This window comes from Streptococcus downei MFe28, assembly GCF_900459175.1.
GTDB lineage: Bacteria > Bacillota > Bacilli > Lactobacillales > Streptococcaceae > Streptococcus > Streptococcus downei.
The window spans coordinates 57,672-115,342 of record NZ_UHFA01000002.1 but is presented as its reverse complement, the minus strand read 5'-3'; the positions used below and the strand labels follow the sequence as shown (position 1 = coordinate 115,342).

The following is a 57,671-nucleotide window of genomic DNA, read 5'->3' as shown; positions in this document are numbered from 1 at the left end:
AAAGTCGGATGCTAAACTGAAAATCCTCTCCTTGGTGGTTTTTGATTTTACCTCGGCCCTAGTCGATGAACTGCTCTACCATAACCATTCTGACCGAGAATTTACGCAAGTAAAAAAGACCGGTGTGGACAGTCTTTATCGTATAATTGCATCTTATCTCGATGATTAAATGAAAGGGAGTGAGACAGTCTTGCTACGGCAAAGCCGCCAATTTCGTAGTCTCACCCCCACACAGTTGACTTGGTTTTCTCCAACAGTCTCCCAGACTGTTTGACCTATCCTGAAAGGGGATAAGTACTTTACCGCCGTTTCACTGGCATGTCTTGGACACGATGCAGAGACAAGACTATTGACCTTATAGTTTTGCCGTAGCTAGTGGGGTGGCTAAGCAAGCACGATGGTGCTTGCTGTTAGGAAGTAGGACAGAAGGGCTTTGACGGTTGTCAAAACCTTCGTAGTCTCTACCCCAGCAAGGGTGACTAGCTGTCTGCTGTACCATCTCAGGAGCAAAGACAGCAGTCACCTACTGCGTCATCAGCTGCTTTGAGTAGCTAGATGACTTTGCCACATCATGCCGCCGCTTCGCTGGTATGTGGTGGGCTAAATGCTAAAGCATCAAGCCCATCATCGCAAATCAACCACTGCGTCAAAGTGTTAATATTGGAAAAGTCACCAAGCTAGGACTTCTGTCCCAGCCGGCTTATTTGGCTATTCAAAAAGGCAAACCAAATTCTCTCCAGTTTGCCTTAAGTTGAATCAAAGACAAGCCAGAGAAATAATCGGATATGTCTTTTCGTTTTTTCATTGAGTAAAAAATAAATATAGAGCCTAAAATAAGCCCTGACTATGATGTCGGAGCTTGTTTTTATTGAATAATCAACATACCTTCCTTGATTTCGAAGGGGTTGTCTTCGTTGATATGATCGTAGAACATGATGCCGTTGGTGTGGTCGATTTCGTGTTGGACCACCATAGAGTTATAACCCCGAAGTTTGATTTTTTGCTTGTCGCCATTTTTATCAACATATTCGACGGTCACTCGGGAGTGACGAACCACATAGCCGGGAACTTCACGGTCAACGGACAGACAGCCTTCACCGTCAGCTAGAGCAGCATCCTGAACAGAGTGAGAAACAATCCGAGGATTATACATGACTTCCTGCATACTGTAAGGTTGAGCAGGCGGATTGCCTTCTTTGTCTTCTGGATTGGGTACTAGCACAGCGATAATTCGCTTAGAAATGTCCAATTGGGGGGCGGCCAAACCGACCCCACCACGCAGGCCCATTTTTTCAGCCATGACAGGGTCTTGGGAATTCTTGAGAAACTGCATCATTTTTTCGCCTAGGATAATATCTTCATCGGAAAGTGGCAGTTCCACATCTTTGGCAACTTCCCGCAGGGTTGGGTTGCCTTCGCGGATAATATCGGACATATCAATCAGATGGCTGGCTTTAATAATTTTTTCTTGTGGTGACATGGTGAAACCTCTTTAATTGTAGAAATTATGCTTGAATTCAGTATAGCATGAAAGCAAGGAGAATGAAAGGCCGGCCCCCTAGTCTTCAATCTTAGTTTTTTCCAGTTGGGCTCGGTTGACGATTTTGTAAGTCTTAAAAGCTATTTTTTCAATAATATTCTGATCCTGTAACTGCTTGGCCACTCGACTCAGGTGGCGGTAAGAAGTCCCGAAAATATCAGCTAGGACACTGGGTTGGAGCTGGAAGACACCTTGGGTCTCCTGAGCTAGAATGTAGGTGGCCAAGCGCTCCTTGACCGAATAGGAAATATTGGTGGAAGAGATAATATTTTGTTGCTCCAATTTTTGGGCCAATTGGCGGCCAATCTGGTAGAGAAAGAGCGGATCTTGGTAAAGTTCTTCCCGATTGGTCAGAGGCAGTTGAATAATCAGGCTGGGTTCAAGAGCAATGACAGATGACACGCTAGTCTGGTCATTCATAAGCTCAATATCCCCAATTAGGGTCGGCTGATTCTGGGTTTCTAGGATATGCTCCTTACCATTAAAAAGCCGGCGGACAATCTTAATATGGCCCTCAATAAAATAAAAGAGATGCTCTAGAACTTGTCCTTGTTGACAGATGGCCTGCCCCTTATCATAGGTCATGAGCTGGAGTTGTTTGATATAGGGTTGAGGGAAAATCGTGTCCAGTCGATACTTGTTTAAATAATACTCTAGGGCCTTTTTCGTCATCGCCACCTCATTTTAGGACCAATGTCCTATTTTTCTCGTTTGCTTTTCATTATACTGGTATCATTACTGTTTTTCAAGAAGGAAGAATTATGAAAATTTTGATGGAAAAAATCAGTCTCTTGGCCTTGTCCCTGATGCTGGTTTCAACCTATGCCATTTCACCGGCTTTGCCAGAGATGATTATTTACTATGGTCGGCAGGGCATCAGTTCTGATTGGGTGGAACTTTTGGTTTCCCTGCCCTCCTTTGCTATTATTGGGGTTCTCTTGCTGACCCCTTGGCTCAGTCGTGTCTTTTCAGAACGCCTGATTATTGTCAGTGGCCTTTGTCTGCTTTCCTTTGGTGGTTTCTTTCCCTTGGTCAATCAGACCTATAGCTTGGTCTTTGTCTCTCGTCTGATTCTAGGCCTAGGAATTGGTCTGATTAATGCCAGAGCTATTAGCATTATTAGTCAATTTTTTACAGGTCGTGAACGTATTAAAATGCTAGGCCTGCGGGGGTCAGCAGAGGTTCTAGGTTCGGCCTTTCTGACTTTTATCGCTGGTCAATTGTTGACAATTTCTTGGTCGGCGACCTTTCTTATTTATGGCCTGGGCTTGGCTATTCTGGCTCTCTATTTGCTCTTTGTTCCCCAAGTTCCTAAGAAAGTTCAGGTTCAGGAGCAACCCCTGAAAAAACAAGCTAAGCCAGAGCCTCTGACTAGCCGTCGCCTACTCTATATTCTCTCCTTAGCTCTCTATGCCGGTTTTGTCATCCTCATAAATTCTGCCAACACCTTGCGAATACCAGTGGTTGTAACCCAATTTGGTCTAGGAACGGCTCAACAGGCCAGTTTCATCCTCAGCCTGATGATGCTGATGGGAATTCTATCTGGCACCTTCTTTAGCAGTCTGGTCGAGATTTTTGGTCGTTCGCTCATGAGTCTAGTGGTCCTGGTTCTAGGTGCTGGACTCTTAGTCATGTGGCTGGCTCATAGCCTGCTAGTTTTAGGGATTGGTGCCCTCTTAACTGGTTTTGTCTATAGTCTGGGGGTCACCTATGTCTTCAATCTCATTTCTGAAACCATTCACAAACGCCAGCTACACACAGCCACTACCCTAGTTCTTCTGGGCTGTAATCTCGGTGGCGCCTGCGCTCCTTTAGTCCTGCGCTTCTTTGGCTTCTTTGCTAGTGAACCTGCCTCAGCCTTTGCCATTCTTGGTGGCCTCAGTATCGGCTTGGGGCTGATTCTTAGCTTGAAGAAATATTTTACCTAAAGAGGAGTGAGGTGCTCCTTTTTTGCAAGATTTAGTTACAAGATAATTATTTTGATAGGATGATGAAAAGGACTAGAGTAGGGGAATAAAAAATGTGGCCTAAAGATTCTAAAAAGACTAATAAGAGGGGACCAAAAGGTTTGGTTTCTCCAGATAGGGAACAATCTACCATTACAACTAAGGACAAGCAGAACCAAGAAAGCTTCAATCAAAATCGAAAGCCAAGCAACTTTGCTTGGTCACTTTTTCAGGGGTGTCTGCTTTCCCTAATTTTTATAGGGATAATCCTTTATATTTTCTTCAATCTTTTTGGGCCAATCTATAAACTGGGCTCCCCCCTGAGGTCTACAAAGAGCTCCTCTTTCTGGACGGATCTTGAATCTCATGATATTCAGAAGTATATGGACGAAAATTATCAGTTTGACTGGACCATAAAGCAGGTAAAGCATCTGAAAATCCAGAAAACCACTCTCAAGGATGTGCTAAAAGAGCATGGCAAGGCTACTGAAGCTAGTAGTTATGATGAGGATAATAGCACAATTTATCTGGATTACGAAACCAACAACAATGATTGGCAGGAAAATGTCTACCTGACCTTTAAGAAAAATGGATTTGGTAGCTATCGTTTGACAGCCATCGATGGAGGTTTGCGAGCTGACGACATAGCAGTTGTTGAAGAAGAAAATCCCAATATCGGTTGGTCGAATGACCAATTTAATCAACTTCATGAAGGGGACTATGACCATCAGGGAAAGGGGGGAACGAGCTGGAAGACTGTCCAGAAAGACCATCCTCATCCTTATTCCGCCCACTATCTATTTGAATATGATGATACCTATGAAGATACCAGAAAGGATTATTTCTATTATTCACTAGAAGTAAGGTATGGTGGGGATATTGACCCTAATAGTATTGTCTTGAAATTTTTGTCGCCAGATGGCAGAAAGAATTATTACCTGAGCGAGAAAACTGGGCCCACATCCTTTACCGATAAGTAGAACAAGCAGTAAAATTTATCCTAACCTAGCGAAAATCCTTTGACAGAGCTTAGGGCATCTGCTAGAATATAAGAGTCGCTAAGACATACTAACTTCTTCTTGGTTGTAGGATTTGCCAAACCCTACCACTCGGATGAAGCAATAAAAGGAGAAAAACTATGGCAATCTCAAAAGAGAAAAAAAATGAAATTATCGCTCAATACGCTCGCCACGAAGGTGACACAGGTTCAGTTGAAGTTCAAGTTGCAGTCTTGACTTGGGAAATCAACCACCTCAATGAGCACATCCAACAGCACAAAAAAGACCACGCTACTTACCGTGGTTTGATGAAAAAAATCGGTCACCGTCGTAACCTCTTGGCTTACCTCCGTCGTACCGATGTTAACCGCTACCGCGATTTGATCCAATCTCTTGGACTCCGTCGCTAATCGGTTGGCAGTAATGTAAAGAAAAAGGCATCCAAAATCCTAATTTTTGATGCCTTATCTTTTTAGCTCAAAAGCAAAATAGTAGATCTAGCCACAGGCTGGATCTATTTTTTTACGGCTCATTGAGGTTGAAAAATAGTCCAGTTATCTAGTTTTTGCGGTTTTTTATGGACTTTCTTAAAAGGAGAAGTCAGGTTATCAATAAAATCGTGAAGAAAATCACAATAAATACTTGACATTATTTTGAAAAGGGTTACAATATAAACGTGAAGAAAATCACAAACTGAAAATTCCACAGAATTTTAGCTGTGATGGCCTTCTTAAATCAGAAAATTTTTAAAGACCCTATTGGAGGATAATTTAATGGCAAAAGAAGCAAAAGTAGTAGAGCCTAATGTTGAAGAAGAAGCTCGGAAATATACTGCTCAACTTGTAGACAAGGCTGTCGAAGCAGAAAAAATCTTTGCGACCTACACGCAAGAGCAAGTGGATAAAATCGTTGCAGCCATGGCCTTGGCTGGTTCTGAAAATTCCTTGCAATTAGCTAAGGAAGCCCATGAAGAAACTGGACGTGGTGTGGTAGAAGATAAGGATACCAAGAATCACTTCGCAACCGAAAATGTTTTTGAATCTATCAAGAACGAAAAAACTGTTGGTGTTATCGGTGAAGATAAGATTTCTGGTGGTATTCAAATTGCTGCTCCACTCGGTGTCTTGGCAGGGATTGTGCCAACTACCAACCCAACATCAACAACCATGTTCAAGATTTTGGTAGCCCTTAAAACTCGTAATACCATCGTCTTTGCCTTCCACCCGGCAGCTCAAAAATGTTCAGCCCATGCGGCACAAATTCTCTATGATGCAGCCCTAGCTGCTGGAGCTCCTGAAAACTGTATCCAATGGATTGAAAAGCCATCCATTCCTAATACCAATGCCTTGATTTCTAACAAGAAGATTGCTTCTATCTTGGCAACTGGTGGACCTGGTATGGTTAATGCAGCCCTCAAATCTGGTAACCCATCAATGGGGGTTGGCGCTGGTAATGGTGCGGTTTATGTTGATGCGACGGCCCACCTCAACCGTGCGGTTGAAGACCTGCTTCTTTCTAAACGTTTCGATAATGGTATGATTTGTGCGACTGAAAACTCAGCAGTTGTTGAAGCACCAATCTACAAGGAATGGTTGGCTAAGATGCAAGAAAAAGGTGCCTACCTCGTTCCTAAGAAAGATTATAAGAAATTTGAAGACTTCGTCTTTAATGACAATCACGGCGTTAATGGTCCCGTAGCTGGTATGTCAGCTCAGTGGATTTGCCAACATGCTGGTGTTGATTTGCCAGAAGGAAAAGATGTCCTCCTGTTCGAATTGGACAAGAAGAAAATCGGCGAAAAATTGTCTTCTGAAAAATTGTCTCCACTGCTTTCTGTCTATAAGGCTAAGGACCGTGAAGATGGTATTCAAATCGTTGAAGCCCTGCTCGATTATCAAGGGGCTGGCCACAACTGTGCCATCCAAATTGGTTCCCAAGCTGATCCCTTCCTCAAAGAATATGGTGACCGCCTCAAATCTTCTCGGATTTTGGTTAACCAACCTGACTCAGTCGGTGGTATCGGTGACATCTATACCGATGCTCTGAAAGCTAGCTTGACACTCGGAACAGGATCATGGGGGAAAAATTCATTGTCACACAATCTATCAACTGGCGATCTCTTGAACATTAAGACCGTGGCTAAACGTCGTAACCGTCCTCAATGGATTCGCCTTCCAGAAAAAACTTACTACGAAAAGAATGCTATTTCTTACCTGCAAGATGAGACCGAAGAAATGACTCGAGCTCTCATCGTTGCCGACCCAGGTATGGTGCAATTCGGCTTTGTTGATACCGTTCTTGGCCAATTGGCCCTGCGGGATCAAAAGGTTGAAACTTCAATCTACGGTACCATCAAACCCGACCCAACTCTAGGTCAAACCATCGAAATCGCTCGACAAATGCGGGACTTCAAACCTGATACGGTTATCGCCGTTGGTGGTGGTTCTGCTCTGGATGCGGCCAAGATTGCCCGCTACATCTACGAATACTCATTGGATCAAGAAGCTGACTTCCTTGATAGCTATGAAAAAGTGAGCGAACTCTTCTTGCGTCTGCAACAAAAATTCATTGATATTCGTAAGCGGATTGTTAAGTTCAAACACCAAGATGCTACTCGTCTCTTCTGTATCCCAACGACCTCTGGTACTGGTTCAGAAGTTACCCCTTATGCGGTTATCACTGATGATAATACCCATGTCAAATACCCATTGACCGACTATGAATTGACCCCTCAAGTGGCAATTGTTGACCCAGAATTTGTTATGACCGTGCCAAAACGCACTGTCGCTCTCTCTGGTCTGGACACCCTGTCTCATGCTCTTGAATCTTACGTTTCTGTCATGGCATCTGACCTGACTCGCCCATGGTCCCTGCAAGCAATTAAGTTGGTTATGGAAAACTTGGAAGAATCTTACAAGTTTGATCCAAAACATCCAACCCTCCAAGGGGAACAAGCTCGAGAAAATATGCACTATGCCGCAACCCTTGCTGGTATGGCCTTCTCAAATTCCTTCCTAGGTATCAACCACTCTCTGGCCCACAAGACCGGTGGTGAATTTGGTCTGCCACATGGACTTGCCATCTCAATCGCAATGCAACACGTTATCCGCTATAATGGTGTAACTGGTAATGTTAAACGCTCTGTTTACCCACGTTACGAAGAATATCGTGCTCAACGCGACTACGCTGACATTGCCCGTGCCCTTGGCCTCAAAGGTAAGACCGATAAAGAATTGGTCGAAGCCCTCTGCCAAAAGATTGACAAACTCATGCATGCTGTTGATGTTGAACCTAAGTTGTCTGCAAACGGTGTTACCAAGAAGGCCTTTGAAGCAGCAGTCGACCGCTTGGCAAGCCTGGCCTACGATGACCAATGTACCCCAGCCAACCCACGTCAACCATACATCGAAGATATGAAACAACTCTTGATTGACCAATTCTAAGGTGATCTCAAGAAGCAGAAAATAAAAAGGAACTCAGAATTTTCTTGAGTTCCTTTTTTGCGTCCCTGAGGCGGCTTTGGCAACCAAAATTATTGCCTGGGCTATCGCTCTTCTTTACTTTTATCTAGTTCAAAATCTAGCCAGAACAAGGGGACTGTCTTCTTACTTTTCGCCCCTGTGGAGGAAGTGTCAGGTATTGAGTAGCTATCTGAGCTATCATTTTTCTATCTTATAGATTGAGCTCGTTTAATCTGAATGACTTTTGCCTCTACCTTGGCACTTTCTGACCTAAGGATGCGTGTGCTATAATAGGGACATGTTAGTTCAGCTTCTCTTTATTTTTATCCTGTTCATGCCGGCTCTGGGTCTTATCTTTATCGGCCTAGCCCTGGCGCCCAGCCACCGAAAATTGCTCTGGCTTAGCTGGCTCGGTGCTCTCGTTTTTGGTCTCTCTTTTTATTGCCTCCATCTAAAAATTGAGTTCCTTTTTTACAGTTTCTTTGTTTTAGGCCCTCTGATATTTGGACTTGGTCTCCCCCTAGATTTATCCAGAGCCAAGCGCACCCAAGCAGGCCTGTCTGGTCTGGGCATCTTAATTATCTTTGGCCTAACCTTGCTAGCTTTAGCAAGGATGTTGAATCGAGTTTAAGTTCCGAAAGGTTTTCAGAGCTTTTTTGTTATCTTTTTTACCTCAGTCCATTTTTGAGTGAGTTGGGGACTTTTTCTCCTTTGACCTAACTAAAACCACTTTCGAATGATAGAGAATGATGAGAAGCGTTCTCTCCCCCTTATCATTAGTGCTCTTTTATGGTAGAATATAAACGATACCATGACTTTGTACAAAATTAAGTCAAGAGGTTCTAGAGGGCTTGAAGTAGGCGATTTTCTGGCCCGCTCTTTCTTTATTTAATTTTGTAAAAAACGGGTATCAATTATAGAAAAAAGAGTTAAGGATTGGTGGGTGTTTGGCCTTGAAATCAGAAGAAGGCACCTGCAGGTCTGAGACGATGAGGTAGATACATGGCAAAACAAACCTTTCAGATGACCTTTGCTGGTAAGCCCCTAGTGGTTGAAATTGGTCAGGTTGCCAAGCAGGCAAATGGTGCAGCGGTCGTGCATTATGGGGATTCAACGGTCCTCTGTGCAGCCACCATGTCCAAGAAGATGGCAAGAACTGACTTCTTTCCCCTGCAGGTCAATTACGAGGAAAAAATGTATGCAGCAGGTAAATTCCCAGGTGGCTTTATGAAGCGTGAAGGTCGTCCTTCAGCCGATGCTACCTTGACGGCCCGTCTCATTGACCGCCCTATTCGCCCGCTCTTTGCTCAAGGTTTTCGCAATGAGGTTCAGGTCATCAATACGGTTCTCTCCTACGATCCAGACGCCTCGGCTCCCATGGCTGCCATGTTTGCAAGCTCGCTAGCCCTCTGCATTTCCGACATTCCTTTTGAGGGTCCCATTGCTGGGGTCCAGGTTGCCTATCTAGATGGTGAATTTATCATCAATCCGACAGCCCAGCAAAAGGAAGCTTCCAACTTGGACTTGACAGTTGCTGGCACCAAGGATGCCATCAATATGGTTGAATCTGGTGCGCAGGAATTGTCCGAAGATATCATGCTAGAGGCCCTGCTCAAGGGTCACCAAGCCATTCAAGAATTGATTGCCTTCCAAGAAGAAATCGTTGCCACTCTCGGTAAAGAAAAGGCAGAGGTTGAGTTCCTGCAAGTGGATTCCCAACTTCGAGATGAGATTGTGGCTACCTACACTAGTGACCTGCAAAAGGCTGTTCAGGTTCAAGAAAAATTGGCTCGGGAAGAGGCAACCCAGGCGGTCAAGGATCAGGTTTTGGCCAGCTATGAGGAGCGTTACGCTGATGATGAAGAGCTCGAACGCATTCTGCGAGATGTTTCCGAAAGCTTGGAAGAAATGGAGCATGCCGAAGTTCGTCGCCTCATTACCGAGGACAAGATTCGCCCAGATGGTCGCCAGGTCGATGAGATTCGTCCCTTGGAGGCTGAGGTGGATTTCCTTCCTCAAGTGCACGGTTCAGGTCTCTTTACCCGTGGCCAGACCCAGGCTCTGTCTGTCTTGACTCTGGCTCCTATGAGTGAAAGTAAGATTGTCGATGGTCTGGATCCAGAGTATCGCAAACGCTTTATGCACCACTATAATTTTCCCCAGTATTCTGTTGGAGAAACAGGTCGTTACGGTGCTCCTGGCCGTCGGGAAATTGGCCACGGTGCCTTGGGCGAGCGGGCTCTAGCCCAGGTCCTGCCTAGTTTTGAGGACTTTCCTTATGCTATTCGTCTGGTGGCAGAGGTGCTAGAATCCAATGGTTCGTCTTCGCAAGCCTCCATCTGTGCTGGGACCCTAGCCCTGATGGCTGGGGGGGTACCCATCAAGGCACCAGTAGCCGGCATTGCCATGGGTCTGATTTCCGATGGTAGCAACTATACCATCCTGACCGATATTCAAGGCCTGGAGGATCACTTCGGTGATATGGACTTCAAAGTGGCTGGTACCCGTCAAGGGATTACTGCCCTGCAGATGGATATTAAAATTTCAGGGATTACCCCAGAGATTCTCAAAGAGGCCCTGGCTCAGGCTAAAAAGGCTCGCTATGAAATTCTTGACCTGATTGAGCAGACCATCCCTGCTCCTCGGCCTGAATTGGCCCCAACTGCGCCTAAGATTGATACCATCAAGATTGCTCTTGACAAAATCAAGGTGGTTATCGGTAAGGGTGGCGAAACCATTGATAAAATTATCGAAGAGACGGGCGTCAAAATTGATATTGACGAAGAAGGTAATGTACAAATTTACTCGCCTGACCAAGATGCTATCGACCGAGCCAAGGAAATTATTGCCAATCTGGTGCGTGAAGCCAAGATCGGTGAGGTTTACCCAGAGGCAGAGGTTGTTCGTATCGAAAGCTTTGGCGCCTTTGTCAATCTCTTTGACAAGACCGATGCCCTGGTGCACATTTCAGAATTAGCCTGGGAGCGGACCAATCGGGTAGAAGATGTGGTCAAGCTTGGTGATAAAGTCGCTGTCAAGGTTCTTAAGATTGACGACAAGGGTCGGGTCAATGCCTCGATCAAGGCTCTTCTCGCAAAGCCTGAAGGCTATAAAGAGCAGGAGCAGTCTCACCATTCTCATAAGGGATCGCACAAGCCTGGTAGCCATTCTAAATCCGATAAACATCATACTTCGCACAAGCAGTTTCAACCCAAGAGCCAGCAAGATCACCAAGGTCAGCATAGGTCTGATGGCCACCACAGTCAGCAAGACAAACATGAGCCAGACAAAGACCCTGGCCACCAAGAGTATTCTAAGCATCAGGGCCATTTTGACGGGCAAGAGCACTCAATCCACAAGACTGGTTCTGAACAAAGAAAAGGCCATAAACAGTCTGCTCCTTCTGATCGTGCGAATGAGTCCCAAGAGCTTGCTAGCCCGGTTGAAGAAGAGGTAAAAGAGGAAACTCAACATGAATAAATTTAACTCAGAACTTGACTTTGCTTTACGCAACTTTATTGCCAATCCGGAGAATTTTTTGGATGGTTTGACCTTGGTCAATAGCCTTCATTCCATTCCCGTCATTGCTGCAGCTCAGCCCTATGCCATTGCCATGCAGGGGCAAAAGGTCATTCCTGTCTTTACCAATAAGACAGACCTAGATAATTTCAAGAAGGAGCACCCAAGCGCTAAAGGTCAGGACTGGGTAGAGCGTTCCAGTATTAATGTTTTAGAGGAAGCTGTAACCCACCGCCTGCACGGCTTGGTTTTCAACATCAAAAAGAATGGCGACTTTGCCAATTCAACCATTTTTAAGAGTAGTGAACTAGTCCAACTCATCAATACCTACACCACACTTTTGAACGATGTCCTAGGTGAGGAAAATCAAGAGCGTCAGCCTATGCAGCGCCAATACTTTGTTCCTGTTATCATCTTGACTAGCGAGGATGGCAGCTATCAAAGAAGTTATCCAGCTTTAGCTATTGAAAATGAAACTTATATCCCAGCTTTCTCCAGCATCCCCAGTTTTGCCAAATGGTATAATGATGGTGATTTGGGCTATCCTTTCCGAGTGGCTAAAGGCTTAGTTATGACTTGGACTATGAATCAAATTGCCCACCCGGCTCAAGGAGAATCGGGTGTCGGGGCTACCAAGGGCGTGGTTATTGATCCCCTCAATGAAAATCAGACCCTAGTTGACTGGGCTAGCATTGAAGAATAAGAGAGGTGCCTATGGGTTGGTGGAAAGAATCAATAGATATTGTCAAACAACAGGATCCAGCGGCCCGGACTTCCCTTGAAGTGCTCTTAACCTATCCTGGCATCAAGGCCCTAGCGGCCCACCGGATTTCCCACTTCCTCTGGCGCCACCATCTGCGGCTCCTAGCTCGGATGCATAGCCAGTTCTGGCGCTTTTGGACCAATATTGAAATCCATCCCGGAGCTCAGATTGCCGGCGGGGTCTTCATCGATCATGGGGCGGGGCTGGTTATCGGGGAAACGGCCATCGTAGAAAAAGGCGCCATGCTTTATCATGGTGTCACTCTTGGGGGGACCGGTAAGGATGTCGGCAAACGCCATCCGACCATTCGTCGGGGAGCCCTAATTTCAGCTCACTCCCAATTGATTGGTCCCATTGAGGTTGGTGCCAATGCCAAGGTGGGGGCCGGGGCTGTTGTCCTCTCAGATGTCCCAGCAGATGTCACCGTCGTTGGGGTACCTGCCAAGGTTGTACGGGTTCATGGTCAAAAGGATGAGCAAGCCATCAAGACCCTCCAGGAAGCCCGCGAGGCCAGTTATCATTCCTCCCACCTTTAATACTCAATAAAAATCAATCTAGCCAAGGCAACGAACTGCAGACAGTACTTGGGTACGGCAAAGTGAGTTAACGATGGATAGTTTTGACTTTTTGAAGAGTATAAGTGAGAAAAAGAGCCAGCTAGATAATGGCGAGCACGTTTTAGTCATGAGGTGAAAGTAGGGAAAGGGGCGAGAATGAATTTTTTAAAGAGAAATTGGTTAAATTTATTGGTCATTGTCCTGTCCTTCCTCAATGTCGGTCAGCAATGGCTCTATGGCAAGCATAGCTATGCCTATATCTGGTTGGCTATCGGTATCTTCTGGGTTATCCTAACCTTTATTATCAAGGACGATGGACCAAGGAAATAGAAGGCTCAAATTAAGGGGAAGTCACGAAAAGCATGATAATCAGCTCCCTGACTTTGGGGATAAGGAATAAGAGGTCTTCTTAGACCTTTTTAGTATTTAAAAAGGAAAAAGTTTATGATTAAAATCTACGATACCATGACCAGAAGCCTGCGTGACTTTGTCCCCCTGCATGAGGGGCAGGTCAATATGTACGTCTGCGGGCCAACGGTTTACAACTACATCCATATCGGTAATGCTAGATCCAGCGTGGCCTTTGATACCATCCGTCGCTATTTTGAATATGCCGGCTATCAGGTCAACTACATTTCCAACTTCACCGATGTCGATGACAAGATTATCAAGGCAGCCAAGGAAGCCGACATGTCCCCCAAGGACCTGGCGGCCAAGTTTATCGCTGCCTTTATGGAAGATACAAAGGCCCTGGGCATCAAACCAGCCACCCAAAACCCTCGGGTTATGGACTTCATGGACCAAATCATTGATTTCGTCCAGGTCCTCATGGACAAGGGCTTTGCCTATGAGGCAGGCGGAGATGTTTATTTCCGGGTGCAAAAGTCGCATAACTATGCGGCCCTGGCCAATAAAACCCTAGCAGATTTAGAGGTTGGCGCCAGCGGCCGGACCGATAGTGAAACTGAGCTCAAGGAGGATCCCTTAGATTTCGCCCTCTGGAAATCAGCCAAGCTAGGTGAAATTTCTTGGGACAGCCCTTGGGGAGCTGGCCGTCCAGGCTGGCATATTGAGTGCTCGGTCATGTCAACCACCATTTTGGGAGATACCATTGATATTCACGGTGGCGGAGCCGATTTGGAATTTCCCCACCACACCAATGAAATCGCCCAGTCGGAGGCCAAGACAGGCCAGACCTTTGCCAACTACTGGATGCACAATGGCTTTGTCAATGTGGACAATGAAAAAATGTCCAAGTCCCTGGGCAACTTTGTGACCGTTCATGACCTGCTCAAGACCGTTGATGGACAGGTGCTACGTTTCTTCCTAGCCACCCAGCACTACCGCAAGCCTATTAACTTCACTGACAAGGCTATCCACGATGCCAAGGCTAATCTCAAATATCTCAAGAACACCTACACCCTGCCCCTAGATGAGCAGTCCGACCAAGCTGACTTGGATAAGTTTCTGGCGGATTTCAAGACAGCCATGGATGATGATTTCAATGCTGCCAATGGGATTACGGTTATCTTTGATTTGGCCAAATGGATTAATTCTGGTCATTACAACCAGGCCATCAAGGACGCCTTTGCCAAGATGCTAGAAGTCTTTGGGATTGTTTTCCAAGAAGAAAGCTTAGATAGCGAGATTGAAGCCTTGATTAAGAAGCGTCAGGCTGCTAGAGCTGCCAAGGATTTTGCCACAGCCGATAAGATTCGTGACGACCTAGCGGCCCAAGGCATTAAACTCTTGGATACCAAGGACGGAGTGAGGTGGACCCGTGACTAAAGTTGATGTCAACCTGATTAACGGTATTGCTCTGGCCTTTGAAGGGGATGCCGTCTATTCCCTCTATATCCGCCGGTACCTGATTTTTCAGGGCCAAACCAAGCCCAACCAGCTCCACCGCCTAGCTACTCGCTATGTGTCGGCCAAGGCCCAGGCCATGCTGATTGAGGCCATGCTTGACGGTCAGCTTCTGACACAAGAAGAAGATGCCATCTACAAACGGGGTCGCAATGCCCACAGCCATACCAAGGCCAAAAATACCGACATCCTCACCTACAAGAAGTCGACTGGCTTTGAGGCGGTACTAGGCTATCTCCACATGACCCAGCAAATTGACCGTCTGGAAGAATTAATCAACTGGTGTATCACCTATGTTGAAAACCGTAAATGAAAAAGGTTTGGCAGTCGCCAGATCTTTTGATATCAGCAAAAACCGTGATTTTCGTTGACTATAAAGCACACAAAAAGGAGGCCGGACCTCCTTTTTTTCTTTCCTAAAGTTTCTCATTGACATAGCGGACGAAGTGGTTCCACCAGACCTTGAGGAAGAAGCTCTTCTTGACGGGCTTCTGGGCGACTAGGGTCACCTTTGGTGGTCCATCCAGATAACCACTACCAATCAGGTCTGGGTCATCATAGGTCAGACTGCCGACTTGGCTTCCCTTTTTGACAGCAGCTGTGACCTCCTTGGTGCTGACCTTGCCACTAGGTTTGTGGTCGGAACCAATCTTGGTAACCACTTGGAAGTCCTCCTTGGCAACGGCAGGAACAGTTTTCGATTTTCCATCAATAACACTAGCCTTGCTGGATTTGTAGCTCTCGCCCTTAACCACCAAATTGGTCAACTGGAAGTTGTAGGTGACATAATTGAGAATCTTATTGGTAGCCTCGAAACGAGCGTATTGGTTGTTGTCAGCATTATCGGCGTGCATGACAACGGAAATCACTCGCATGCCATTTTCCGTTGAGGTTGCAACGAAGGATTGACCGGCCAATTCGGTTGTCCCAGTCTTGAGACCGTCAACCCCCTCGCGGGCATAGGGCATACCATCTAGCATCATATTGAAGGTGGCCATGTCTGTATTCCCGAATTTTTCACTAGTCTTCTTGGTAATATCCAGGACATCAGGGTAGTCGCTAATCAAATGACGGGCAATAATGGCCATGTCTTTAGCGCTCATCAGGTTCTCATCGTCGGACTTGGAACCAGGGTAAATATGGTCTCCCAAGTAACTATTGTTGAGGCCTGAGGCATTCACTAGCTTGGCATCCTTGATGCCCCACTGTTTGAGCTGGGCCTGCATCATATCTACAAAGGTTGCCTCATCCCCCCCTAATTTTTCCGCCAAGGCAATGGCAGCACTATTGGCACTAGCAATCAAGGCGGCATTGACCAATTCCTTTACCGTATATTCCCGAGCATCCATAGGGACGTTGCTGGCCTCGGAATTGGTCGTCAAATCGTAGGCATAATCAGAGATTTTCACCTTGCTATTCCAAGAGAGCTTGCCCTCATCAATGGCCTTGTAGACCATGTAGACGGTCAAAATCTTCGTCATAGAAGCAACCCCGTCAGGTGTGCTTGCATCCTTTTCGTAGAGAATCTTACCGGTAGTTGCCTCGACAGCAATAGCATGCTTGGCTGGGGCATCAAAATCATCGGCCTTGGCTAGACTTGCAGTAAAGAGCAAAGAAAACGCCATTAAAAGGCTGATAAAGAATTTCTTCATAGCTTGTCCTTTATTAAGAGTAATCCTAGTTTCTAGAAAATCAATTGACCATCTTTCTTCTGATAACAATCCCCTTAATTATAGCATAAAAGTCTTGGAAACAAGATAACAATCTGATTAAGGTTGAAACTGTCTGGCATAAGACTCATCAAGATAGATAGAACCGACCTTTTACTGGCCTCGTCCTCTGTAAGCGAACCGAGCAGAACCAAGTCAGCGACTACAAAGCTAAAGAAAAGGCCCTCCAACTGGGGGCCTGGTCAAATCATTAATTCTTATCTTGACTTTCTTGGTCGAAGAAGGCCTTGTAAATGGCCCTAATAGCAGTCTTTTCATGTTTGCTTTGGATAACCAGCATGACAGAGACCTCACTGGAACCTTGGGAAATCATCTCAATGTTGATGCCCTTGTCGGACATGGCTTTGGTAGCCCTTGACATGACTCCGACCTGGTTTTTCATATTTTCGCCGACAATCATGATGATGGATAGATTTCTTTCGAATTCGACCTCATCCACTCCCAGATTTTGGGTCAGGTGGGCTTGAATTTCCCGCTCCTTGATAGGGGTTAATTCCCTTTCTCTTAGGATAATAGACATATCGTCAATTCCAGTAGGAATGTGCTCCCAGCGGATGTTGAGGTCCTCTAGGACTTGCAGGACCTTGCGACCAAAACCAACCTCTCGGTTCATCAGGTATTTGGAAATATTGATACTGACGAAATTGTCATCGCCAGAAATCCCAACAACAGGGAGCTCTTGCTTGCTGTGCTCCAGAACAATCCGAGTACCAGGGTGGTTAGGATTGTTGGTGTTTTTAATCACCAGGGGAATTCGTCCGCGATAGGCAGGAATCAGGGCTTCATCATGGAGAACGGAGAAGCCTGCATAAGCCAATTCCCGCATTTCCCGATAGGTCAATTTCTTGATTGAATGAGGCTTGTGGACAACGCCAGGGTGGGCGGCAAAGATACCGTCAACATCCGTAAAGTTTTCGTAGAGGTCAGCCTTGACCCCAGCAGCGACAATAGATCCAGAAATGTCTGAACCACCACGAGAGAAGGTACAGATTTGCTTGTCAACCGTTACACCGAAGAAACCGGGGATAACCAGAACCTCATCACTGTCTCTTAGTTCTTCCAACTTGTCGTAACTGCCTGGCAGAATTTGGGCATTACCCGGCTCACTAGAGACGATAATCCCAGCCTTCCCTGGATGAAGGTAGCGGGCAGGTAGGCCGTTTTTGCGGAAATAGGCGGCTACTAACTTGGCATTGTTGTCCTCTCCAGCAGCCAAAAAGGTATCGTAGAGGAAATCATTGCCCTCAATAGGGAGGGTAGCCAGATCGGTAATAGCAGCAGAAATCTTATCCAGGATAGTGTGGGAGAGGCCCAATTCATCAATGATGACCTTGTATCGATTGATAATCCATTCCTGATGGCCTGATACGTCATCTTCGTTAGTGTAAGAACGGTAGTATTTAATCAGGGCATCGGTGACCTTGGTGTCCTCGGGATTGCGTTTTCCTGGTGCAGAAACCACCACGAAGCGCCGACTAGGGTCCGATTTGACAATATCCAAAACCTTTTGCAACTGTTGGGCAGAAGCCAGCGAGCTCCCACCAAATTTAACCACTTTCATATGACATCCATCCATCTTTCATTTTCAGATTGCCTAAAATTATAGCAAAATTCAGACAACTTTTCAAACTCTGTTCCTAAACCTGCAAGCATAAAAAGGTTTTGGACAAAGCCCAGACTAGTACTCAACAAATATCAGATTAGCTTACTTGGCTCGTTAATAATACTCAATGAAAATCGAAATTAGCCGAGGCAACGAACTGAAGACAGTACTGGGGTACGGCAAGGTGAGTTAACGACGGAAAATTTTGATTTTCGAAGAGTATAAGGTTAGTAACCAGCCCAATTCGCCCCTAGCTCACAGGATTAGACTTTGTTCAGAAGAGCTCTTTATGGTAGAATAAAGCTGAGGTTTTTCATGAAGCAAGCAGTTATTTTTGATATGGATGGTGTCCTCTTTGACACCGAGGAATTTTATTACAGCCGTCGCAAGACTTTCTTGGCTGGCCGGGGCATTTCCATTGACCATCTCCCACCGAGTTTTTTTATCGGAGGCAATATGAAGCAGGTCTGGCAAAAGATTCTGGGTTCCGATTATGACAAGTGGGATGTCGCCCAACTCCAGGCTGATTATATCGCCTACAAACTGGCTAACCCCCTGCCCTATCAGGAGGTTATCTTTGGTGATGTCTGCCCAACCCTTGATAGGCTCAGTCAGGAGGGTTTCAAAATTGGTTTAGCTTCAAGCTCGACCAAGGCTGATATTCTTAAGGCTTTGTCCGACACAGACCTAACCCACTATTTTGATGTTATCCTCTCTGGTCAAGAATTTCCAGAGAGCAAGCCCGACCCAGCCATCTATAATAAGGCGGCAGAGCTCTTAGGCTTTGCCAAGGAAGAACTTCTGGTCATTGAAGACAGTGAGAAGGGAATCGCAGCGGCAGTCGCTGCTGGTATTGAGGTCTGGGCTATAAAGGATGAGCGCTATGGCCTTAACCAAACCGCTGCAGACCGTCTGATTGCCAGCCTTAGTCAGGGTCTGGACATTTTGTTTGAAAACTAGGAGGGGCTCAGCCCTTTTCTTTTTGGAGAATTTTCTAAAGTCTTAATCTTTAAAGCTTCTCTGAGGGTAGATTTAGTAGTAGGCAACCATCTAGGGTGAGATTCATTAGCCTGCTTACAGTAATTTCTTGTCAAACGCTCATTTTCAGCTATAATAAATTGGAATAGGACAAAATCTTGATAGTTGTTTGACGACTAAAATAATTGGAGGTATCTTATGAATTTCTCAACCATTCTTTATAGTGTCGAAGATGGTGTCGCAACTCTAACCCTTAACCGTCCTGAGGTTTCGAATGGTTTTAATATCCCCATTTGTGAAGAAATTATCGAGGCCATTAGCCAGGCCGAAAAAGATGAGAGTGTGCGTATTCTCCTCATCAATGCTAATGGTAAGGTCTTCTCTGTTGGAGGGGATTTGGACCAAATGCAAAAGGCTGTCGATGCTGATGATGTCCAATCCCTAGTGAGAATTGCTGAATTGGTCAATACCATTTCCTTTATGATTAAGCGCCTGCCCAAGCCTGTTATCATGAGTGTTGATGGTCCGGTGGCAGGAGCAGCCTTCAATATGGTTTTGGCGGCAGATTTCACTATCGCTTCTGAAAAAGCAAAATTTATCCAGGCCTTTGTCGGGGTTGGCTTGGCACCAGACGCAGGTGGACTCTTCCTCTTGACACGTTCAATCGGTATCAACCGGGCTACCCAAATCACCATGACTGGAGAAGCCGTTAATGCGGAAAAAGCCTTGGAATGGGGCTTTGTCTACCGCTTGGCAGACTCAGAAAAATTAGAGCGTGATACCGATCGCCTCATCAAACGCCTCAAACGAAGCTCCCCTAATTCCTTTAAGGCTATCAAGGAAATGGTCTGGAAGAGTGATTTTGCTGGCTGGGAAGAGTATGCCGATTTGGAATTAGCCCTGCAAAAATCTCTAGCCTTTACCGAAGACTTCAAGGAAGGGGTCAATGCCTTCAGCGCCAAACGCCGACCAAAATTCATAGGGAAATAAAAAAGTCCAGTGGACTTTTTTATCCCGCGACACGAAGATAAAGCAGTTGATAATACTGCTTTATCTGAGTTAGTCAGGGAGATAGGCAAGACATTCTGGTGATTGTCTTTTATCTACCTCAACCTAGAAGTTAAAAAAGCAAGTTGGTTTAGCAATCAGGATTTAAAAACAGGCCCCACCTCCTTGCCATGCTGGCTATTCTAAAAGGCAGTTTCTTTACTGCCTTTTAGAATGGCCCAGAAAATAGAGAAGAAGCTGGTAGGAGGCTAGTTTGACAAGCTTCTGGCTAGCTTGTTCAGTCCTTGATTATTGGGTGGATGATTAAGTGATTTTTTCATTTTTCTTGCAAAGATATTTCAGTTTTGATATACTTTGACCATCAAATTGTTTGAGAATCGAGGTATAAAGTGGATTACAAACTAGTTAATGAATACCTAACTAAAGTCTTCAACAATGTCTTAGTGATTGAAGAAATGAGTTTGAAAAATAGTCGCTTTAATGATGTGTCCATGAAGGAAATGCATACCGTTGATATTATCGGTCATATTCCTGATGCGACACCGAGCGACATTGCAAGAGAGTTGATGGTCACCCTTGGGACCGTCACGACCAGTTTAAATAAATTAGAAAAAAAGGGTTATGTTGAGCGCCATCGCTCAAAAATTGACCGTCGGGTGGTCCATCTGAGTTTGACTAAGAAGGGACGCCTTATTTATCGTTTACATAACCGTTTCCATAAAAATATGGTGACGAGAATCACAGAAGGAATGGATGAGATGGAGGTTAAGACCCTAGAAACTGGATTGCACAAGCTCTATCAATTCCTTGAGGAGTTAAAATAATGGCTTTTGCAAAAATTAGTCAAACAGCCTACTATGTTCCCGAGCAAATCGTCACCAATGATGATTTGTCCAAGATTATGGATACCAGTGACGAATGGATTTCCAGTCGGACTGGGATTAAGGAAAGACACATCAGTCGCGACCAAGATACTAGTGATTTGGCCACTCGAGTTGCTCAACAACTGTTAGAAAAATCTGCTAGCCAGCCTGAAGACCTAGACTTCATTATTGTTGCCACTATCTCACCCGATTCTATGATGCCTTCAACGGCGGCCCGTGTTCAGGCTAATATTGGAGCCAGCAAGGCCTTCACCTACGACTTGACAGCAGCTTGTTCAGGCTTTATTTTTGCCCTGGCTACAGCCGAAAAGTTCATCAAATCGGGTCTTTACCAGAAAGGTCTGGTTATCGGGGCGGAAGTTCTATCCAAGACCATTGACTGGACTGACCGCAGGACGGCTGTCCTCTTTGGTGATGGGGCTGGTGGCGTCCTCTTAGAGGCCGCACAAGAGGAGCACTTCTTGGCAGAGTCGCTTCATAGTGATGGTAGTCGGGGGCAGAGCCTGACCTCTAGTCAATGTGGCCTTGCCTCACCTTACTCAGATAAGACTGAGAATCATCCCTTCCTAGCCATGGATGGTCGGGCCATCTTTGATTTTGCGATTAGGGACGTCTCCAAAAGCATCAAGACCTTGATGGAGGAAGGCCAGTTTAGTGAGCAGGACTTGGATTATGTCTTGCTTCATCAGGCCAATATCCGGATTCTGGATAAGATGGCCAAGAAGATTGGCATTGATCGCGATAAATTCCTGGCCAATATGATGCACTATGGTAATACCAGTGCGGCCAGCGTGCCTATTTTACTAGCAGAGTCGGTAGAAAATGGTATAATTAAATTTGACGGTTCTCAGACCTTACTCCTATCAGGATTTGGTGGGGGATTGACATGGGGCAGTCTAATTGTTAAAATCTAGATAGATAACTGTGGCAAACAGTATTTATAATAATTTATTTTTTATCTTAAAGGAGAATTTAAAAATGGCAGTATTTGATAAAGTACAAGAAATCATCGTTGAAGAACTTGGTAAAGAACCAGAAGAAGTTCAATTGACCACAACCTTTGACGAACTTGATGCTGACTCACTTGATGTCTTCCAAGTTATTTCGGAAATCGAAGATGCATTTGACATCCAAATCGAAACTGAAGATGGTTTGAATACTGTTGGTGACTTGGTTACCTACGTTGAAGAAAAAACTAAATAAGCTTGTTTAAGGGACTGGGAGCTTTTCCCAGCCTTTGAATTTTCTGGATTTAGTCACGAAGGTGTAGCCTTGGATCGTCTTAATTCTTTTATGGATAATACGTTAGGCTGCAAGGTGGACGGGGCAACTCATCCGCCTTCTTCTTTAGACCGATACTTTGACTCTCAAACTTTGAGGCTCAAAGTTGTTGGGTTGTTATAACATATAAGAAGGTAAGTAATTACATGAAAACTCGGATTACAGAATTATTGAACATTAAATACCCTATTTTCCAAGGGGGTATGGCATGGGTTGCAGACGGCGATTTGGCTGGTGCAGTTTCAAATGCTGGAGGCCTTGGAATCATTGGTGGTGGTAACGCCCCTAAAGAAGTTGTCAAAGCTAATATTGACAAGGTGAAATCTATAACTGACAAGCCTTTCGGTGTCAACATCATGCTTTTGTCTCCTTTTGCTGATGATATTGTTGACTTGGTTATCGAAGAAGGTGTCAAAGTTGTCACAACTGGTGCAGGAAACCCAGGTAAATATATGGAACGTCTGCATGAGGCTGGTATCACCGTTATTCCCGTTGTTCCAAGTGTAGCCTTGGCTAAGCGGATGGAAAAGCTTGGTGCCGATGCGGTCATCGCTGAAGGTATGGAAGCTGGTGGCCACATCGGTAAATTGACCACCATGACCTTGGTTCGCCAAGTGGTTGATGCCATTGATATTCCAGTCGTTGGTGCTGGTGGTGTGGCTGATGGTAATGGTGCTGCAGCTGTCTTTATGCTGGGTGCTGAGGCTATCCAAGTTGGGACTCGCTTTGTTGTCGCTAAGGAGTCTAATGCTCACCAAAATTTCAAGGACAAATTGCTTAAGGCTAAGGATATTGACACGGTCGTATCTGCTAATGTCGTTGGTCACCCTGTTCGTGCCATCAAGAATAAATTGTCTTCTGCCTATGCCCAAGCTGAGAAGGATTACTTGACTGGCAAGCTGAAAAAAGAAGAAATTGAAGAGCTAGGTGCTGGTGCCCTCCGCAACGCTGTTGTTGACGGTGATGTTCAAAACGGTTCAGTAATGGCTGGTCAAATCGCAGGTCTGGTCCGTAAGGAAGAAACCTGTCAAGAAATCTTGGAAGACCTTTACTATGGAGCTGCCAAGGTTATCAAGGACCAAGCTGCACGCTGGGCAGACGTTTCAGAAGACTAAAACAAGCAAAGACCTCAGATTCTAACCGCCAGGTCAAGAATCTCTCGCCCTAACTTGGAGGAAATCGCGTGACAAAGACAGCCTTTTTATTTGCTGGTCAAGGTGCTCAGAAGCTTGGTATGGCTAGAGACCTCTATGATAACTACCCTGTGGTCAAGGAAACCTTTGATAAGGCCAGTCAAATTCTTGGTTATGACCTGAGAGAGCTCATCGACCATGATGAGGAAAAGCTCAATCAAACTCGCTATACACAACCGGCTATCCTGACAACCTCAGTTGCTATCTACCGTCTCTTAAAAGAAAAGGGCCTTGAGCCTGATGCTGTGGCTGGACTTTCTCTGGGAGAATATTCTGCTTTAGTAGCAGCAGGTGCCCTCTCTTTTGAGGATGCTGTTGCCCTAGTGGCCAAGCGTGGTCAATTCATGGAAACAGCTGCCCCTGCTGGAACAGGAAAAATGGTTGCAGTCATGAATACGCCTGTAGATGTTATTGAGGAAGCCTGCCAAAAGGCTCAAGATAAGGGCTATGTTGGTCCAGCTAACTACAATACACCAGCTCAAATCGTTATTGGTGGCCATGTAGCAGCAGTTGATGCCGCCCTTGAAAACCTCAAGGAAGCTGGTGCAAAACGTTTGATTCCCCTCAAGGTTTCAGGCCCTTTCCACACGGCCCTCTTGGAGCCTGCTAGTCGTCAATTGGCTGAGGAATTGGCCAAGGTTTCATTCTCAGACTTCAAGATTCCTTTGGTTGGAAATACCGAAGCCAAGGTTATGAAAGAGGCAGATATCAAGTCTCTCTTGGCGCGGCAGGTTATGGAGCCGATACGTTTTTATGAATCCATGGCAACCATGAAAGACCTAGGGGTGACCTCTTACATTGAGATTGGTCCAGGTAAAGTCCTGTCAGGCTTTATGAAGAAGATTGATAAGACGGCAGAACTAGCTCATGTTGAAGATTTAGCGAGTCTCCAAGCTCTGCTAGAAAAATAGGAGATTGATATGGAATTAAGCAAGAAAAATGTCTTTATTACTGGTTCTACCCGAGGGATTGGTCTAGCTGTTGCCCACCAGTTTGCTAGCCAAGGTGCTAATATCGTCCTCAACGGTCGCTCCGCAATTTCTGATGAACTCCTAGCCCAATTTTCTGACTATGATGTTAAGGTTGTAGCTATTTCTGGAGATGTCTCTGACTCTGCAGATACCAAGCGGATGATTGCTGAAGCTACTGAGGCTCTGGGGTCAGTTGATGTCCTCATTAACAATGCTGGCATCACTAACGACAAGCTCATGCTCAAGATGACACAAGAGGATTTTGAGAAGGTGCTCAAGATTAATTTGACGGGGGCCTTCAATATGACTCAAGCTGTGCTCAAGGCTATGAGCAAGGCTCGCCAGGGGGCTATCATCAATATGTCATCGGTTGTTGGTCTCATGGGGAATGTTGGTCAGGCCAACTATGCCGCTTCAAAGGCTGGCTTGCTGGGCTTGACCAAGTCTGTTGCCCGAGAAGTTGCTGGACGTAATGTTCGAGTGAATGCCATTGCCCCAGGCTTTATCGCATCAGATATGACGGATGCCATCCCTGAAAAGGCCAAACAAGCCATGATTGCCCAGGTGCCTATGAAGAGAATTGGTCAAGCTGAGGAAGTTGCCCAGGTTGCCATCTTCCTTGCTAGTCAGGAATACCTTACCGGTCAAGTCCTCGCCATTGATGGCGGCATGACCATGCAAGGTTAAAAAACGCTGAGATAAAAAATAAAGCAAAAAGATAGAGGAAAAATTATGACTTTTAATCGTGTTGTTGTTACAGGATATGGTGTTACTTCACCAATTGGAAATACACCAGAAGAATTCTGGAATAGCCTAGAAAAGGGTAAGATTGGCATTAAACCCATTACAAAGTTTGATGCTTCCGAAATCCCGGTGCACAATGCTGGTGAAATCCAAGATTTTCCCTTTGACAAGTACTTTGTTAAAAAAGATAAGAACCGGATGGATAACTATTCCCTCTTTGCCATGTATGCGGCCCTAGATGCCCTTGAAAATGCAGACTTGGACATGGAAAAGGTGGATCGTGATCGTACTGGAGTTATCGTATCGTCTGGTATTGGTGGTCTGCAAGAATTGCAGGACCAAATTATCCGCATGCACGAACGTGGTATGAAACGGATTCAACCCATGTTCATTCCTAAGGCCCTTTCTAATATGGCGGCAGGTAATATTGCCCTCAAGATTGGTGCCCAAGGGGTATGTAAGTCTATTACAACAGCCTGTGCATCAGCTAATGACGCTATCGGTGAAGCCTTCCGAGAAATCAAATACGGCCTCCACGATGTTGTCCTGGCAGGTGGTGCTGAAGCTTCCATTACTAAGATTGGTATTGGTGGTTTCAATGCCTTGACTGCCCTCTCAACAACTGAAGATCCTGCGCGCTCAGCTATTCCATTTGACAAGGATCGCAATGGTTTCGTCATGGGTGAAGGTGCTGGTGTCTTGGTTGTCGAAAGTTTAGAACACGCCCAAGCACGTGGGGCTAATATCTTGGCTGAAATCGTCGGTTACGGTAGCAACTGTGATGCCTACCACATGACAACACCAACTCCTGATGGTTCAGGGGCTGCTAAGGCTATGAAGTTGGCCTTGAAGGAAGCAGAGATTGAGCCCAACCAAGTTGGTTATGTCAACGCCCATGGTACTTCAACCCAAGCCAATGAAAAGGGTGAAAGTAAAGCCATCGTTTCTGTTCTTGGTAAGGAAGTTCCTGTTTCATCTACGAAATCCTTTACCGGTCACTTGCTGGGTGCTGCTGGTGCTGTGGAAGCTATCGCTACTATTGAAGCTATCCGCCACAGCTTCTTGCCAATGACAGCAGGAACCAAGGAATTGTCCGAAGACATCGAATGTGATGTTATCGTGGGGCAAGGTCGTCAAGCTGATGTAGATTATGCCCTATCCAATACCTTTGGATTTGGTGGACACAATGCCGTTCTTGCCTTCAAACGTTGGGAGGCTTAGTCCATGAATATTTCAGAAATCAAAGACTTAATGACCCAATTCGACAGCTCCAGCCTGCGCGAATTTGCCTACAATAATCAGGGAGAAAGCCTGGTTTTGAGTAAAAATGATGCTCAACTGGCTAATCCAGCGGTGCCTTCTGCCCCAGCGCCTCAGGCCCAAGTGGCAAGTGCTCCAGCAGCTCCAGTAGCTCCAGCAAATGCGGAGCCAGCTGCACAGGAAAGTCCTGCCCTTCAAGCGGCCGAAGGCCAAGTGGTCGAAAGTCCCTTAGTTGGGGTTGCCTACCTAGCCCCAGCACCTGATAAACCAGCCTTCGTTTCCGTTGGTGATAGTGTCAAGAAGGGGCAAACCCTCTTGATTATTGAAGCCATGAAGGTTATGAATGAAGTCCCAGCCCCTAAGGCTGGTGTTGTGACTGAGATTCTGGTTGATAATGAAGAAGTGGTTGAATTTGGAAAGGGTCTGGTGCGCATCAAATGATTGATATTAATAAAATCAAGGAAGCCCTGCCTCACCGCTACCCTATGCTCTTGGTTGATCGAGTGTTAGAGGTATCTGAGGATGAGATTGTGGCCATTAAAAATGTCACCATCAACGAACCCTTCTTCCAAGGACATTTTCCTGAATATCCTGTCATGCCAGGTGTGCTAATTATGGAAGCCTTGGCTCAAACAGCCGGTGTCCTAGAGCTCTCCAAAGAAGGCAACCAAGGGAAATTGGTCTTCTATGCTGGCATGGATAAGGTCAAATTTAAAAAACAAGTGGTGCCTGGAGACCAATTGGTCATGACAGCTAAGTTTATTAAACGTCGTGGTTCGATTGCAGTTGTCGAAGCCAAGGCGGAAGTCGATGGCAAGTTGGCAGCGAGTGGAACCCTGACCTTTGCTGTTGGCAACTAATCGAAAAATCAGAAGCTGGCTGGCTCAAGCCAATCTGTCAGCTTCCCAGAATAAGACTCAAGGGTTAGAAAGCTGAGTTCCAAGTGGACTGAACCCCTCTAACCCAAAGGGAGCTGGCTGGATAAGGATTTCTCAAAGAGGAAGTCCTAGCCAGCTTGTTCCCTTTTACATTTAATACTCTCCGAAAATCAGAACTATCACACGGATAAAGTCACTCTATAGTTTTTCATTAGGGTGACTACGAAAACTATGATTATCGTTTTCTATATCCCTGACTAATTTCATAAAAACTGTAATATTGACAGTTTTTACTCCACGTCGCATCGTTAACTCACTTTGCCGTACTTACTGAGGAAAGTGAAGCTTTCTGTATCTCCAGCCTCAAAAGATCTACCTGACCTTTTGAGCTACCTACAGTTCGTGCGACGCGGAGCAAAGTCGGTCGATTTCATCAACTTTGTGAGGTTAGTAAGGGAGCTAGGCAGTCGCTAGGGAGATTGCCGTTGGACATCAGTCACTTTAGTGACTTGATGTCATTGCTCCTTGCCTTGGCTAATTCTGATTTTCATTGAGTATAAAAGAGTTTTAAATGACTGAAAGGCAGAATATGTTTAAGAAAATTTTGATTGCCAATCGTGGTGAAATCGCAGTGCGTATCATTCGAGCGGCTCGTGAATTGGGTGTCGAAACGGTTGCCATCTACTCAGAAGCGGACAAGGAATCCCTCCATGTCCTTCTGGCTGATGAGGCTATCTGTGTCGGTCCTGCTCGTTCGAGCGATTCCTACCTCAATATGAATGCGGTTTTATCTGCAGCCATTGTTACAGGGGCAGAAGCGATTCACCCTGGCTTTGGTTTCCTGAGTGAAAACTCTAAGTTTGCCACCATGTGTGAAGAGATGAAGATTAAATTCATCGGCCCTTCTGGTGCTATCATGGACAAGATGGGTGATAAGATCAATGCTCGCTCGGAAATGATAAAAGCCCAAGTGCCTGTTATCCCAGGTTCTGATGGGGAAGTCATGACAGCTGAGGATGCCCTCAAGGTTGCCGATGAGATTGGTTACCCTGTCATGCTCAAGGCTTCCGCTGGTGGTGGCGGTAAAGGGATTCGTAAGGTTGAAAAAGCTGAGGACTTAGTCCCTGCCTTTGAATCTGCCTCCCAAGAAGCTCTAGCTGCCTTTGGTAATGGGGCTATGTATATCGAAAAGGTTATCTATCCAGCCCGCCATATTGAGGTACAGATTCTTGGGGATAGCCATGGTAATGTCATCCACCTGGGCGAGCGTGATTGTTCCCTGCAGCGCAATAACCAAAAGGTTCTAGAAGAAAGTCCTTCCATTGCAATTGGAGCCAGCCTGCGAAGCAAGATGGGTGATGCAGCTGTTCGGGCTGCCAAGGCCGTAGGCTATGAAAATGCTGGTACTATTGAGTTTCTCCTAGATGAGACATCTGGTAATTTCTATTTCATGGAAATGAATACCAGGATTCAGGTAGAGCATCCTGTTACCGAATTTGTTACCAATGTTGATTTGGTCAAGGAACAAATCAAGGTGGCCAATGGCCAAGAGCTGTCTTACAGTCAGGATGATATTCAAATCACGGGCCATGCTATTGAATGTCGGATTAATGCTGAAAATCCCAAATTCAACTTTGCTCCAAGTCCTGGTAAGATTACAGACCTCTACCTGCCAGCTGGTGGCGTTGGTTTACGGGTGGATTCGGCTGTCTATCATGGCTACACCATTCCGCCCTACTATGACAGTATGATTGCCAAAATCATCGTCCACGGGGAAAATCGTTTTGATGCCCTGATGAAGATGCAACGGGCTCTTTATGAATTGGAAATTGATGGGGTTCTGACCAATGCTGATTTCCAATTGGATTTGATTTCTGATCAAAATGTTATTGCTGGGGATTATGATACCTCATTCTTGATGGAGAAATTTTTGCCAGCCTATAATCAAGAAGATTAGGAGATATTATGGCTCTATTTAAAAGAAAAGATAAGTATATCCGTATCAATCCCAATCGATCCTTAAGGACACCTGAGCAGGCTAAACCAGAGGTTCCAGACGAGCTTTTTGCCAAATGTCCTGGCTGTAAGCATGTCATCTACCAGAAGGACCTGGGGGCTGAAAAGATGTGCCCAGCCTGTGGTTATAACTTTCGCATCTCAGCTCCAGAGCGTCTCGCTTTGACCGTTGACCAGGATAGCTTTAAGGAAATGTTCACGGGGATTGACAGTAAGGACCCCCTTAACTTCCCAGGCTACAAGGATAAGTTAGCAGCTGCCAAGGAAAAAACTGGCCTTGATGAAGCTGTTATGACTGGGACGGCCAAGATCCAAGGTCAAGACCTGGCCCTAGCTATCATGGATTCTAACTTCATCATGGCTTCCATGGGGACGGTTGTTGGGGAAAAAATTACCCGTCTCTTTGAATATGCGACCGAACACAAGTTGCCAGTCGTAATCTTCACCGCTTCTGGCGGTGCCCGGATGCAAGAGGGTATCATGAGTCTCATGCAGATGGCTAAAATTTCTGCAGCAGTCAAACGCCATTCCAATGCTAGTCTCTTTTACCTAACGGTTCTGACGGACCCAACAACTGGTGGGGTTACAGCCTCCTTTGCTATGGAAGGGGACATCATTATTGCTGAGCCTCAGACTCTAGTAGGCTTTGCTGGTCGTCGTGTTATTGAAACGACGGTGCGTCAGACCCTGCCAGATGACTTCCAAAAATCAGAATTCCTCTTAGAACACGGCTTTATTGATGCCATTGTCAAGCGGACACAGATGAAGGAGACCATTGCGAAATTATTAGCCTTTCATGGAGGTGCCAAATGAGTGATGTCGCCCGTATTTTAAAAGAAGCCCGTGACCAAGGGCGAATGACCAGCCTTGACTATGCCAAGGAAGTCTTCGATGATTTCTTTGAACTGCATGGTGATCGCCATTTTGCAGATGACGGAGCTGTTATTGGTGGCCTGGCAACCCTGAATGGCCGGCCAATTACTGTGGTCGGTATCCAAAAGGGCAAAAACCTTCAGGATAACCTTAACCGCAATTTTGGTCAGCCCAACCCAGACGGTTACCGCAAGGCCCTGCGACTGATGAAGCAGGCTGAGAAATTTGGCCGTCCTGTTGTGACCTTCATCAATACAGCCGGTGCCTATCCAGGTATTGGTGCCGAAGAGCGGGGCCAAGGGGAGGCTATTGCCAAGAACCTGATGGAAATGAGTGACCTCAAGGTCCCCATCATCGCCATTATTATTGGTGAAGGGGGGTCTGGTGGAGCCCTGGCCCTAGCTGTTGCTGACAAGGTGTGGATGCTAGAGCACACCATCTATGCCATCCTCAGTCCAGAAGGCTTTGCTTCCATTCTCTGGAAGGATGGCTCTAGAGCTACCGAGGCCGCTGAACTGATGAAGTTGACCGCTGGTGAGCTCTACAAGATGGACGTTATTGATAAGGTCGTTCCAGAGCATGGCTACTTTAGTAGTGAAATTGTTGAGAACATCAAGACCAGTCTAATTGAAGACTTGGACCGCTTGAGCGCCCTACCGCTTGACCAACTTCTAGAAGACCGCTATCAACGCTTTAGAAAATACTAATATTCATTCAACATCAAAAGTTTCAATTTTGATACTTTCTTAAAAAGTGCGGACGCAAGCAATCTCCATTCGGAGTTTCATTGCTAATTTTCGAGCCTAGGTCTCGAAAATTCCGTTCTTAGCAACAATATGGTCGTTGCTAAGAATTCCACTTTGGCGAAAGTATCATTTTAACTAACTGTTATCAGCTAAAACTCTAGATTTTTTAGCTAGCTATGTCTATTCTGGTAACAACAATAACAAGTTTTGATATTTTTTGAGTATAAGAAAAGATTTGAGGGCAAAATAGAAGTACCTCAAGCTTCGAAATAGCAAAAAAGCACTTGAATTTGGTCAAGTGCTTTTATAGGCTTTGTAGCTGCAATAACTGGCGATTTTTACTTGCAATTCTAGCAAACTATGCTACAATAGCAATAGAAAAAGGGTCTTGCTTCCAACAAGACCCAATGTAAAGCCGTTAAACGGTGGCTACGTATTTATGTTATTAAAGAATAACCGTCAACGTTCCAAAGTTGAGACGGTTATTTTTTTGTCCATTTTAACAATTCGAGAACAATTCTCATGAGATTGATGATAAAATTACCAGCAACGAAAATGAGAGTTAGTGCCTCAAATGTTGACAAAATCAGTTACTCCTTTCTAAATAGGATTTTTCTGCCTCACTCATGGGCACCACCTCCTACTGTAGAAATTTGTAACCACCGTCTTCACTTCTTTACAGACCTATTATAGCATAAAAGTTAGTATAATTACTAATGGATTTAGATATTTGATTTTGGTCAAGTGCTTATTTCATCCACAGGTGTTATAATGAAACCATGTTAGAAGCAATCAATGATTATTTGGCCTATCAAGGTCGCAAGTATATCAAACCTGAAAAAGCTGGAAAGCAGGCTTCCCAAATGCAGGCCTTGCGGTCCCTAGCTCAGCTGGCTCGCAAGGAATTTTCTGAGCTTAGTCGAGAGCTCGCTGGGCAAGTGGCTCCTTTTGAGCCCGAGCGTGTCAGCCAATGGATGAATCAGGCACAGGTCTGTCGGCCCCATTTTTGGTGCTATTATCGCCTACCCTCCGATGGTCTAGAAGATGTTGCCCTGGCTATTCGCCTCTATGGGCAAAAGGATGATTTTGGCATTTCAGTCGAGGTCAGTTTCATTGAGCGTAAGAAATCAGCCCAAACCCTGACCAAGCAGGCCAAGGTCCTGGGCCTACCTCTGACAGAAGGCATGTACTACTTTGTCCAAAAAGACGGCCAGAGTCATCGGGTTGAAGGAAGTGAGGTCAATCGTCAGGACTTGAAAGAAGCCCTGGCTCAAGGTCAGGTTCGCAAGGTCTTGATTAAGACCGATATCCCAGTTGAGCCATCGACCTCCAAGTCAGCCCTAGTTACCCAATTAGTCCAGGCCTTCGATCGCCTTCTGCCCTATTATCAAATTACTAAATCTTAACCAGAATCAAGCTACCTATTGGCACAGGGGCAGTGAGTCCCAAAAATCAGAAAAGGCTAAAGTTGCTAGTTATCCAAAAAAATCCAAGCAGTTACCTTGCTTGGATTTCTTGCTTATCTTGCTAGCTGTGTAACCTGTTCCGTGGTTCCTGAATTTTACAGAGGAAGTGAGACGGTTGTTCTGTGGAGCCTGTTCTTAGTCCCTGCCTTTTTATTAGCTGGGGCTATCGCTCTTTTCTACCTTTATTTTTGGAGGTCCTTAATCAGCCTTAATGACTTCAACCCCACCCATATAAGGACGAAGGACTTCTGGAATGGTCACCGAACCATCTTCATTTTGGTAGTTTTCTAGGATAGCAGCAACCGTCCGGCCAACGGCTAAACCAGAACCATTGAGGGTATGGAGGAGTTTAACCTTGCCGTCAGCCTCGTCACGGTAGCGAATTTGTGCTCGACGGGCTTGGAAATCTTCACAGTTAGAGCAAGAAGAAATTTCCCGATAGGTATTTTGGGCAGGAATCCATACTTCCACATCGTAGGTCTTGGCAGCTGAGAAGCCCATATCTCCTGTACAAAGGGTAATCACCCGGTAGGGCAGATTCAACTTTTGCAGAATGTTTTCAGCATTAGCGGTCATCTTTTCCAATTCTTCATAGGAAGTTTCTGGCTTGGCAAACTTGACCATTTCAACCTTGTGGAATTGGTGGAGGCGAATGAGACCACGAGTATCGCGACCAGCAGAGCCAGCCTCAGAGCGGAAGGATGGGCTCATAGCGGTAAAGTAGACCGGCATCTCCTTGCCATCAAGAATTTCCCCTCGATAGTAGTTGGTCAGAGGCACTTCAGCCGTTGGAATGAGAACATAGTCCGAATCAGCTAATTCAAAGGTATCTTCCTTGAATTTTGGATATTGACCCGTACCGAACATGGAATCGTGATTGACCATGTAAGGAGGGATAACTTCGGTATAGCCTTCCTTAGCGTGCTCATCCAACATGAAGTTATAGATGGCCCTCTCCAAGCGAGCGCCCAGTCCCTTGTAGAAAAGAAAGCGAGAGCCAGTAACCTTGGCACCACGCTCCCAATCCAGGATGTCTAGGTCTTCGCCTAAATCCCAGTGGGCCTTAGCCTCAAAATCAAAGTCACGAGGGGTTCCCCAGCGGCGTACTTCAACATTTTCATCTTCGTCAGCACCGACAGGCACATCAGCGTGTGGCATGTTTGGCAGGGTAACCACGATGTCGTTGAGCTTTTGGTCAACCTCAGCCAACTGGCTATCTAGAGACTTGATTTCCGCAGAAACCTTTTGCATTTGGGCAATTTGGTCGGAAGCATCTTCTTTGTTTCGCTTGGCTTGGGCAATAGCAGTAGAAGCGACATTGCGGTGAGCCTTGAGTTCTTCGGATTTAACTAGGAGGTCACGACGTTTAACATCCAGTTCTTTGAGCTGATCCAGGGTTTCAGCCTTGACACCACGGTTGGCTAAGTTTTTAGCGACTTCGTCAAAATTTTGACGGATACGTTTTAAATCTAACATAGATCCTTCTTTCTAAAAATAAAACACAGCTAAGTTTTCGTTGGAGTGCCTGGGGCACGGTTCCATCCAACTTCACTTGCTGTGCACTTGATTGCTATGTAATTGAGTGATAAACGGTAGAATTTCAGTCAGCCTCTTTATCTGCTCGCAGCACCCGCAGACTTTCTGGAAAAGGCGAGCCCACCTACTTATCCGTTGTCACCATTATATAAGAAAAGCCTCTAATTGTAAAGACTGGCTGTCGGTTGACCTAGCCTGAAACGGGGTGTTGGCTAATCTGTCTCTAACCGAGCCTTGTCTTCTGCTCGTCTGATTTTCAGCCTATTCTGATAGCTTGGCTCCCTCATAAGAAAAGCTTCTGATAAGCCAGAAGGCGAGTCAACGAAGACCAGAAATCTGGCGAGACATCCTGCCTAATTTTTTTATCTTGCTGAGTTTCTCAGATTTAACCCTTCTTTTTAAAGAGGCCTGTGATACTCCTCCAAACCTTCTGCCAGAGAGTGGGGAGACGAACGATTTTATCATTGCCAACCTTTTCGCGAGCAGCTTTGAGAATCTTACCCGAGTCCTTGGAGGCAAAGAGAAATTTTCCTTGCTTGGTAAAGACCTGGAAATGCCGGCTAACCTTACGTCCTGAGACATTAGCTCCGATTTTTTCCACAGAAGTCCAAGGGATTTGGATATTGTCTTCAGGGTTGTTGTCATTGTAAAATTCCAGGGCCTTGTCGCCCAGCATGTACTTGCCGACCTTATTGCCCATGCCCATATAAAAGACACCAGTTGTTGCTAAATCTACCGTGCGATTAAGTGATTGTGCCATAGTTCCTACCTTATGTATTTTTATCTATTATATCATACTCATCTTTTATTTAAAAAGTTAAATGAATATCTACTAAAAAATAATTAAAATAACAGAATATTTATTAAAAGATTTCAGCGATGCTAAAAAATAATGAAATAACCACAAAGTTATGCCATAAGTTATTCTTAATGTTATACTAACGAATATAATCATAAAGGAGGAAACATTATGAAATGTCAAGCATTTGAAAATTTTAAAGCTACAAGTTTAAATAAGTTGTCGCAAACCGTTGGCGGACAAAGTGAAGTGGATGTTCTAGTTGATCGGATGCGAAATGGTAAGGCTAGTCCAGGTGAAGTTGCTATGTATACTTGGAACAATGTTATTGAACCTGGATGGGTAAATTCTTTAATGAGCTGGGGTACAGGAGGTTATAATAGCTATGTAGGTTATAACCCTAAGGGTAACCAAGGTTTTAGTAATTATCCATATGATGTTTCTACAGGTTCAGATAGTAGCAGCGGTTCAGGTAATTCGACAAGTGGCTATGTTAATTATAACCAGAGTTTCAATTCTGGATGGTAAAGGTAATTAAGCAGATTTTATCATGATGATGAGACCATTTTTATAGAATGATTAGCACTTGATAGTTTTACCCGTGCAAGTGGTTAAGGTCGAATGAGACAATTTTTCAGGGTGATGTCGGGTATATACCTAAGAATAGTGGTATATGGAAAGTACTGTAATTTATACCTGTGGAACTGTTCAAAGTTCATGTAAGAAAATTCTGAGGAGTATTGTTAGCAAATTTTCTGCTACAGGTAATATCTCTGGCAACTTAGGTTTAAGAATTGTGAATATGATATAACAGGAATTTCATTAGGTGGTTCGTTTTTATGCTCAATTAATCTTTTAAGCAAATCCATAGCTAGTCATGAGGCAATGATGGTGAACTAACAATACATCAATTCTAATATAAGCACTAGCCTGACTACACAGATGTCAGGCTTTTTGTGAATGGTTTGTTAAGGAAATTTCTAAAAACTCTTTTTTAAATTATAAGCTTGTTTTAACAACGATTACAGGTATTAAACAGAAGAAACTTTTGAGTTTTCTAGGTGCCTTTGAGTAAAAGGAATGATATATGAACACATTTTCTTACCTTCTTTTGACTGTAGTTTTAGTATTAGTAGCCAATTTATTCTTAGAATTTATAAAATACTTTTTAAAAACAACTTCAGCAATGAATAGGGAAAATTCTAAGAAATTTTCAAATTTTTTGTGGAGTCGAACTAGACGTTTTAAATTTGTTCCACAAGTCGATGATAGAGATTGTGGTCCAGCAGCTCTAGCCTCTATTGCCAAGCATTATGGTTCAGATTATTCTTTAGTTCATTTGCGTGAACTTACAAAGACAGAGCGACAAGGAACTACAGCATTAGGAATTATTGAAGCAGCTAAGAGCATTGGATTTGAAACGCATTCTCTAGATGCGGATATGTCCTTATTTAGTTACGATGATCTTATCTATCCTTTCATTGTTCATGTTGTTAAAAATGGTCGTCTGCAACATTACTATGTTATTTATGCTAATGAAGGAGACCACTTAATCATTGGTGATCCTGATCCCAATGTGCAGGTTACTCGTATAACCAAAGAAAAATTTAAGTCCGAATGGACAGGTGTAGCAATTTTTTTCTCTCCAAATGATGATTATCAAGTCCAAAAAGATAAGAAAAGAGGATTGATAAGTTTTATACCTTCTTTTTTAAAACAAAAGGGGCTCTTGTCCTATATTATAATGGCGAGCCTGATAGTTACCCTAATTGATATTGTCGGAGCCTTCTTCCTGCAAGTGATACTGGATGAATATATTCCTAGTCAACAAATTTCGACTTTAAGCCTCGTTACTTTAGGTTTGATAATTACTTATGTTGTCCAACAACTAATAGTTTTTGCTAAAGAATATCTATTAATAATATTAGGTCAAAGACTGACAATAGATATCATACTTTCTTATCTAAAGCACATTTTTCTTCTGCCGATGTCTTTCTTTTCAACTAGGAGGACTGGGGAAATTACATCCCGTTTCACAGATGCCAATCAAATTATTGATGCTATGGCATCGACAATTTTTTCAATTTTTTTAGATTTTACGATGATTATTATAGTTGGGGGAGCACTTCTGATTCAAAATGCTATCTTATTTTATCTTGCTCTCATTTCTATTCCCATCTATATTACGATTATTTTCGCATTTATGAAAATGTTTGGTTACTTAAATTATGCAGTGATGGAAAGCAGTGCAATGATGTCCTCGTCTATCATAGAAGATATTGATGGAATAGAAACGATCAAATCCTTGACTAGTGAACAGGTTAGTTATCAAAGAATTGACAAAGAATTTGTTGATTTTTTAGAGAAATCCTTTAGATTACGTAAATATGGAGCTATTCAAAACTCAATTAAAACAGCTGCAAAGCTAATTTTGAATGTAGTTATTCTTTGGTATGGAGCACGCTTGGTCATGACTGGAAAAATTTCAGCGGGACAAATGATTACATTTAATGTGCTTTTAGGATATTTTTCAAACCCAATTGAAAATATTATTAATTTACAGATTAAGTTCCAATCAGCCCGCATAGCTAATACCCGTCTCAATGAGGTTTATCTGGTAGAGTCCGAGTTTGAAAATGATGGCGAGCTCTCTGAAGACAGCTTCTTAGATGGAGATATTTCCTTTGAAAAGCTGTCCTACAAGTATGGCTATGGCCGTGACACCCTGTCCGATATCAACTTGACCATTGCGAAGGGGTCTAAAGTCAGCCTAGTGGGACCATCCGGTTCTGGTAAGACAACCCTAGCAAAGATGATGGTCAACTTCTATGAGCCGAATCGCGGGATCGCTCGGATCAACGGTTACGACCTCAAGGTTATTGACAAAACCGCCCTGCGGCAGCACATCAGCTACCTCCCCCAACAGGCCTACGTGTTCAGTGGGAGCATCATGGACAACCTGACCTTAGGAGCCAAGGAAGGCACGACTCAGGAAGACATTATTCGCGCCTGTGAACTCGCTGAGATCCGCTCAGATATTGAGCAGATGCCTCTGGGGTATCAGACCGAACTGTCTGATGGCGCCGGTGTCTCGGGCGGTCAGAAGCAGCGGATTGCTTTAGCCCGTGCCCTTTTGACCCAAGCGCCGGTCTTGATTTTGGATGAGGCGACCAGCAGTCTAGATGTCCTGACGGAAAAGAAGATTGTGGACAACCTCATGGCCATGACCGATAAGACAATTATCTTTGTGGCTCACCGCTTGAGTATTGCGCAGCGGACAGAGCGCATTATTGTTATGGACCAAGGAAAGATTGTAGAGACCGGCAGCCATAAGGAACTGTTGGCGAATAAAGGCTTCTACTACACACTGTTTAACTAAGCCTAATAGAGCGATAGGTGAGTTGCGTGAAAGATAATGAAAAAAGCTCAAAGAATTAATACTCAATGAGAATCAAAATTAGCATTTTCGTAGGATCCCGTCTGGATGATTGGATTGAGCGCTATCAAGGATCGGCCTCCTCAATTATCCACTGTGACAGATGCAGGAAGTGTTAAAAACAGAAAAGGTCAGGGTGCTTTCGCCTGACATCAATTAAGAAAGAAAAGTAAATTTTGAAATTAATTTAGTATAAAAAGAGAAAAAAGTAAAAGCTAAGAGGAAAAGATAAAAAGAATTAACGGAACAAAGGAATGACCTCTTAACTTTCACTATCAAAGGAAAGTTTAGTAATATGCCTCATCGGCCCTCTCAATCAAGAAATGAATTCTTAGATGATAGACTGAGTTAAGCTTTTCTATAATACTATTTAAAAATCAAAATCAGAAAGTTATCCAATCTCTCCGAACGATGCTTTTCAGAGTGAAACGGTCTAATCCCTGAATTACTTCTTGCAGTTGGTCAATCACTGCCTCTAATGTTTTAAACGCACGATTCTTAAAGCCACGCTTTCTTATCTCAGCCCAAACTTGTTCAATCGGATTCATTTCAGGGGTATAGGGCGGTATAAAGGCAAAACCAATATTATTAGGAACTTCTAAAGTTTTAGACTTATGCCAAATGGCATTGTCCATGACTAAAAGAATGTACCCATCTGGGTGAGCACAACTCAGCTGTTTTAGAAATTCATTCATCCATTCAGTATTACAGCCACCTGCAATAATAAAGAAAGACTCACCAGTATGAGCATCAACCGCTCCATAACAATAACGGTACTCTCGGATATAGTGGCTAGCAACGTGAGGCCGATAACCTTTAGGGGCCCAACATGCCCCTAGTTTACTGATACGGCCAAATCCCGCCTCATCTTGATACATCAGACGGACTTTTCGATACCGACGACTGTGTTTAAAGCGCTTTCTAGTCTTCCTGAATAGAGATTTTATTTTTAGACGCTTCAATAGTTTGGGCGTCTGCCTTCTTAGGATGTTCGGGACGAGGAGTTGCTTTACGCCAGCCATGCCTCTTTAATAAGGCATAGAAGTCTTCACGCGTTGTTGGGTGGCCAACTTCAGCTTGGTAGGCCTCAAACAGTTTTTGAACCGTTACATGTTCGCCTTGAACAGCACTGTCGAGGTGTTTTTTGAGGAAAGCTTCTTCCTCCTCAATCGTCATGTAAGAGCGTCTGCGACCGCCTCTATTTCAGTAATTAGGGCTGATAAGCCTTCTTTCTCATACATTTTGACAAGGCGCCAAACAGTATCGTGAGGTAAATCAAGAAGCTCTTTGATTTCTTTGTAAGTCTTCTTTTGAGCACGAAAATAGACGGCTTGGATACGGCGATGGAAACGTGATAGAAAGCTATCTTTTTGAGCTTGTTTGAGTTCGGATAACATTTTTTGGGTAAATTTCATAACTACTATTATAATTCAGTTTTTATTTCTTGTTAAGTATAAGATGGTAAATATAATGACGCATTAAAATGAAGAATACTATAAAAAGGTCACTTAATGTTAAAAATGAAAGTGGCCTTTTATATATGACAAAATCATCTGTTTTGAAATATTAAAACCCCAAAATGGTGGATCTTGGCTGAATCCATTATTTGGGGAAGTTTATCTTGTTAATTAAAGGATTTAGAACAATTGGTAAACTTACATCAATCCGATAACATGAGCAACGATACCTACGACGAACAGTCCGAGAATCATTACAATTGGTGAAACTTTCTTCTTGAGTAACCACATACAAAGAAGCGTGAGTAGAAGGGCCATCAAACCTGGAAGTAATTTATCCAATTGGTCCTGTAAAGTTTCTACCTTAACATTAGTAAGACTCAAATTATCTTTGACACCTTGAAGAATCTTTTGGAGTTGGCCACTATGAATAACTTCGCTGTTTTTAGGAAATTCTATATAAGTAGCGCCATTGTCATTTGTTAATTTAGTAGCTGGAAGTTTTAGTGCAAAGTTAATTGTTACCCAGCGCTGAACAAGTGCACCGATGACAAACATCCCTAGGATAGAAGCACCTTTGGTGATATTTTTAAGGATACCACCTGAAAGATCCTTGGTAATTTCTGTACCTGCTTTATAGCCAAATTCTTGAGTGTACCAAAGGAAAGCCATACGGATGATATTCCAAGCAAGGAAGAAAATAATTGGTCCTAGAATATTTCCTGAAATAGCAAGAGAAGCACCAAGTGCTCCAAGTGTTGGGCGAAGAACGAACCAGAAAACTGGGTCACCAATACCAGCCAAGGGGCCCATCATACCAATCTTAATCCCTTGAATAGTAGCATCATCTACTTCTGTACCATTTGATTTTTCTTCTTCAAGGGCAAGCGTTACTCCTAAAATAGGAGCAGCAATATAGGGGTGAGTATTAAAAAACTCCAAGTGACGCTCAAGTGCAGCGGCGCGGTCTTCTTTCGTTTTATAAAGTTTTTTGATTGATGGAATCAAGGCATATGCCCAACCTAGGTTCTGCATCCGCTCATAGTTCCAAGACCCTTGCAAGAAGGTTGAACGCCACCAAACTTTACGGCGATCAGATTTTGATAATTGAATTCTTTCTGACATTATAATGCTCCCTTCTAGTAATCTTCTAGGATATCGCCGATTGGATCATCTGACCCAGTATTAGCGTCTCCACCATTGCTACTGCCAGCTTGATTAGTAATGGCAATATAAATCATAGCAAGCGCTACACCAACCATGCCTAGTCCAAAAAGAGTAATTTGTGTGTCAGGAATGGCAGCAAGAACAAAACCGATAATAAAGAATGGCCAAACTTCTCTCGTTGCCATCATATTAAGAATCATTGCATAACCGACAGCAACAACCATACCACCTCCGATAGTCATACCATCAGATAGCCAACTAGGAATAGCTTCCAGTATTGATTTAACATGATCAGCAGGAAGTGCAAGCAATAAAGCAACAGGAAGAACGATACGAAGACCTTGAAGAAGAAGAGCAAAATAATGTGAACGCTCAACTGCCCTGATGTTACCACTCTTTGCAGCCGCATCAGCCCCATGGACAATACCGATTGAAACTGCACGTACTACCATTGTTAATGCAAGACCGGCAATAGCAAGTGGTACCGCAACACCATAGGCAATGGTGATTCCTTTTTGTGAGAAATCTCCACCTTTAATCATAACTACTGCAGCGGCAGTTGAAGCAAGGGCAACATCTGGTGCAACTGCCGCACCAATATTTGCCCAACCAAGAGCAAGAAATTGTAAAGTTCCACCAAGCATGATACCTGCAGCAGGTTGACCAGCAGCTAAACCAATTAAGGTACAGGCTACTAGTGGTTGGTGGAATTGAAATTGATCCAAGATACCATCAAGACCCGCAAGGAATGAGATGAGGAGGATCAAAATAATAGAAATAACTGACATTATTCTAGTTCCTTTCACTATTTATATTGAACTTACTGAACATTTGCCTTTTTAATTAAGTCAAAAAGATCTTTTGGAGTGTCTCCAGATACTTTACGAACATCGAATTTTATACCAAGATCACGCAACGTTTCGAAGGTTGCTACGTCATTCTTATCCATTGACAAAACGTTATTAACCATCGTTTTGCCCGTTGAGTGAGCCATGGAACCGATATTAAGTTCCTTGATTGGGACTCCTCCTTCAATTGCACGAAGAGCATCTTGAGGTGTTTCAAACAAAATAAGCGCATGCGTATCCCCGAAGCGAGGGTCCTTAGCCGCTTCAATCAATTTCTTGATTGGAATAACATTCGCTCTAATTCCGTTAGGGGCAGCCTGCTTAATTAATTCCTTACGCATTTCATCTTTTGAAACGGCATCAGAAGCAACAATAATTCGGTTAGCCTTAGAAGCTGGTGTCCAATTAGTTGCCACTTGACCGTGTAGGAGACGTGTATCTACACGGGCTAAATTAATTTTAAGCTTACCATCTCCAATGACAGTTCCTTCTGGAATAGCACCTTGAGGGGCAGCAGGAGCAGCAGTAGCTGCTGGGGCTTCCTCAACGGGGTCAAGCTCTTCAGGAAGCGGTTTGATTCCACCTTTTGCTTCCTTGATGATGTTTGCCGCTACTTGATCCACACCTGCATCAGCCGCCATCATGCGTTCTGTGTAGGCTTGGATCAGCATTGGCAAGTTTAGTCCTGTGATGATAGCCATCTTGCGATCACTCAATTCACCCATAACTCGGCTAGCTTGGTTAAATGGTGAACCTGACCAAAGGTCAGCTAGGACTAGGATTTCATCGTCAGCCTCAAATTGTGCGATAGCATCGTTGAAGTGTCCATACAAATCATCAGGTCCTTCATTTGGCATAAAGGTTACAACTTGAACCTTTTCTTGCTCACCAAAAATCATGGAGCCAGATTGGTGGATACCTTCAGCAAATTTACCGTGGCTGGCAATAATAATACCGATACCCATTCTTGATTTTCCTCCTTTATTATTAGTTGCCTCTAATTCTACATAAATCTCTCCCTCAGACTTTTCTTCACAGAATTAGGGGCAGTCAAGAACACCTTTATTGTAAAACGCTTTCAGAGAAAAGTCAAGCTCTATTTTCCGAAAAACTGCAAACATTTTCAAAAAACATCAAATTCTGTCGAACCTTCTTTCAAATTCGGCCTTGATTTCGCCCTTGCTCGGATGATACCTATACTGATTTGAAATCAATATTACTGGACTTAAAGACTGATAACTAGTGGGCAACAAAAAAAGAGTGGGACAAGTCTAAACTTATCGACACTCTTTGGTAATTTATTTTTTTCTAGCAATCAGGCGGAGCAGATCTTTGGAGCGTTGTTTTAAGATAGCTCCGACACTTCTGGCCTTCCTCAGACTTTCGCGTGGCATTCGCTTTTGGATAGCCTTGATGGTTTCGCGACTCTTCCGACTAGAAAAACGCAGGTTACCATTATGCTTGGTGCGGATTTCAAAGCGAGGAATGTAGCGGCCACCAAAGTAAATATCAACAATGACGTAGTTGATTTCAGTCCAAGGAATCTGGATATAATCCTGCAACTTGGTATCATTGTAGAATTCGAAGGCCTTATCGCCGACCATGATATTGCCATAGATGGGACCCTCACGAAACCAGGTTCCCTTAGAGGTCATATCCATCTTTGAATTGAGCGATTGAACCATGACTTATCTCCAATTAGATCAAGCCAACGACATGGGCAACGATTGCTACAACAAAGATTCCCAAGATAATGATGATTGGAGAAACCCTCTTCTTAAGCAGGTACATACATAAGAAGGTCAAACCAAGGGCTGCCAGACCAGGAATCAATTGATCCAGGTTGTCTTGCAGGGTTGTTACCTTATTAACATCTAGAGACTTACCCTTACCAAGATTGTATTGGGTCAGGACTTCCTTAATTCCTTTAACACCAGATGGAATTTTATTCCAGTGGATGTAGGCATCGGATTGTTGCTTAACCGTCGAAACTACTGGGGTAAAGGTGATGGTTACCCAGCGTTCGATAAGGGATCCGATAACAAACATCCCCATCATAGAAGCTCCACGGGTTACTTGTTGGAGCAGATTACCTGAGACGTCATCGGTAATGGCAGTCCCTGCTCGGTAACCAAATTCTTGACTATACCATTTAACAACAAAGGCCATGACATTCCAAAGTACATAGAAAAGAATTGGTCCAAGGATGTTACCAGAAACAGCCAAACTAGCCCCCAAGGAGAGGAGGATTGGACGAAGGGTAAACCAAAAGAGCGGGTCACCAGCACCAGCCAGAGGTCCCATCATACCAACCTTAACCCCGCTAATAGCGGCATCGTCTACCTTGGCCCCGTTAGCCCGGTCTTCTTCCAGGGCCAGGGTAACCCCGAAAATTGGGTTAGCCATGAAGGGATGGGTATTGAAGAATTCTAAGTGACGTTTGAGAGCAGCAGCTCGGTCTTCCTTAGAGCTGTAAAGTTTTTTGATGGCAGGGATAAAGGTGTAGGCCACCCCACCATTTTGCATCCGTTCGTAGTTGAAAGAACTCAAAAGGAAGTAGGAGCGGATGAATGTTTTAAAGCGATCTGCTTTTGTTAGAGTAATTTTCTTATCAGCCATTATGGTTCCTCCTCATTAAAAGTCTTCCAAAATTTCGCCTAGTGGATCACCAGAGCCCCCACCATCGTTTGAGCCTCTTCCATTTGAACCGCTAGCTTCAAGAGCTAGGAAGAGAAGGGCCAGGCAGGCACCGATGATACCCAAACTGATTAAGGTCAGTTTATCAATAGCAGCCAAGGCAAAACCGAGGAAGAAGAAAGGCCAAACTTCACGGCTAGACATCATGTTGATAACCATGGCATAACCAACGGCTACAACCATACCACCACCGAGGGTCATTCCGTCTGACAACCAGCTAGGAATGGATTCGAGTCCACCACGAACCATGTGGACTGGCAGGAGCAAAAGCAAGAGGGCTGGGATAGCCACCCGCAGACCTTGCAAGGCCATACCAATGAAGTGCCATCTTTGGATACCAGCAATATTAGCAGATTCTGCCAAGCTGTCCATGATGTGGGCGATGAAGGAAGCAATTGTCCGGACGAACATGGTCAAAGCTAGACCAGCTACAGCCAGGGGAACAGCCAAGCCGATGGCAGTCCCGATTCCCTTTTCACCTTGTCCACCAAGAAGCAAGATGATGGTAGAAGCAACGGCAGCTAGAGAAGCATCCGGTGCCATGGCTGCACCAACATTGGCCCAACCCATGGTAATCAACTGCAGGCTACCACCTAGCATAACACCGAGCTCCAGATTCCCCATGACCAATCCAATCAGGGAACAAGCCACGACGGGTTGGTAGGTTTCGATTTGGTCGTTAACAGAGCTACATCCGATGATAAAGGCAACCAGCACGACTAAAATGATTTGTATGATACTCATTTATATATCCTCCGAGATTAATTTTTTTCGGCCAATTTCTTTTCAGCCGACTGAATGAGGTTATCAATATTGGCAGGGCTATCACTTGGAACACCACGAACGTCGAATTTGACACCCAATTTTTGCAATTCCTTGATGGCATCAACATCAGTTTGGTCAAATGATAGAGCCTTAGTAACGTTGACCTTGCCTTCTTTGTAGGCTGAAGAACCAAGGTTGATTTCTTTGACCTCAACGCCAGCCTTGATAGCAGCTAGGGCATCTTCAACAGATTCAAAGAGCAACATGGCCCGTGTATCCCCAAAGCGAGGGTCATTGTTAGCTTTGACCATATTCTTGATAGGAATAACATTGACCATAACCCCATTTGGTGCAGCCTGTTTAATCATATTGGTCCGCAACTTATCGTGGCAGACGGTGTCAGAGACAACAATGATTCGATTAGGATTGGTTGAGTGGGTCCAACCTGTCGCAACCTGGCCGTGAAGCAGACGAGTGTCTACGCGGGCTAAAACATAGTCAATCTTGCCATCTCCCAAGACCGTTCCTTCTGGAATGCTACCTTTCGGAACTGGTGTTTCTGCAGGTGCTGGGCTAGCCGTTTCCTGCTCAGGGGTCAGCTCTTGAGGAAGAATCTTAACCCCTTCTTTTGTCTCCTTGTAGATGTTGGCAACAACAGCCTCAATACCAGCATCCGCCGCCATCATGCGTTCAGTGTAGGCCTGAATTAGCATTGGCAAGTTGAGACCTGTCATGATAACCATCTTGCGATTAGGATTTTCTTCCATCAAGCGACTTGCTTGGTTGAAGGGAGATCCTGACCAGAGGTCAGCAAGGACAAGGATTTCATCGTCAGCATCGAAATTTGCGACGGCATCTTGAAAATGTCCATAAAGGTCATCGGGACCTTCATCTGGCATGAAAGTGACGACTTGGACCTTTTCTTGCTCTCCGAAAATCATTGAGCCAGATTGGTGGATACCTTCAGCAAACTTTCCGTGGCTGGCAATAATAATACCGATACCCATTCTTGATTTTCCTCCTTTTGATATTAGTTTTCCCCCGAAAGGCCTTACAAGCCATTAAAATCGGGGGTTCAAGGACACCTCTATTATAAACTTAATTTTCGGAAAAATCTATACATTTTCAAAAATTTTCAAGGTTCAGAAATTTATCGGGTTAGAACTAATCTTCTCCCCTAATAAGAACAGGCAAGCTTTTTCCGATGTCCTGCCCTAGGCCTAGCTTTTTATGGGATGATAGAACTTTTTCAGAACTCTAAGATAAGAGAGAAATTGTAATTGAAAATGGACTAGGAGAAGTCCGCTCCGGTCTGGCCTAGCCCTCAGGTGATGGCCACATCTTTTCTTGGCTAGCGAAAAATTTGTCACCTCCCCATCCTAGAAAACTGGAAGGATTGGATAAAAAGAGAGTGGGACAGAAATCAGTATTTCGTCAAGATGATTTCGTTGTCCCACCTCCGCACAGTTGATTTTGGTTTTCTCCAAGGGTCTCCCAGACCCTTGGACCTATCCCTGACTAGCAAGGGATAAGGAACTTACCGCCGCTTCGTTGGCATGTGATTGGCTAAATGCTGAAGCATAAAGCCAATCTTCACAAATCATCTACTACACCAAGCGTTTGATACTGCATAAATAAATGAGGCTGAGACATTTTGTCCCAACCTTATTCATGTAAGCCTAATTTTGTTTGTTGAGCCTGCCTTAAAGAAGCAGTTGGGCCAACTGCTTGGCAACGCCATCTTCTTCATTAGTGAATTTCGTCATAGCATCGGCATAGGGAAGAAGGGTATCGCTGGCATTTTTCATGGCGACGCCTTGTCCCGCATAGGCCAGCATCTCAGTATCATTATGTTCATCGCCAAAGGCAATCAGGTCCTGAGGGGACTTGCGCAGGCGCTCCAGCAGGTGTTTGAGAGCAAAGGCCTTATTGACCTCTTTGGGTGAAAATTCCAAGATATTGAGGGGGCCACCCCAGGAGTCCACTTCCAGTTGGTTGTCGAAGTGTTGGCGGATTTCATCGGCTAGGAGGTACTTGTCAGCCGCATGGGTCTGCATGAGTAGGGCATTGGGGTCGCGCGTGATTTTTTCTGGTTTCAGTTCCATTTTATCAATGATTTTTGGGACCCCAAAAATTTCTGGCGGAATCAGCTGGCGATTGTCCATGGTAATATAGAAGTTTTTGCGATATTCGCTAGCCAGAAAGTCTGTTTCAAAGGCCTGGTAGTGGTCCAAAACATCAAAGAGAAAGTCTTTGTCAATCTTCATGCTAAGCTCACCAGCCCACTTGCTTTCAGGAATATGGGTCAGGGCCCCATTGAAATTAATCATCGGCCCACCTAAGCCCAGGCGCTTGTAAGCTGCTAGGGACATACGATAGGGCCGTCCAGTTACGATGACAATTTGGTGTCCCTGTTCAGCGACTTTCCTGAGGGTTTTTACGGTATAGTCTGAAATGGAATTATCACTACGTAGAAGTGTTCCATCTAAATCTAAAGCAATAATCTTTTTGGTCATGCCTCCTATTATAACAGAAATAAAGCTAGGGTAGGGAAGTGGTGGTTGAATGGGGGACTTGGCGTTTGAAAATTATTTAGTATAAAACTTTATCGGAACAAAAGCATTGTTATCCGAACATTTATAAGGTATAATAAGATTATTGTTCAATAAAATCGAACAATTAAGCAAAAGTCTCAACTGCTATTGCAAAATCACTATCTTTTGGAGGAAACTGATTCTCAATGGAAAAGCTTTTCAAATTAAAGGAACACGGAACTGATGTCCGTACCGAAATCATGGCTGGTTTGACTACCTTCTTTGCCATGTCTTATATTCTCTTTGTCAATCCGGCTATTCTCAGCCAGACGGGCATGCCTGCTCAGGGTGTCTTCTTGGCGACCATTATTGGAGCTATTGCTGGGACCCTCATGATGGCTCTCTATGCCAACCTGCCATACGCTCAAGCGCCAGGGATGGGGCTCAATGCCTTCTTTACCTATACGGTTGTATTTTCGCTAGGTTATAGCTGGCAACAGGGTCTAGCCATGGTCTTTCTGTGTGGGGTCATCTCTTTAATCATCACCCTGACCAAGGTTCGTAAGATGATTATTGAGTCTATTCCAGCCTCTCTCAAATCAGCTATTTCAGCTGGTATCGGTGTCTTCTTGGCCTATGTCGGCATTAAGAATGCCGGTTTTATCCAGTTTGCCATTGACCCAGGCAAGTACACAGCAACAGGTAGCCTCAAGGGAGCTAAGGCTTCTATTACGGCCAATTCAGCTGCGACTCCTAGCCTAGTTCACTTTGATAATCCTGCCGTTATCCTGGCTCTGATTGGTTTGGCCATTACCATTATCTTCATTGTCAAGGGCATGAAGGGTGGCGTTATCATTTCTATCGCTCTGACCACGATTGTGGGGATTTTCATGGGCGTGGTTAACCTTGGTTCAATCAGCTGGGAAACCACTAATCTGGGGGCCTCCTTCCATGATTTCAAGACCCTCTTTGGGGCGGCACTTGGTAGCCAAGGTTTGGGCTCTCTCTTTTCTGAACCTGCCAAGATTCCTGGTGTTCTGATGACCATTTTGGCCTTCTCCTTGACCGATATCTTCGATACTATCGGAACCCTGATTGGTACGGGTGAGAAGGTGGGGATCATTGCCACAACTGGTGAAACTCACGAATCCGCTGGTCTGGACAAGGCCCTCTATTCTGACCTGATCGGAACTTCTGTTGGTGCCATCGCCGGTACTTCAAACGTAACCACCTATGTTGAATCGGCTGCTGGTATCGGAGCTGGTGGTCGGACCGGGATGACAGCCTTGGTCGTCGCCGTGCTCTTTGCCATCTCTAGCGTCTTCAGTCCCCTGGTTTCAATTGTACCAACTCAAGCAACGGCTCCAGTTCTGATTATCGTGGGGATTATGATGCTGTCTAACCTCAAGAATGTTAACTGGGAAGACCTTTCTGAAGCAGTACCGGCCTTCTTCACCTCAGTCTTTATGGGCTTTGCCTACAGCATTACTTATGGTATCGCAGCTGGCTTTATCACCTATACCCTCGTCAAGGTTATCAAGGGTCAAGCCAAGGATGTCCACCTTATCCTTTGGATTTTAGACCTTCTCTTCATTCTTGATTTCATTAGTTTAGCGATTTTATAAGAAATTAAGACCTTATACTCTTCGAAAATCAAAATTTTCCATCGTTAACTCACCTTGCCGCACCCCAGTACTGTCTTCGGTTCGTTGCCTCGGCTAATTTCGATTTTCATTGAGTATTAAATAGGGCTGGCGTCTCTGTGCCAGTCCTATTTTTCGGCCACCTCTCCTAGTAATTTTGGAAAATGATTGGAAGAGATTTTCTTTTTTGATATAATAAACACATGTTTTATAGTCACAACGAGGATGAACTGATGGCCATTGGGGCCAAGATAGGACAGGCTCTGCAGGCGAAGGATGTCCTTATTTTGACGGGCGATTTGGGGGCTGGTAAGACAACCCTAACCAAGGGAATTGCTAAGGCACTTGGCATTGGTCAGATGATTAAGAGTCCAACCTACACCATTGTGCGTGAATACCAAGGTGACCTCTCTCTCTACCATCTGGATGTTTATCGGATTGGTGATGATCCTGACTCCATTGATTTGGATGATTTTCTCTTTGGGGACGGTGTTACCGTTATTGAATGGGGGGAGCTCCTAGGCGAGAACCTGCCCGATGACTATTTGACCATAAAGATTGCCAGAATTGACGATGGTCGCCAGGTTTCCTTAGAAGCCAAGGGGGCTAGGTCCCAGGAGCTTTTGGAGGCCATCAATGGCTGAAGCAGAAGTACTTTTCGCAGAGGCTCAGGCCAGTGATGCCGGATCTTTGGTGGACTTTCTGGCTCAAGTCATGACTGAGAGTGATTTCATCACGCAGACCAGTCGCCTCTTGACCCAAGCAGAAATGGTAGAATTTTTGACGAGGCAACTAGCCAGTTCCAGAGATATCTGTCTGCTGGCTAAGTTAGGACAGAAAGTTATTGCCACCTTGAATCTGGTTTCCTATGAAAAAACGGGAGGCTATTGGGGGGATCTTTTTCTAGCCGTTGGTCAATCCTATCAAGGGGCTGGTCTGGGTCAGACCCTGATGGCGCTAGCCATTGATTGGACAGAGCAGGTTGGGAGTCTAGCAGGCTTAAGCTTAAGTGTCCAGGTTCGCAATCAAAGAGCCGTTCATATTTATGAGAAATTTGGTTTTGCCATTGATAGTCTCAAAAGGGCTGCTGTCAAAAGCAAGACTGGCCAAGAACTTGATATTTATTACATGAGTAGAGCAATAAAGTAAGGAATAGTATGAAAATCGGGAAGAAAATTTTTTTGATGGTGCTGACCATCCTTGCGACAACAGTGATTGCCTTTTTTATCTATACAAGGAATGTCCTTAATTTCTCTAACAGTCAGTTAGGAAAAACTTTTAAGCAGTACGGGAAGAACAGTAGCGCAATTGAGCAGACCAAACCCTTCTCTATTCTTTTGATGGGGGTCGATACAGGTGATTCTCAACGGAAAGAAACCTGGGAGGGAAACAGTGATACCATGATTTTGGTCACCGTCAACCCTAAGACCAAGGAAACGACCATGACCAGTTTAGAGCGTGACGTTTTGGTTAATTTGGCGGACAAGTCAGGTGATGAGGATCAGGCTAAATTAAATGCCGCCTATGCCAATGGTGGTACTAAGGAAGCCCTGTCGATCATCGGAAAGCTCTTGGATATTGACATTGACTACTATATGCAGGTCAATATGCAGGGGCTGGTTGACTTGGTTGATGCTGTCGGTGGTATCAAGGTCACCAATAATTTTGATTTCCCAATTTCTATTGAAGAAAATGAGCCTGAATACACAGCTAAGGTGGAACCAGGGACCCATCATATCAATGGGAATCAGGCTCTGGTCTATGCTCGGATGCGCTATGATGACCCTGAAGGGGACTATGGCCGTCAGAAACGGCAACGGGAAGTTATTCAAAAGGTTGTGGCTAAGCTCTTGGATATGGGAAGCAGTGTCAGCAACTACCAGAAAATCCTCAAGGCGGTCAGCAAGAACATGCAGACCGATATTGATCTCTCAACCAATAATCTACCTAACCTGCTAGGTTATCAGGATGCCATCAGCAATGTTAAAACCTACCAACTTAAAGGAACAGATGCCAATATCAATGGCGGTTCCTACCAGCTGGCTGATGCAGACGGTCTCTTGAAAATTCAAAATCGTATCAAGAAACAATTGGGACTCAAAGAGAATAGCAAGAAGGATCTTAAGACCAACGCTATCTTATATGAAGACTTTTACGGCGAAGGTAGTTTGGAGTCTTCGTACAGCTCTGATAGTTCTGGTTCATCTTCATATGGCAATGGTTACGATAGCTACAACTCAGGCCCAGCAGGTGGTGACACAGGCGGAGCAACCAATGGCTATAGTAGTGGTGGAAATACCGGAGGCTATGCCCCAGCCCCATCCAGCGATGCTGGTAGTGGCGGTGGCTATAATAGTGGCGCTGAAAGCGGTGGCGGAGCGACTGGCTACTGATACCTCGGACATAAAGAAAAAAGGCAACTCAAGAAGAGCTTGAGTTGCCTTTTTCTATGTTGGCGGACGTATGCCTAGGTCAAAGTCTAGGGAAAATCCCAAATACACGGGAGCTCATATTCAATCCCAGCTAGCAAAATAGTCCCTAATATAACAAGATACAAAGGGCCGTATCGCTTTAGCGATCTTTCTGTAGAAAAATAGGAAACTGACGATGTGCGAGAATCGCACAAGGAGGTTTATCTTTTTTCCTAAGAAAGAGGCCCGTGTTCAATTAAAAGGCTCCCAGAATTGAGAGCCTTTTTGGCTAGGCAGATTTCCCTAGTCTCCCTGCCATTTTTCTAGTCTTTGGTTGATTTGGTTGAGGCGGGATTGGGCTTCTTGGTTGAAGACTTTGAACTTATAGGTCAGGTCTTCTTTGTAGTCCTTGATGATGTCGGCCTCTTGGCTGATAATTTGTAACTGGTCCTGAATGATTTCCCAGTCCATCTGAGCCCTGTCAAAGGCCTCCAAGCTTTTTGCCAGTCCTGCCCTTATTTTTTCGCGATTGTCGTAAGCCTTATAGGCGCCATAGGCTAGCAAGCCAAGCAAGGCTAAGTTGCGGATTTTCATGCTTTCACCTCACTAGCGATGGCTTGGGCCAATTGTCCCAGAGCTTCAAAGTCGGGTTCATGTTCGGTAAAGGTAATGCCAACTTCATCCTGATCGCTGTAGCGAGGAATGATGTGAATGTGGGCATGGAAGACCGTCTGGCCAGCAACTTCCTCATTATTATTGAGAATATTAAGGCCCTTGGCTCCAGTTGCGGTCTTGATTGCTCGTGCTAACTTAGGTAGGCGAGCGAAGACATCAGCTGCAGTCTGGTCAGACATCTCCAGCATATTGCGAACGTGCTCCTTGGGAATGACCAGGGTGTGTCCCTTGGTGGTTTGCGAAATATCTAAGAAGGCTAAAACCTTCTCGTCTTCGTAGATTTTAGATGAAGGGATTTCTCCAGCAATAATTTTACAAAAAATACAATCAGACATAGCTTTCCTCACTTTTCCTGTTGGCTTTCAAAGGGGGCAAACCCCAAAGCTTATCAAGTTTTTGATATAATGATTATATCAAATTTTAGAAGAGAAAGTTATGTTGAAAATTGACAAGATGACAGGGGGATACCGTAATATCCCTGTCTTAAAAGAGATTTCCTTTGCGGTTCCTGATGGTCAATTGGTGGGTCTGATTGGCCTCAATGGGGCAGGAAAATCAACAACCATTAAGGAGATTATTGGACTTCTGACTCCCTATCAAGGGAGCATTAGTATTGATGGTCTCAGCTTAGCCCAGGATAAGGAAGCCTATCGGAAAAAAATTGGTTTTATCCCAGAGACGCCTAGCCTCTACGAGGAATTGACTCTGAAAGAGCACCTAGAAACAGTAGCCATGGCCTATGATATTGCCTTGGATGTGGCCTTGGAGCGTTCTCAAAAATTGCTTAAGCTTTTTCGTCTGGAGGATAAATTGGACTGGTTCCCTGTCAATTTTTCTAAGGGGATGAAGCAGAAGGTCATGATTATTTGTGCCTTCATTGTGGAGCCCCGTCTCTTGATTGTGGATGAACCCTTCTTGGGTCTGGATCCACTTGCCATCAATGATTTGACCGCTCTTTTAGAGGAAGAAAAGGCTAAGGGGACCTCTATCCTTATGTCCACCCATGTCTTGGATTCAGCTCAAAAGATGTGTGATAGCTTCGTTATTCTCCATAAGGGACAAATCAGAGCTCAGGGAACCTTGGCAGACCTGCGGGCTAGTTTTGGTCAGGCAGATGCCGACCTTAATGACATCTACATGGATCTGACAAAAGAGGGCTGACTATGAAAGAAGTATTTGCTAAACGTCGCTTGGATTTCAATCAGCAGTGCCTCAAGTATCTTCGTTATGTTTTCAATGACCATTTTGTTTTAGTTTTGGTCTTCCTCCTGGGTTTTATCCTATATCAATACAGCGATCTGCTCAAGCATTTTCCTAAAAATCATTGGCCCATGATTGTCGGACTGGCTCTTGTCAGTTTGGTCCTGCTCTGGATAGGACGGGTGGCGACCTATCTGGAGCCTGCCGATCAGGTCTTTCTTTTGCCCCAGGAAGATGCCTTGCTTGGCCTAGTCAAGCAGGCAAGGTTGCGGAGTTTCCTAGTCTGGGGAGGCTTGCAAACCTTCTTCTTATTGATTCTGGCGCCCCTTTTTCTCGCCCTAGGCTTGTCAAAAATCGGCTTTGGAGTCTTGCTCCTTGCTATGCTGGTCATCAAGGGAGGCCTAGTTCTTTTCAAGAGTCGTAGACTCCTGACCGGTGGATATTTGAATTGGGAAGAAGCCCTAGCTCAGGAACAGGGACGAAAGCAGGCTATCCTGAAATTTTATTCCCTCTTTACCAAGGTTAAGGGAATTTCCAGCCAAACCAAGCGCCGAGCCTATTTAGATTTTCTCCTGGCTGGTTTGGCCAAAAAACACTCCAAGCTCTGGTCTAATCTCTATTTGCGAGCTTATTTACGTAGTGGGGATTATTTGGCCTTGACCCTGCGTCTTCTCTTTCTCAGCCTAATCAGCCTGATCTTTATCAAGACTGGCCTGGTTGCCCTAGCCCTGACCCTGCTCTTTGATTACCTCTTGCTCTTTCAACTTCTGGCTTTAGCCAAGCATTACGATTATCAATATTTAACCCAGCTCTTTCCTCTTGAGATGAGCCTGAAAAAGGCCAATCTCAGGCAGGTCCTACGTGGCATTCTCTACGGTCTGGTTTTGCTTCAAGGAATTTTCTTGCTAATTTTTGCCTTTTCCTGGCAAAATTTGGTTCTCTTACTTGGCATCAGTCTCCTGCTAGTGGAGCTTTATCTGCCCTATAAGCTTAAGCATTTACTTGCTTGAAGCAGTCTAATAAAAAGGCTAGGTCTTCATGTTGACGCAGCCTGATAAAACCAGTAAAATAAGAGAGCGATAAAAAGCTGGTCTCCGCTGGACTTGTGGAGGATTGGTTTATTCTGGATGAATGGGCTTGGGATAAGAAGTGCTGTGGTCCAGCCAGCCATCTTTAACGTTTCAGTCCTTAAAGAAATATCATGGAGGAAAATGATTTGGTTACAACCGATTCAGATTTAACCCTAAAACCCCTTCGGGGCAAGAGTGGTAAGGCCTATGTTGGGACCTACCCTAATGGAGATCGGGTCTTTGTCAAGATGAATACTACCCCAATTTTGGCTGCCCTAGCTAAGGAGCAGATTGCCCCTCAACTCCTCTGGGCCAAACGTATGTCCAATGGCGATGTGATGAGCGCTCAAGAATGGCTCAACGGTCGCATTCTCAACAAGCAGGATATGACTAGCAAACAAATTATCCAGATTCTTTTGCGGATGCATCGCTCCAGGACCTTGGTCAACCAACTCATGCAGCTCAATTATCGGATTGAAAAGCCTTATGACTTGGTTGTGGATTGGGAAAATAATGTTCCTGAACAACTGCGGGCCAACTCCTTCTTGCAATCTATTGCTAGGGAATTGAAGGATAACCTGCCAGAATTTGACCGCGATAAGGCGACTATTGTGCATGGGGATTTGCGGCACAGCAACTGGGTCATCACGACCAGCGGTCTCATCTATTTGGTGGACTGGGACTCAGTCCGCCTGACCGACCGCATGTATGATGTGGCCTACATGCTTAGCCACTATATTCCTTACACCCATTGGAATGAATGGCTCAGCTATTATGGCTACAAGACCAATGATTTGGTCATGAACAAGGTTGCCTGGTTCGGACAATTATCCTACTTGACCCAGATTCTCAAGTGCTACGATGAAAATGATATGGAGCATGTCAATCAGGAAATTTACGACCTGCGCAAGTTCCGTGAAATTATTGGGAAGAATTAGATGCGAGCTAGAAGACGTAAGGGTGCCGAAGAGCACCTCGCCAACAACCCACATTTTGTGATTTTGAACCCCGAAGATGCCAAGGGGCATTGGCGGGAGATTTTTGGCAACGATAAACCTATTCATATTGAGGTCGGTTCTGGCAAGGGAGCCTTTATTACGGGGATGGCCCTGCAGAATCCAGACATCAACTATATCGGCATTGATATTCAGGTCTCAGTCCTTAGCTATGCCTTGGACAAGGTTCTAGCTAGTGGGGCAGAAAATATTCGTCTCCTCCAGGTTGATGGTTCCAGCTTGACCAACTATTTTGCGGATGGCGAAATTGATCTCCTCTATCTCAATTTCTCAGATCCCTGGCCCAAGAAAAAACACACCAAGCGTCGGCTGACCTACAAGACCTTCTTGGATACCTATAAACAGATTTTGCCTGAGCATGGTGAGATTCATTTTAAAACCGATAACCGAGGCCTTTTCGAATACAGTCTAGCTAGTTTTTCTCAGTATGGCATGATTCTCAAGCAAGTCTGGCTGGACCTCCATGCTAGCGATTTTGAGGGTAATGTCATGACCGAATATGAGAAGAAATTCTCCGACAAGGGTCAGGTCATCTATCGGGTGGAAGCTCACTTTTAGCTCTATGGTCAAGTTGCTAGTCTAATCTGTTCGACGGGGTTAATACCCCTTTTAGAAGGATTGACCTAGGACTAACACAAGCCTCCATCAAGCCATAGTAAAGCTGTCTCGAAAAAATCATTTTGAAAAATTGATAATTCATGTTATAATGTCATTCGTTGACATTTCTTGGAGAGGTCGCATAGTGGCCGAGTGCGCACGCTTGGAAAGCGTGTAGTCCTTAACGGGGCTCGGGGGTTCGAATCCCCTCCTCTCCTTAACTAAGATACTAAGGGCGTTAAAAAAGACGTATGATTTTAGGGTCTACTTGAGAAATCCTGATTTTTCGATAGGAGACGTCTAAATCACTAGTCTTTTAGCCCGAGTTCAATTCCACAATCAAGATGGCTAAGTCTCCTTTGCGGTAAGACTTGCTAGGAAAACCGCTGAGGCGGTTTTTTTGTATTGTGAAATGAGTTACGAAGGCGCAGTTGAGATTTATTATTTAGAATAACCTGGTTAGGTTTAGCCTAGACATAATTAAAAAGTTTACTGTTGAAAATTTTTTAGAAGAAGAGAATCAAGCTTGAAAGGGAACACTGACCTCAATAACGGAACTGAAGAGAAATACTCTATGAGACTTGTTTTCTTTTAATCAGCAAGAAATAATTAAAATTAGTAATTAATTTAAGAAAACACTTGCAAATGCAACTATTTCACCTATAATAGGATTGAAAGGGGTTGAAGATATGAAAAATTTAAGATTTTCACCATGGCACTATGCTAAAAAGTATTTTGTTGGTCTATCGTGTGTTACTGTGCTGGCAGCTGCTAGCTTTATTGCGAAGCCAGTTCTTGCAGACACTGTAGAGACAGAACCAACAAATACAAGTGAAATACTCATGACCACAAATCAAAGCCAACCTAGTACGGATGTTGAGACTGTTACCCCTCCTACTACAGAAACTAGTTTGAACACCCTAAAGACTGAACTTGGCTCCCAGGCTTCTAATGGTACCTCAGAGGATACTGTTCCTCAAGCAGTATCGTCCAATTCTGAAGTTCCCGCTACCTCTTCAGCAGATTCATATACAGGAGGAGATAATGTTTCTGTCTCAGCCAAAAACAATTTAGTCACTTCCGAATCTAAGGGTTATCATAGTGACGAACAGGGGAATTGGTATTACGCTGATGGCAATGGGAATAAGTTAACCGGGGCTCAGATCATTGATTCTGTCAAGGTCTACTTTGATGAGAACGGCATCCAAGTCAAAGGGAACTTTGCCCCCGATGGCCATTATTATGACAAAGATAGCGGGGCTATGTTGACTAAACGTTATGTCGAAGTGGCCGGCAATTGGTACTATGTTAATGACAAGGGCGATAAATTAATTGGTACCCAAACGGTTGACTCTGTCAAGGTCTATTTTGATGAGAACGGCATCCAAGTCAAGGGGAACTTTGCCCCCGATGGCCATTATTATGACAAAGATAGCGGGGCTATGCTAACTAAACGTTATGTCGAAGTGGCCGGCAATTGGTACTATGTTGATGGCAATGGAAATAAGTTGATCGGTGCTCAAACGGTTGATTCTGTCA

The 57,671-nt window shown here is 44.5% G+C and carries 55 protein-coding genes, 1 tRNA gene and 1 pseudogene (2 of these 57 cut by a window edge); 39 read left to right on the top strand and 18 right to left on the bottom strand.

Annotated elements, in window-relative coordinates; genetic code table 11:
- Positions 1–169: the 3' portion of a TetR/AcrR family transcriptional regulator gene (locus DYE66_RS00565; RefSeq protein WP_002998628.1), read on the top strand. It extends 461 nt beyond the left edge of the window; 169 of the gene's 630 nt are visible here — the last part of the coding sequence; its start codon lies beyond the left edge, outside the window; its stop codon occupies positions 167–169.
- A gap of 696 nt (positions 170–865) precedes the next feature.
- Here the strand turns inward: DYE66_RS00565 and def are convergent.
- Both def and DYE66_RS00555 read right to left on the bottom strand, forming a co-directional pair.
- A complete protein-coding gene (gene def / locus DYE66_RS00560; protein ID WP_002998640.1) occupies positions 866–1,480 on the bottom strand; it encodes a peptide deformylase in 615 nt (204 codons plus the stop codon).
- A 78-nt stretch (positions 1,481–1,558) separates the two neighbouring features.
- Positions 1,559–2,212, bottom strand: a complete 654-nt coding sequence (locus DYE66_RS00555; RefSeq protein WP_002998926.1) for a Crp/Fnr family transcriptional regulator — start codon at positions 2,210–2,212, stop codon at positions 1,559–1,561.
- An 89-nt stretch (positions 2,213–2,301) separates the two neighbouring features.
- On the opposite strand from DYE66_RS00555, the gene DYE66_RS00550 reads away from it, so the two are divergent.
- The 11 genes from DYE66_RS00550 (at position 2,302) to DYE66_RS00505 (ending at position 14,963) form a co-directional block, all read left to right on the top strand.
- Positions 2,302–3,468, top strand: a complete 1,167-nt coding sequence (locus tag DYE66_RS00550; RefSeq protein ID WP_002998594.1) for an MFS transporter — start codon at positions 2,302–2,304, stop codon at positions 3,466–3,468.
- 401 nt (positions 3,469–3,869) lie between these two features.
- The gene (locus DYE66_RS00545) at positions 3,870–4,466 is read left to right on the top strand and encodes a hypothetical protein (protein WP_241208446.1); all 597 of its coding nucleotides are present in this window, start codon (positions 3,870–3,872) and stop codon (positions 4,464–4,466) included.
- A 158-nt stretch (positions 4,467–4,624) separates the two neighbouring features.
- A complete protein-coding gene (gene rpsO / locus DYE66_RS00540) occupies positions 4,625–4,894 on the top strand; it encodes a 30S ribosomal protein S15 (protein ID WP_002998712.1) in 270 nt (89 codons plus the stop codon).
- Positions 4,895–5,257: 363 nt separating this feature from the next.
- Complete coding sequence (gene adhE / locus DYE66_RS00535) at positions 5,258–7,927, top strand: bifunctional acetaldehyde-CoA/alcohol dehydrogenase (protein ID WP_002998809.1); 2,670 nt, start codon at positions 5,258–5,260, stop codon at positions 7,925–7,927.
- Between the two features lie 316 nt (positions 7,928–8,243).
- Positions 8,244–8,576, top strand: a complete 333-nt coding sequence (locus DYE66_RS00530) for a hypothetical protein (protein WP_002998915.1) — start codon at positions 8,244–8,246, stop codon at positions 8,574–8,576.
- 371 nt (positions 8,577–8,947) lie between these two features.
- A complete protein-coding gene (pnp, locus tag DYE66_RS00525; RefSeq protein WP_002998644.1) occupies positions 8,948–11,425 on the top strand; it encodes a polyribonucleotide nucleotidyltransferase in 2,478 nt (825 codons plus the stop codon).
- Entirely contained in the window at positions 11,418–12,167 is a 750-nt protein-coding gene (locus tag DYE66_RS00520) for a hypothetical protein (protein WP_002998586.1), read from the top strand. The genes pnp and DYE66_RS00520 overlap by 8 nt, the downstream gene beginning before the upstream one ends.
- Positions 12,168–12,178: 11 nt before the next feature.
- A complete protein-coding gene (gene cysE, locus DYE66_RS00515) occupies positions 12,179–12,763 on the top strand; it encodes a serine O-acetyltransferase (protein WP_002998595.1) in 585 nt (194 codons plus the stop codon).
- 177 nt (positions 12,764–12,940) lie between these two features.
- On the top strand, positions 12,941–13,114 hold the full coding sequence (locus tag DYE66_RS10790; protein WP_002998668.1) for a hypothetical protein: 174 nt from the start codon (positions 12,941–12,943) through the stop codon (positions 13,112–13,114).
- A gap of 114 nt (positions 13,115–13,228) precedes the next feature.
- Positions 13,229–14,572 carry a cysteine--tRNA ligase gene (cysS, locus tag DYE66_RS00510; protein WP_002998623.1) on the top strand — a complete coding sequence of 448 codons (1,344 nt, stop codon included), beginning with the start codon at positions 13,229–13,231 and terminating at the stop codon, positions 14,570–14,572.
- Positions 14,565–14,963: a Mini-ribonuclease 3 gene (locus DYE66_RS00505; protein ID WP_002998591.1), complete on the top strand. Its 399-nt coding sequence runs from the start codon at positions 14,565–14,567 to the stop codon at positions 14,961–14,963. The genes cysS and DYE66_RS00505 overlap by 8 nt, the downstream gene beginning before the upstream one ends.
- A 103-nt stretch (positions 14,964–15,066) precedes the next feature.
- Here DYE66_RS00505 and pbp3 read toward each other — a convergent pair whose 3' ends face one another.
- A complete protein-coding gene (gene pbp3 / locus DYE66_RS00500) occupies positions 15,067–16,302 on the bottom strand; it encodes a D-alanyl-D-alanine carboxypeptidase PBP3 (protein ID WP_002998754.1) in 1,236 nt (411 codons plus the stop codon).
- 268 nt (positions 16,303–16,570) lie between these two features.
- Entirely contained in the window at positions 16,571–17,941 is a 1,371-nt protein-coding gene (locus DYE66_RS00495) for an aspartate kinase (RefSeq protein ID WP_002998584.1), read from the bottom strand.
- A 357-nt stretch (positions 17,942–18,298) separates the two neighbouring features.
- On the opposite strand from DYE66_RS00495, the gene DYE66_RS00490 reads away from it, so the two are divergent.
- The 14 genes from DYE66_RS00490 to DYE66_RS00425 all read left to right on the top strand — a co-directional run bounded on the left by DYE66_RS00490 (position 18,299) and on the right by DYE66_RS00425 (position 30,776).
- Positions 18,299–18,943 (top strand): HAD family hydrolase, encoded by a 645-nt coding sequence (locus DYE66_RS00490; RefSeq protein ID WP_002998703.1) that lies wholly within the window; start codon positions 18,299–18,301, stop codon positions 18,941–18,943.
- A gap of 216 nt (positions 18,944–19,159) precedes the next feature.
- Positions 19,160–19,951, top strand: a complete 792-nt coding sequence (gene fabM, locus DYE66_RS00485; protein WP_002998630.1) for a trans-2-decenoyl-ACP isomerase — start codon at positions 19,160–19,162, stop codon at positions 19,949–19,951.
- Between the two features lie 407 nt (positions 19,952–20,358).
- Positions 20,359–20,793, top strand: a complete 435-nt coding sequence (gene fabT / locus DYE66_RS00480; RefSeq protein WP_002998898.1) for a fatty acid biosynthesis transcriptional regulator FabT — start codon at positions 20,359–20,361, stop codon at positions 20,791–20,793.
- Positions 20,793–21,767, top strand: coding sequence for a beta-ketoacyl-ACP synthase III (locus tag DYE66_RS00475; protein ID WP_002998651.1), 975 nt, complete (start codon positions 20,793–20,795; stop codon positions 21,765–21,767). The genes fabT and DYE66_RS00475 overlap by 1 nt, the downstream gene beginning before the upstream one ends.
- Positions 21,768–21,831: 64 nt before the next feature.
- The gene (locus DYE66_RS00470; RefSeq protein WP_019783087.1) at positions 21,832–22,056 is read left to right on the top strand and encodes an acyl carrier protein; all 225 of its coding nucleotides are present in this window, start codon (positions 21,832–21,834) and stop codon (positions 22,054–22,056) included.
- A 224-nt stretch (positions 22,057–22,280) separates the two neighbouring features.
- On the top strand, positions 22,281–23,249 hold the full coding sequence (fabK, locus tag DYE66_RS00465) for an enoyl-[acyl-carrier-protein] reductase FabK (protein ID WP_002998893.1): 969 nt from the start codon (positions 22,281–22,283) through the stop codon (positions 23,247–23,249).
- 68 nt (positions 23,250–23,317) lie between these two features.
- Positions 23,318–24,238, top strand: a complete 921-nt coding sequence (fabD, locus tag DYE66_RS00460; protein ID WP_002998616.1) for an ACP S-malonyltransferase — start codon at positions 23,318–23,320, stop codon at positions 24,236–24,238.
- 9 nt (positions 24,239–24,247) lie between these two features.
- Entirely contained in the window at positions 24,248–24,985 is a 738-nt protein-coding gene (gene fabG / locus DYE66_RS00455; RefSeq protein WP_002998689.1) for a 3-oxoacyl-[acyl-carrier-protein] reductase, read from the top strand.
- 45 nt (positions 24,986–25,030) lie between these two features.
- Positions 25,031–26,263, top strand: coding sequence for a beta-ketoacyl-ACP synthase II (gene fabF, locus DYE66_RS00450; RefSeq protein WP_002998948.1), 1,233 nt, complete (start codon positions 25,031–25,033; stop codon positions 26,261–26,263).
- A gap of 3 nt (positions 26,264–26,266) precedes the next feature.
- A complete protein-coding gene (gene accB / locus DYE66_RS00445) occupies positions 26,267–26,743 on the top strand; it encodes an acetyl-CoA carboxylase biotin carboxyl carrier protein (protein WP_002998748.1) in 477 nt (158 codons plus the stop codon).
- The gene (fabZ, locus tag DYE66_RS00440; protein ID WP_019783092.1) at positions 26,740–27,162 is read left to right on the top strand and encodes a 3-hydroxyacyl-ACP dehydratase FabZ; all 423 of its coding nucleotides are present in this window, start codon (positions 26,740–26,742) and stop codon (positions 27,160–27,162) included. Before accB ends, fabZ begins: the two co-directional genes overlap by 4 nt.
- 607 nt (positions 27,163–27,769) lie before the next feature.
- Complete coding sequence (locus tag DYE66_RS00435) at positions 27,770–29,137, top strand: acetyl-CoA carboxylase biotin carboxylase subunit (RefSeq protein ID WP_044123836.1); 1,368 nt, start codon at positions 27,770–27,772, stop codon at positions 29,135–29,137.
- Between the two features lie 8 nt (positions 29,138–29,145).
- Entirely contained in the window at positions 29,146–30,009 is an 864-nt protein-coding gene (accD, locus tag DYE66_RS00430; protein WP_002998895.1) for an acetyl-CoA carboxylase, carboxyltransferase subunit beta, read from the top strand.
- Complete coding sequence (locus DYE66_RS00425; RefSeq protein WP_002998610.1) at positions 30,006–30,776, top strand: acetyl-CoA carboxylase carboxyl transferase subunit alpha; 771 nt, start codon at positions 30,006–30,008, stop codon at positions 30,774–30,776. Before accD ends, DYE66_RS00425 begins: the two co-directional genes overlap by 4 nt.
- A 521-nt stretch (positions 30,777–31,297) precedes the next feature.
- Here the strand turns inward: DYE66_RS00425 and DYE66_RS10915 are convergent.
- Entirely contained in the window at positions 31,298–31,399 is a 102-nt protein-coding gene (locus DYE66_RS10915; RefSeq protein ID WP_241208445.1) for a putative holin-like toxin, read from the bottom strand.
- Between the two features lie 195 nt (positions 31,400–31,594).
- Between DYE66_RS10915 and DYE66_RS00420 the strand changes: the two genes are divergently transcribed.
- A complete protein-coding gene (locus tag DYE66_RS00420; RefSeq protein WP_002998817.1) occupies positions 31,595–32,221 on the top strand; it encodes a hypothetical protein in 627 nt (208 codons plus the stop codon).
- 258 nt (positions 32,222–32,479) lie between these two features.
- Here DYE66_RS00420 and serS read toward each other — a convergent pair whose 3' ends face one another.
- Together serS and DYE66_RS00410 are read right to left on the bottom strand one after the other, a co-directional pair.
- Positions 32,480–33,757 carry a serine--tRNA ligase gene (serS, locus tag DYE66_RS00415; protein WP_002998614.1) on the bottom strand — a complete coding sequence of 426 codons (1,278 nt, stop codon included), beginning with the start codon at positions 33,755–33,757 and terminating at the stop codon, positions 32,480–32,482.
- 445 nt (positions 33,758–34,202) lie between these two features.
- Entirely contained in the window at positions 34,203–34,577 is a 375-nt protein-coding gene (locus tag DYE66_RS00410) for a DUF956 family protein (RefSeq protein ID WP_044123823.1), read from the bottom strand.
- Positions 34,578–34,787: 210 nt separating this feature from the next.
- Here DYE66_RS00410 and DYE66_RS00405 point away from each other — a divergent pair, with 210 nt between their 5' ends.
- A complete protein-coding gene (locus DYE66_RS00405; RefSeq protein WP_002998824.1) occupies positions 34,788–35,144 on the top strand; it encodes a hypothetical protein in 357 nt (118 codons plus the stop codon).
- 559 nt (positions 35,145–35,703) lie between these two features.
- Entirely contained in the window at positions 35,704–37,995 is a 2,292-nt protein-coding gene (locus DYE66_RS00400; protein WP_002998606.1) for a peptide cleavage/export ABC transporter, read from the top strand.
- 440 nt (positions 37,996–38,435) lie between these two features.
- Here the strand turns inward: DYE66_RS00400 and DYE66_RS00395 are convergent.
- The 9 genes and pseudogenes from DYE66_RS00395 to DYE66_RS00355 all read right to left on the bottom strand — a co-directional run bounded on the left by DYE66_RS00395 (position 38,436) and on the right by DYE66_RS00355 (position 47,502).
- Positions 38,436–39,449 (bottom strand): annotated as a pseudogene (locus tag DYE66_RS00395) (IS630 family transposase).
- A gap of 258 nt (positions 39,450–39,707) precedes the next feature.
- Complete coding sequence (locus DYE66_RS00390) at positions 39,708–40,634, bottom strand: PTS system mannose/fructose/sorbose family transporter subunit IID (protein ID WP_002998671.1); 927 nt, start codon at positions 40,632–40,634, stop codon at positions 39,708–39,710.
- 14 nt (positions 40,635–40,648) lie between these two features.
- A complete protein-coding gene (locus tag DYE66_RS00385; protein WP_002998939.1) occupies positions 40,649–41,464 on the bottom strand; it encodes a PTS mannose/fructose/sorbose transporter subunit IIC in 816 nt (271 codons plus the stop codon).
- Between the two features lie 32 nt (positions 41,465–41,496).
- Complete coding sequence (locus tag DYE66_RS00380) at positions 41,497–42,489, bottom strand: PTS sugar transporter subunit IIB (protein ID WP_002998592.1); 993 nt, start codon at positions 42,487–42,489, stop codon at positions 41,497–41,499.
- 333 nt (positions 42,490–42,822) lie between these two features.
- A complete protein-coding gene (locus DYE66_RS00375; protein ID WP_002998590.1) occupies positions 42,823–43,209 on the bottom strand; it encodes a DUF956 family protein in 387 nt (128 codons plus the stop codon).
- A gap of 13 nt (positions 43,210–43,222) precedes the next feature.
- Positions 43,223–44,143: a PTS system mannose/fructose/sorbose family transporter subunit IID gene (locus DYE66_RS00370; protein WP_002998720.1), complete on the bottom strand. Its 921-nt coding sequence runs from the start codon at positions 44,141–44,143 to the stop codon at positions 43,223–43,225.
- Between the two features lie 15 nt (positions 44,144–44,158).
- Positions 44,159–44,965 (bottom strand): PTS mannose/fructose/sorbose transporter subunit IIC, encoded by an 807-nt coding sequence (locus DYE66_RS00365; RefSeq protein WP_002998593.1) that lies wholly within the window; start codon positions 44,963–44,965, stop codon positions 44,159–44,161.
- Between the two features lie 17 nt (positions 44,966–44,982).
- On the bottom strand, positions 44,983–45,993 hold the full coding sequence (locus DYE66_RS00360; RefSeq protein ID WP_002998793.1) for a PTS sugar transporter subunit IIB: 1,011 nt from the start codon (positions 45,991–45,993) through the stop codon (positions 44,983–44,985).
- Positions 45,994–46,689: 696 nt separating this feature from the next.
- Entirely contained in the window at positions 46,690–47,502 is an 813-nt protein-coding gene (locus DYE66_RS00355) for a Cof-type HAD-IIB family hydrolase (protein WP_002998761.1), read from the bottom strand.
- Between the two features lie 224 nt (positions 47,503–47,726).
- Here DYE66_RS00355 and DYE66_RS00350 point away from each other — a divergent pair, with 224 nt between their 5' ends.
- From DYE66_RS00350 to lytR, 4 genes are all read left to right on the top strand, one after another.
- Positions 47,727–49,145, top strand: a complete 1,419-nt coding sequence (locus tag DYE66_RS00350) for an NCS2 family permease (protein ID WP_002998611.1) — start codon at positions 47,727–47,729, stop codon at positions 49,143–49,145.
- A gap of 221 nt (positions 49,146–49,366) precedes the next feature.
- Positions 49,367–49,807, top strand: a complete 441-nt coding sequence (tsaE, locus tag DYE66_RS00345; RefSeq protein WP_002998751.1) for a tRNA (adenosine(37)-N6)-threonylcarbamoyltransferase complex ATPase subunit type 1 TsaE — start codon at positions 49,367–49,369, stop codon at positions 49,805–49,807.
- Complete coding sequence (locus DYE66_RS00340) at positions 49,800–50,312, top strand: GNAT family N-acetyltransferase (RefSeq protein WP_002998735.1); 513 nt, start codon at positions 49,800–49,802, stop codon at positions 50,310–50,312. The genes tsaE and DYE66_RS00340 overlap by 8 nt, the downstream gene beginning before the upstream one ends.
- A gap of 8 nt (positions 50,313–50,320) precedes the next feature.
- Positions 50,321–51,556, top strand: a complete 1,236-nt coding sequence (gene lytR / locus DYE66_RS00335; RefSeq protein WP_002998665.1) for a glycopolymer--peptidoglycan transferase LytR — start codon at positions 50,321–50,323, stop codon at positions 51,554–51,556.
- Between the two features lie 321 nt (positions 51,557–51,877).
- Here lytR and DYE66_RS00330 read toward each other — a convergent pair whose 3' ends face one another.
- Positions 51,878–52,168, bottom strand: coding sequence for a hypothetical protein (locus tag DYE66_RS00330; RefSeq protein WP_002998904.1), 291 nt, complete (start codon positions 52,166–52,168; stop codon positions 51,878–51,880).
- Positions 52,165–52,584 carry an HIT family protein gene (locus DYE66_RS00325; RefSeq protein ID WP_002998589.1) on the bottom strand — a complete coding sequence of 140 codons (420 nt, stop codon included), beginning with the start codon at positions 52,582–52,584 and terminating at the stop codon, positions 52,165–52,167. The genes DYE66_RS00330 and DYE66_RS00325 overlap by 4 nt, the downstream gene beginning before the upstream one ends.
- Before the next feature lie 100 nt (positions 52,585–52,684).
- Between DYE66_RS00325 and DYE66_RS00320 the strand changes: the two genes are divergently transcribed.
- The 6 genes from DYE66_RS00320 to DYE66_RS00295 form a co-directional block, all read left to right on the top strand.
- Complete coding sequence (locus DYE66_RS00320) at positions 52,685–53,410, top strand: ABC transporter ATP-binding protein (protein WP_002998782.1); 726 nt, start codon at positions 52,685–52,687, stop codon at positions 53,408–53,410.
- 2 nt (positions 53,411–53,412) lie between these two features.
- The gene (locus tag DYE66_RS00315; RefSeq protein ID WP_002998715.1) at positions 53,413–54,459 is read left to right on the top strand and encodes an ABC transporter permease; all 1,047 of its coding nucleotides are present in this window, start codon (positions 53,413–53,415) and stop codon (positions 54,457–54,459) included.
- A 191-nt stretch (positions 54,460–54,650) separates the two neighbouring features.
- A complete protein-coding gene (ccrZ, locus tag DYE66_RS00310; RefSeq protein WP_019782844.1) occupies positions 54,651–55,457 on the top strand; it encodes a cell cycle regulator CcrZ in 807 nt (268 codons plus the stop codon).
- Positions 55,458–56,093, top strand: coding sequence for a tRNA (guanosine(46)-N7)-methyltransferase TrmB (trmB, locus tag DYE66_RS00305; protein ID WP_002998802.1), 636 nt, complete (start codon positions 55,458–55,460; stop codon positions 56,091–56,093).
- 170 nt (positions 56,094–56,263) lie between these two features.
- A tRNA-Ser gene (locus DYE66_RS00300) sits at positions 56,264–56,350 on the top strand.
- A gap of 624 nt (positions 56,351–56,974) precedes the next feature.
- Positions 56,975–57,671: the start of a hypothetical protein gene (locus DYE66_RS00295; RefSeq protein ID WP_342352185.1), read on the top strand. The gene runs 821 nt beyond the window's last position; 697 of the gene's 1,518 nt are visible here — the first part of the coding sequence; its start codon is at positions 56,975–56,977; the stop codon falls past the right edge of the window.

Excerpts from the sequence above, each read along its gene's own strand:
- DYE66_RS00550 (WP_002998594.1), top strand. The coding sequence starts at position 2,302 with ATGAAAATTTTGATGGAAAAAATCAGTCTCTTGGCCTTGTCCCTGATG.
- DYE66_RS00390 (WP_002998671.1), bottom strand. The coding sequence starts at position 40,634 with ATGTCAGAAAGAATTCAATTATCAAAATCTGATCGCCGTAAAGTTTGG.
- fabZ (WP_019783092.1), top strand. The coding sequence starts at position 26,740 with ATGATTGATATTAATAAAATCAAGGAAGCCCTGCCTCACCGCTACCCT.
- cysE (WP_002998595.1), top strand. The coding sequence starts at position 12,179 with ATGGGTTGGTGGAAAGAATCAATAGATATTGTCAAACAACAGGATCCA.
- fabG (WP_002998689.1), top strand. The coding sequence starts at position 24,248 with ATGGAATTAAGCAAGAAAAATGTCTTTATTACTGGTTCTACCCGAGGG.
- DYE66_RS00420 (WP_002998817.1), top strand. The coding sequence starts at position 31,595 with ATGTTAGAAGCAATCAATGATTATTTGGCCTATCAAGGTCGCAAGTAT.
- DYE66_RS00435 (WP_044123836.1), top strand. The coding sequence starts at position 27,770 with ATGTTTAAGAAAATTTTGATTGCCAATCGTGGTGAAATCGCAGTGCGT.
- DYE66_RS00470 (WP_019783087.1), top strand. The coding sequence starts at position 21,832 with ATGGCAGTATTTGATAAAGTACAAGAAATCATCGTTGAAGAACTTGGT.
- fabM (WP_002998630.1), top strand. The coding sequence starts at position 19,160 with ATGAATTTCTCAACCATTCTTTATAGTGTCGAAGATGGTGTCGCAACT.
- DYE66_RS00385 (WP_002998939.1), bottom strand. The coding sequence starts at position 41,464 with ATGTCAGTTATTTCTATTATTTTGATCCTCCTCATCTCATTCCTTGCG.
- ccrZ (WP_019782844.1), top strand. The coding sequence starts at position 54,651 with ATGGAGGAAAATGATTTGGTTACAACCGATTCAGATTTAACCCTAAAA.
- pnp (WP_002998644.1), top strand. The coding sequence starts at position 8,948 with ATGGCAAAACAAACCTTTCAGATGACCTTTGCTGGTAAGCCCCTAGTG.
- DYE66_RS00350 (WP_002998611.1), top strand. The coding sequence starts at position 47,727 with ATGGAAAAGCTTTTCAAATTAAAGGAACACGGAACTGATGTCCGTACC.
- DYE66_RS00530 (WP_002998915.1), top strand. The coding sequence starts at position 8,244 with ATGTTAGTTCAGCTTCTCTTTATTTTTATCCTGTTCATGCCGGCTCTG.
- DYE66_RS00405 (WP_002998824.1), top strand. The coding sequence starts at position 34,788 with ATGAAATGTCAAGCATTTGAAAATTTTAAAGCTACAAGTTTAAATAAG.
- DYE66_RS00325 (WP_002998589.1), bottom strand. The coding sequence starts at position 52,584 with ATGTCTGATTGTATTTTTTGTAAAATTATTGCTGGAGAAATCCCTTCA.
- DYE66_RS00495 (WP_002998584.1), bottom strand. The coding sequence starts at position 17,941 with ATGAAAGTGGTTAAATTTGGTGGGAGCTCGCTGGCTTCTGCCCAACAG.
- DYE66_RS00555 (WP_002998926.1), bottom strand. The coding sequence starts at position 2,212 with ATGACGAAAAAGGCCCTAGAGTATTATTTAAACAAGTATCGACTGGAC.
- rpsO (WP_002998712.1), top strand. The coding sequence starts at position 4,625 with ATGGCAATCTCAAAAGAGAAAAAAAATGAAATTATCGCTCAATACGCT.
- DYE66_RS00375 (WP_002998590.1), bottom strand. The coding sequence starts at position 43,209 with ATGGTTCAATCGCTCAATTCAAAGATGGATATGACCTCTAAGGGAACC.
- DYE66_RS00365 (WP_002998593.1), bottom strand. The coding sequence starts at position 44,965 with ATGAGTATCATACAAATCATTTTAGTCGTGCTGGTTGCCTTTATCATC.
- DYE66_RS00380 (WP_002998592.1), bottom strand. The coding sequence starts at position 42,489 with ATGGGTATCGGTATTATTATTGCCAGCCACGGTAAATTTGCTGAAGGT.
- DYE66_RS00475 (WP_002998651.1), top strand. The coding sequence starts at position 20,793 with ATGGCTTTTGCAAAAATTAGTCAAACAGCCTACTATGTTCCCGAGCAA.
- DYE66_RS00315 (WP_002998715.1), top strand. The coding sequence starts at position 53,413 with ATGAAAGAAGTATTTGCTAAACGTCGCTTGGATTTCAATCAGCAGTGC.
- DYE66_RS00320 (WP_002998782.1), top strand. The coding sequence starts at position 52,685 with ATGTTGAAAATTGACAAGATGACAGGGGGATACCGTAATATCCCTGTC.
- trmB (WP_002998802.1), top strand. The coding sequence starts at position 55,458 with ATGCGAGCTAGAAGACGTAAGGGTGCCGAAGAGCACCTCGCCAACAAC.
- DYE66_RS10790 (WP_002998668.1), top strand. The coding sequence starts at position 12,941 with ATGAATTTTTTAAAGAGAAATTGGTTAAATTTATTGGTCATTGTCCTG.
- pbp3 (WP_002998754.1), bottom strand. The coding sequence starts at position 16,302 with ATGAAGAAATTCTTTATCAGCCTTTTAATGGCGTTTTCTTTGCTCTTT.
- DYE66_RS00355 (WP_002998761.1), bottom strand. The coding sequence starts at position 47,502 with ATGACCAAAAAGATTATTGCTTTAGATTTAGATGGAACACTTCTACGT.
- fabK (WP_002998893.1), top strand. The coding sequence starts at position 22,281 with ATGAAAACTCGGATTACAGAATTATTGAACATTAAATACCCTATTTTC.
- accD (WP_002998895.1), top strand. The coding sequence starts at position 29,146 with ATGGCTCTATTTAAAAGAAAAGATAAGTATATCCGTATCAATCCCAAT.
- DYE66_RS00400 (WP_002998606.1), top strand. The coding sequence starts at position 35,704 with ATGAACACATTTTCTTACCTTCTTTTGACTGTAGTTTTAGTATTAGTA.
- def (WP_002998640.1), bottom strand. The coding sequence starts at position 1,480 with ATGTCACCACAAGAAAAAATTATTAAAGCCAGCCATCTGATTGATATG.
- DYE66_RS00370 (WP_002998720.1), bottom strand. The coding sequence starts at position 44,143 with ATGGCTGATAAGAAAATTACTCTAACAAAAGCAGATCGCTTTAAAACA.
- DYE66_RS00410 (WP_044123823.1), bottom strand. The coding sequence starts at position 34,577 with ATGGCACAATCACTTAATCGCACGGTAGATTTAGCAACAACTGGTGTC.
- serS (WP_002998614.1), bottom strand. The coding sequence starts at position 33,757 with ATGTTAGATTTAAAACGTATCCGTCAAAATTTTGACGAAGTCGCTAAA.
- DYE66_RS00330 (WP_002998904.1), bottom strand. The coding sequence starts at position 52,168 with ATGAAAATCCGCAACTTAGCCTTGCTTGGCTTGCTAGCCTATGGCGCC.
- DYE66_RS00340 (WP_002998735.1), top strand. The coding sequence starts at position 49,800 with ATGGCTGAAGCAGAAGTACTTTTCGCAGAGGCTCAGGCCAGTGATGCC.
- tsaE (WP_002998751.1), top strand. The coding sequence starts at position 49,367 with ATGTTTTATAGTCACAACGAGGATGAACTGATGGCCATTGGGGCCAAG.
- DYE66_RS00360 (WP_002998793.1), bottom strand. The coding sequence starts at position 45,993 with ATGGGTATCGGTATTATTATTGCCAGCCACGGAAAGTTTGCTGAAGGT.
- DYE66_RS00520 (WP_002998586.1), top strand. The coding sequence starts at position 11,418 with ATGAATAAATTTAACTCAGAACTTGACTTTGCTTTACGCAACTTTATT.
- DYE66_RS00425 (WP_002998610.1), top strand. The coding sequence starts at position 30,006 with ATGAGTGATGTCGCCCGTATTTTAAAAGAAGCCCGTGACCAAGGGCGA.
- accB (WP_002998748.1), top strand. The coding sequence starts at position 26,267 with ATGAATATTTCAGAAATCAAAGACTTAATGACCCAATTCGACAGCTCC.
- lytR (WP_002998665.1), top strand. The coding sequence starts at position 50,321 with ATGAAAATCGGGAAGAAAATTTTTTTGATGGTGCTGACCATCCTTGCG.
- fabF (WP_002998948.1), top strand. The coding sequence starts at position 25,031 with ATGACTTTTAATCGTGTTGTTGTTACAGGATATGGTGTTACTTCACCA.
- DYE66_RS00490 (WP_002998703.1), top strand. The coding sequence starts at position 18,299 with ATGAAGCAAGCAGTTATTTTTGATATGGATGGTGTCCTCTTTGACACC.
- adhE (WP_002998809.1), top strand. The coding sequence starts at position 5,258 with ATGGCAAAAGAAGCAAAAGTAGTAGAGCCTAATGTTGAAGAAGAAGCT.
- DYE66_RS00545 (WP_241208446.1), top strand. The coding sequence starts at position 3,870 with ATGGACGAAAATTATCAGTTTGACTGGACCATAAAGCAGGTAAAGCAT.
- cysS (WP_002998623.1), top strand. The coding sequence starts at position 13,229 with ATGATTAAAATCTACGATACCATGACCAGAAGCCTGCGTGACTTTGTC.